Annotated in this window: 46 protein-coding genes, 1 tRNA gene and 5 pseudogenes (2 of these 52 running past the window's edge); 20 read left to right on the forward strand and 32 right to left on the reverse strand. The window is 67.6% G+C overall.

Annotation, left to right across the window (positions count from 1 at the left end; genetic code table 11):
- Positions 1-351, reverse strand: the beginning of a protein-coding gene (gene selD / locus R0D99_RS07315; RefSeq protein WP_317750738.1) for a selenide, water dikinase SelD. 735 nt of this gene lie to the left of the window's left edge; the window shows 351 of its 1,086 coding nt (coding positions 1-351); it begins with the start codon at positions 349-351; its stop codon lies off the left edge, out of view.
- Positions 352-515: 164 nt separating this feature from the next.
- Between selD and R0D99_RS07320 the strand changes: the two genes are divergently transcribed.
- Complete coding sequence (locus tag R0D99_RS07320) at positions 516-1,952, forward strand: pitrilysin family protein (RefSeq protein WP_317750740.1); 1,437 nt, start codon at positions 516-518, stop codon at positions 1,950-1,952.
- A gap of 206 nt (positions 1,953-2,158) precedes the next feature.
- On the forward strand, positions 2,159-3,565 hold the full coding sequence (locus R0D99_RS07325) for a pitrilysin family protein (protein WP_317751032.1): 1,407 nt from the start codon (positions 2,159-2,161) through the stop codon (positions 3,563-3,565).
- Between the two features lie 276 nt (positions 3,566-3,841).
- Here R0D99_RS07325 and R0D99_RS07330 read toward each other — a convergent pair whose 3' ends face one another.
- Positions 3,842-4,387 carry a hemerythrin domain-containing protein gene (locus R0D99_RS07330; RefSeq protein WP_317750741.1) on the reverse strand — a complete coding sequence of 182 codons (546 nt, stop codon included), beginning with the start codon at positions 4,385-4,387 and terminating at the stop codon, positions 3,842-3,844.
- Positions 4,388-4,608: 221 nt separating this feature from the next.
- On the opposite strand from R0D99_RS07330, the gene rsmD reads away from it, so the two are divergent.
- On the forward strand, positions 4,609-5,214 hold the full coding sequence (gene rsmD, locus R0D99_RS07335) for a 16S rRNA (guanine(966)-N(2))-methyltransferase RsmD (RefSeq protein ID WP_317750742.1): 606 nt from the start codon (positions 4,609-4,611) through the stop codon (positions 5,212-5,214).
- Between the two features lie 169 nt (positions 5,215-5,383).
- Positions 5,384-5,884, forward strand: a complete 501-nt coding sequence (coaD, locus tag R0D99_RS07340; protein WP_317750743.1) for a pantetheine-phosphate adenylyltransferase — start codon at positions 5,384-5,386, stop codon at positions 5,882-5,884.
- A 95-nt stretch (positions 5,885-5,979) separates the two neighbouring features.
- On the opposite strand, the gene R0D99_RS07345 is transcribed toward coaD, so the two are convergent.
- From R0D99_RS07345 to R0D99_RS07355, 3 genes and pseudogenes are all read right to left on the reverse strand, one after another.
- Positions 5,980-6,753 (reverse strand): ferredoxin--NADP reductase, encoded by a 774-nt coding sequence (locus R0D99_RS07345; protein WP_317750744.1) that lies wholly within the window; start codon positions 6,751-6,753, stop codon positions 5,980-5,982.
- Between the two features lie 69 nt (positions 6,754-6,822).
- Positions 6,823-8,533, reverse strand: a pseudogene (gene recJ, locus R0D99_RS07350) (single-stranded-DNA-specific exonuclease RecJ).
- Positions 8,530-9,396 carry a phosphoglycerate mutase gene (locus R0D99_RS07355; RefSeq protein WP_317750745.1) on the reverse strand — a complete coding sequence of 289 codons (867 nt, stop codon included), beginning with the start codon at positions 9,394-9,396 and terminating at the stop codon, positions 8,530-8,532. Before R0D99_RS07355 ends, recJ begins: the two are co-directional and overlap by 4 nt.
- A gap of 164 nt (positions 9,397-9,560) precedes the next feature.
- Here R0D99_RS07355 and R0D99_RS07360 point away from each other — a divergent pair, with 164 nt between their 5' ends.
- Positions 9,561-10,829, forward strand: coding sequence for a lipoprotein-releasing ABC transporter permease subunit (locus tag R0D99_RS07360; RefSeq protein ID WP_317750746.1), 1,269 nt, complete (start codon positions 9,561-9,563; stop codon positions 10,827-10,829).
- Positions 10,830-10,973: 144 nt separating this feature from the next.
- A complete protein-coding gene (gene lolD, locus R0D99_RS07365) occupies positions 10,974-11,687 on the forward strand; it encodes a lipoprotein-releasing ABC transporter ATP-binding protein LolD (protein WP_317750747.1) in 714 nt (237 codons plus the stop codon).
- 16 nt (positions 11,688-11,703) lie between these two features.
- Here lolD and R0D99_RS07370 read toward each other — a convergent pair whose 3' ends face one another.
- Positions 11,704-12,288 (reverse strand): DedA family protein, encoded by a 585-nt coding sequence (locus tag R0D99_RS07370; RefSeq protein WP_317750749.1) that lies wholly within the window; start codon positions 12,286-12,288, stop codon positions 11,704-11,706.
- Positions 12,289-12,431: 143 nt separating this feature from the next.
- On the opposite strand from R0D99_RS07370, the gene R0D99_RS07375 reads away from it, so the two are divergent.
- Positions 12,432-13,346 carry a LysR family transcriptional regulator gene (locus R0D99_RS07375; RefSeq protein WP_317750750.1) on the forward strand — a complete coding sequence of 305 codons (915 nt, stop codon included), beginning with the start codon at positions 12,432-12,434 and terminating at the stop codon, positions 13,344-13,346.
- Positions 13,347-13,394: 48 nt separating this feature from the next.
- On the opposite strand, the gene R0D99_RS07380 is transcribed toward R0D99_RS07375, so the two are convergent.
- The 7 genes from R0D99_RS07380 to R0D99_RS07410 are packed head-to-tail and all read right to left on the reverse strand — an operon-like array spanning position 13,395 to position 23,042.
- Positions 13,395-14,612 (reverse strand): CoA transferase, encoded by a 1,218-nt coding sequence (locus R0D99_RS07380; RefSeq protein ID WP_317750752.1) that lies wholly within the window; start codon positions 14,610-14,612, stop codon positions 13,395-13,397.
- Positions 14,613-14,618: 6 nt separating this feature from the next.
- Entirely contained in the window at positions 14,619-15,599 is a 981-nt protein-coding gene (locus R0D99_RS07385) for a tripartite tricarboxylate transporter substrate binding protein (protein ID WP_317750753.1), read from the reverse strand.
- Positions 15,600-15,615: 16 nt separating this feature from the next.
- Positions 15,616-17,433, reverse strand: a complete 1,818-nt coding sequence (locus tag R0D99_RS07390; protein ID WP_317750754.1) for an acyclic terpene utilization AtuA family protein — start codon at positions 17,431-17,433, stop codon at positions 15,616-15,618.
- Positions 17,430-19,418 (reverse strand): acetyl-CoA carboxylase biotin carboxylase subunit, encoded by a 1,989-nt coding sequence (locus R0D99_RS07395; protein WP_317751033.1) that lies wholly within the window; start codon positions 19,416-19,418, stop codon positions 17,430-17,432. The genes R0D99_RS07390 and R0D99_RS07395 overlap by 4 nt, the downstream gene beginning before the upstream one ends.
- Positions 19,419-19,431: 13 nt before the next feature.
- Positions 19,432-20,253: an enoyl-CoA hydratase/isomerase family protein gene (locus R0D99_RS07400; protein WP_317750755.1), complete on the reverse strand. Its 822-nt coding sequence runs from the start codon at positions 20,251-20,253 to the stop codon at positions 19,432-19,434.
- A 1-nt stretch (position 20,254) separates the two neighbouring features.
- Positions 20,255-21,412 carry an acyl-CoA dehydrogenase family protein gene (locus R0D99_RS07405; protein WP_317750757.1) on the reverse strand — a complete coding sequence of 386 codons (1,158 nt, stop codon included), beginning with the start codon at positions 21,410-21,412 and terminating at the stop codon, positions 20,255-20,257.
- Positions 21,413-21,422: 10 nt separating this feature from the next.
- Positions 21,423-23,042, reverse strand: a complete 1,620-nt coding sequence (locus R0D99_RS07410; protein WP_317750758.1) for an acyl-CoA carboxylase subunit beta — start codon at positions 23,040-23,042, stop codon at positions 21,423-21,425.
- Positions 23,043-23,118: 76 nt separating this feature from the next.
- On the opposite strand from R0D99_RS07410, the gene R0D99_RS07415 reads away from it, so the two are divergent.
- Positions 23,119-23,961: an IclR family transcriptional regulator gene (locus tag R0D99_RS07415; RefSeq protein WP_317750759.1), complete on the forward strand. Its 843-nt coding sequence runs from the start codon at positions 23,119-23,121 to the stop codon at positions 23,959-23,961.
- A 17-nt stretch (positions 23,962-23,978) separates the two neighbouring features.
- On the opposite strand, the gene R0D99_RS07420 is transcribed toward R0D99_RS07415, so the two are convergent.
- The 3 genes and pseudogenes from R0D99_RS07420 to R0D99_RS07430 all read right to left on the reverse strand — a co-directional run.
- Positions 23,979-25,136 carry an acyl-CoA dehydrogenase family protein gene (locus R0D99_RS07420; protein ID WP_317750760.1) on the reverse strand — a complete coding sequence of 386 codons (1,158 nt, stop codon included), beginning with the start codon at positions 25,134-25,136 and terminating at the stop codon, positions 23,979-23,981.
- Between the two features lie 12 nt (positions 25,137-25,148).
- A complete protein-coding gene (locus R0D99_RS07425; protein ID WP_317751034.1) occupies positions 25,149-26,573 on the reverse strand; it encodes an acetyl-CoA acetyltransferase in 1,425 nt (474 codons plus the stop codon).
- A 78-nt stretch (positions 26,574-26,651) separates the two neighbouring features.
- A pseudogene (locus R0D99_RS07430) lies at positions 26,652-27,110 on the reverse strand (hypothetical protein); the annotation flags it as partial.
- Here R0D99_RS07430 and R0D99_RS07435 point away from each other — a divergent pair.
- Positions 27,003-28,203: pseudogene (locus R0D99_RS07435) on the forward strand (M20 aminoacylase family protein). The pseudogenes R0D99_RS07430 and R0D99_RS07435 sit on opposite strands and share 108 nt — an antisense overlap.
- A gap of 24 nt (positions 28,204-28,227) precedes the next feature.
- Complete coding sequence (locus R0D99_RS07440) at positions 28,228-29,229, forward strand: tripartite tricarboxylate transporter substrate binding protein (RefSeq protein WP_317750761.1); 1,002 nt, start codon at positions 28,228-28,230, stop codon at positions 29,227-29,229.
- A gap of 199 nt (positions 29,230-29,428) precedes the next feature.
- Here R0D99_RS07440 and R0D99_RS07445 read toward each other — a convergent pair whose 3' ends face one another.
- The 3 genes and pseudogenes from R0D99_RS07445 to R0D99_RS07455 all read right to left on the reverse strand — a co-directional run bounded on the left by R0D99_RS07445 (position 29,429) and on the right by R0D99_RS07455 (position 32,994).
- Complete coding sequence (locus R0D99_RS07445) at positions 29,429-30,940, reverse strand: class I adenylate-forming enzyme family protein (protein WP_317751035.1); 1,512 nt, start codon at positions 30,938-30,940, stop codon at positions 29,429-29,431.
- Positions 30,941-30,948: 8 nt separating this feature from the next.
- Positions 30,949-31,927, reverse strand: a pseudogene (locus tag R0D99_RS07450) (Bug family tripartite tricarboxylate transporter substrate binding protein).
- Positions 31,928-32,076: 149 nt separating this feature from the next.
- Positions 32,077-32,994, reverse strand: coding sequence for an SDR family NAD(P)-dependent oxidoreductase (locus tag R0D99_RS07455; RefSeq protein WP_317750763.1), 918 nt, complete (start codon positions 32,992-32,994; stop codon positions 32,077-32,079).
- A 317-nt stretch (positions 32,995-33,311) separates the two neighbouring features.
- On the opposite strand from R0D99_RS07455, the gene R0D99_RS07460 reads away from it, so the two are divergent.
- Genes R0D99_RS07460 through R0D99_RS07475 form a run of 4 tightly spaced genes read left to right on the forward strand, consistent with a single transcriptional unit; the run spans position 33,312 to position 38,158 of the window.
- On the forward strand, positions 33,312-34,478 hold the full coding sequence (locus tag R0D99_RS07460) for an acyl-CoA dehydrogenase family protein (protein WP_317750764.1): 1,167 nt from the start codon (positions 33,312-33,314) through the stop codon (positions 34,476-34,478).
- A 3-nt stretch (positions 34,479-34,481) separates the two neighbouring features.
- Positions 34,482-35,675, forward strand: coding sequence for a CaiB/BaiF CoA-transferase family protein (locus tag R0D99_RS07465; protein WP_317750765.1), 1,194 nt, complete (start codon positions 34,482-34,484; stop codon positions 35,673-35,675).
- A 50-nt stretch (positions 35,676-35,725) separates the two neighbouring features.
- Positions 35,726-37,090 (forward strand): MmgE/PrpD family protein, encoded by a 1,365-nt coding sequence (locus R0D99_RS07470; RefSeq protein WP_317750766.1) that lies wholly within the window; start codon positions 35,726-35,728, stop codon positions 37,088-37,090.
- A 54-nt stretch (positions 37,091-37,144) separates the two neighbouring features.
- Positions 37,145-38,158 carry a tripartite tricarboxylate transporter substrate binding protein BugD gene (locus R0D99_RS07475; protein ID WP_317750767.1) on the forward strand — a complete coding sequence of 338 codons (1,014 nt, stop codon included), beginning with the start codon at positions 37,145-37,147 and terminating at the stop codon, positions 38,156-38,158.
- Positions 38,159-38,311: 153 nt separating this feature from the next.
- Here R0D99_RS07475 and R0D99_RS07480 read toward each other — a convergent pair whose 3' ends face one another.
- The 4 genes from R0D99_RS07480 to R0D99_RS07495 all read right to left on the reverse strand — a co-directional run bounded on the left by R0D99_RS07480 (position 38,312) and on the right by R0D99_RS07495 (position 42,592).
- Entirely contained in the window at positions 38,312-39,406 is a 1,095-nt protein-coding gene (locus tag R0D99_RS07480) for a VWA domain-containing protein (RefSeq protein WP_317750768.1), read from the reverse strand.
- Complete coding sequence (locus R0D99_RS07485) at positions 39,403-40,476, reverse strand: DUF58 domain-containing protein (protein ID WP_317750769.1); 1,074 nt, start codon at positions 40,474-40,476, stop codon at positions 39,403-39,405. Before R0D99_RS07485 ends, R0D99_RS07480 begins: the two co-directional genes overlap by 4 nt.
- Before the next feature lie 22 nt (positions 40,477-40,498).
- Complete coding sequence (locus R0D99_RS07490; RefSeq protein ID WP_317750770.1) at positions 40,499-41,509, reverse strand: MoxR family ATPase; 1,011 nt, start codon at positions 41,507-41,509, stop codon at positions 40,499-40,501.
- Positions 41,510-41,650: 141 nt separating this feature from the next.
- The gene (locus R0D99_RS07495; RefSeq protein WP_317750771.1) at positions 41,651-42,592 is read right to left on the reverse strand and encodes a S1C family serine protease; all 942 of its coding nucleotides are present in this window, start codon (positions 42,590-42,592) and stop codon (positions 41,651-41,653) included.
- 111 nt (positions 42,593-42,703) lie between these two features.
- Between R0D99_RS07495 and R0D99_RS07500 the strand changes: the two genes are divergently transcribed.
- Positions 42,704-43,555 (forward strand): TatD family hydrolase, encoded by an 852-nt coding sequence (locus tag R0D99_RS07500; RefSeq protein WP_317751036.1) that lies wholly within the window; start codon positions 42,704-42,706, stop codon positions 43,553-43,555.
- Between the two features lie 12 nt (positions 43,556-43,567).
- Here R0D99_RS07500 and R0D99_RS07505 read toward each other — a convergent pair whose 3' ends face one another.
- Positions 43,568-44,524, reverse strand: a complete 957-nt coding sequence (locus tag R0D99_RS07505; RefSeq protein WP_317750772.1) for a Bug family tripartite tricarboxylate transporter substrate binding protein — start codon at positions 44,522-44,524, stop codon at positions 43,568-43,570.
- A gap of 111 nt (positions 44,525-44,635) precedes the next feature.
- On the opposite strand from R0D99_RS07505, the gene R0D99_RS07510 reads away from it, so the two are divergent.
- On the forward strand, positions 44,636-45,616 hold the full coding sequence (locus tag R0D99_RS07510) for an amidohydrolase family protein (RefSeq protein WP_317750773.1): 981 nt from the start codon (positions 44,636-44,638) through the stop codon (positions 45,614-45,616).
- 171 nt (positions 45,617-45,787) lie between these two features.
- Here the strand turns inward: R0D99_RS07510 and R0D99_RS07515 are convergent.
- Positions 45,788-45,863 (reverse strand) — tRNA-Ala (locus tag R0D99_RS07515).
- Positions 45,864-45,891: 28 nt separating this feature from the next.
- The gene (locus R0D99_RS07520; protein WP_317750774.1) at positions 45,892-47,238 is read right to left on the reverse strand and encodes an NAD(P)H-dependent oxidoreductase; all 1,347 of its coding nucleotides are present in this window, start codon (positions 47,236-47,238) and stop codon (positions 45,892-45,894) included.
- Between the two features lie 128 nt (positions 47,239-47,366).
- On the opposite strand from R0D99_RS07520, the gene R0D99_RS07525 reads away from it, so the two are divergent.
- Positions 47,367-48,242 (forward strand): alpha/beta hydrolase, encoded by an 876-nt coding sequence (locus tag R0D99_RS07525; RefSeq protein WP_317750775.1) that lies wholly within the window; start codon positions 47,367-47,369, stop codon positions 48,240-48,242.
- A gap of 74 nt (positions 48,243-48,316) precedes the next feature.
- Here the strand turns inward: R0D99_RS07525 and R0D99_RS07530 are convergent, their stop codons facing one another.
- Both R0D99_RS07530 and R0D99_RS07535 read right to left on the reverse strand, forming a co-directional pair.
- The gene (locus R0D99_RS07530) at positions 48,317-49,543 is read right to left on the reverse strand and encodes a M20 aminoacylase family protein (RefSeq protein ID WP_317750776.1); all 1,227 of its coding nucleotides are present in this window, start codon (positions 49,541-49,543) and stop codon (positions 48,317-48,319) included.
- Between the two features lie 10 nt (positions 49,544-49,553).
- Positions 49,554-50,546: a tripartite tricarboxylate transporter substrate binding protein gene (locus tag R0D99_RS07535; protein ID WP_317750777.1), complete on the reverse strand. Its 993-nt coding sequence runs from the start codon at positions 50,544-50,546 to the stop codon at positions 49,554-49,556.
- A gap of 113 nt (positions 50,547-50,659) precedes the next feature.
- Here R0D99_RS07535 and R0D99_RS07540 point away from each other — a divergent pair.
- Together R0D99_RS07540 and R0D99_RS07545 are read left to right on the forward strand one after the other, a co-directional pair.
- Positions 50,660-50,785 (forward strand): annotated as a pseudogene (locus R0D99_RS07540) (LysR family transcriptional regulator); the annotation flags it as partial.
- 190 nt (positions 50,786-50,975) lie between these two features.
- Entirely contained in the window at positions 50,976-51,560 is a 585-nt protein-coding gene (locus R0D99_RS07545) for a substrate-binding domain-containing protein (RefSeq protein WP_317750778.1), read from the forward strand.
- 92 nt (positions 51,561-51,652) lie between these two features.
- Here R0D99_RS07545 and R0D99_RS07550 read toward each other — a convergent pair whose 3' ends face one another.
- Entirely contained in the window at positions 51,653-52,630 is a 978-nt protein-coding gene (locus tag R0D99_RS07550) for a GMP reductase (RefSeq protein WP_317750779.1), read from the reverse strand.
- A 170-nt stretch (positions 52,631-52,800) separates the two neighbouring features.
- Here R0D99_RS07550 and R0D99_RS07555 point away from each other — a divergent pair, with 170 nt between their 5' ends.
- Positions 52,801-55,197 carry a UvrD-helicase domain-containing protein gene (locus R0D99_RS07555; RefSeq protein ID WP_317750781.1) on the forward strand — a complete coding sequence of 799 codons (2,397 nt, stop codon included), beginning with the start codon at positions 52,801-52,803 and terminating at the stop codon, positions 55,195-55,197.
- Positions 55,198-55,213: 16 nt separating this feature from the next.
- Here the strand turns inward: R0D99_RS07555 and R0D99_RS07560 are convergent, their stop codons facing one another.
- The 3 genes from R0D99_RS07560 to R0D99_RS07570 form a co-directional block, all read right to left on the reverse strand.
- Positions 55,214-55,564, reverse strand: coding sequence for a hypothetical protein (locus R0D99_RS07560; RefSeq protein WP_317750782.1), 351 nt, complete (start codon positions 55,562-55,564; stop codon positions 55,214-55,216).
- Positions 55,565-55,731: 167 nt separating this feature from the next.
- The gene (locus R0D99_RS07565) at positions 55,732-56,526 is read right to left on the reverse strand and encodes a BPSS1780 family membrane protein (protein ID WP_317750784.1); all 795 of its coding nucleotides are present in this window, start codon (positions 56,524-56,526) and stop codon (positions 55,732-55,734) included.
- Positions 56,523-56,777 carry the end of a homoserine kinase gene (locus R0D99_RS07570; RefSeq protein WP_317750785.1) on the reverse strand. 732 nt of this gene lie beyond the right edge of the window, so the window shows 255 of its 987 coding nt (coding positions 733-987); its start codon lies beyond the right edge, outside the window; the stop codon is at positions 56,523-56,525. Before R0D99_RS07570 ends, R0D99_RS07565 begins: the two co-directional genes overlap by 4 nt.

The following is a 56,777-nucleotide window of genomic DNA, read 5'->3' on the forward strand; positions in this document are numbered from 1 at the left end:
GCCCACCACGGCCAGCGCCATGATGGGCGTGGCGCCCATGGCGTACACGTCGCTGAGCGCGTTGGTGGCGGCGATGCGGCCAAAGTCGAACGGGTCGTCGACGATGGGCATGAAGAAGTCGGTGGTGGCGACCAGCGCTTGTTGGTCGTTCAGCTTGTAAACAGCGGCGTCGTCCGCCGTTTCGATGCCCACCAACAGCTCGGGCGGCACCGGCATCTGCGTGGTGCCGCGCAGGATGGACGACAGCACGCCGGGCGCGATCTTGCAGCCGCAGCCGCCGCCGTGGCTGAGCGAGGTGAGGCGGGGTTCGGTGGTGCCGGCGGGCGGATAAACAGGGGTCGAAGCGGTCATGCGGCGGATTGTCGCGCATCCGATGCTTTCAAAAGCATAGCAAACTGCGCCGGGTGGGCGGGCGCCAATGGCACGAAAGGCAGGTCGGCGGCGGTGCCTTCGGCTCAGGCACACTCCCATGCCGTCCGGAACAAATTCACGCCCAACCGACTCAGTCTGCGGTCATGCACAAACGATTCTTCTCATCTGCCCTGGCGGTTGCCTGCGTGCTGGCCGCCGGTGCCACGTTCGCGCCTGCCGCCCTGTCCCAGCAACTCGCGCCGTCAGCGTCCACGTCATCCGCCAGCGCCGTCAGCCAGTTCAAGCTCGACAACGGCCTCACGGTCATCGTCAAGCCCGACCGCCGCGCGCCCACGGCGGTGCACATGCTGTGGGTGCGCGTGGGTTCGATGGACGAGGTCGACGGCAAGAGCGGCGTCGCCCACGTGCTGGAGCACATGATGTTCAAGGGCACCGACAAGCTGGCGCCGGGTGAGTTCTCGCGCCGCGTGGCGCAGGTGGGCGGGCGCGAGAACGCCTTCACCAGCATGGACTACACCGGCTATTACCAGCAAGTGCCGGCCAACCGCCTGGGCGACGTGATGGCGCTGGAGGCCAACCGCTTTGCCCACAACCGCTACAGCGACGAAGAGTTCGCCAAGGAGCTGGCGGTGGTCAAGGAAGAGCGCCGCATGCGCACCGAAGACAACCCGCGCGCCGTGCTGGGCGAGCAGCAGCGCGCCGTGACCTTCATCGCCTCGCCCTACCGCCGCCCGGTGATCGGCTGGATGGGCGATCTGGACAGCCTGACCGCGCAGGACGCGCGCGATTTCTACCAGACCTGGTACACCCCCGCCAACGCCGCCGTGGTGGTGGTGGGCGATGTCGATCCGCAGGCCGTGCTGGCGCTGGCCAAGAAGCATTACGGTGGCATCCAGACGCACGCCCTGCCCGAGCGCAAGCCGCGCCCCGAGCCGGCGCAGATCGGCCCGCGCCGCATCGAGGTCAAGGCGCCGGCCGAGCAGGCGCTGGTGTCGCTCAACTTCCGCGTGCCGAAGATGACCTCGCTAGACCCATCGCCCGACAACGACGACGCGCTGGCCCTGACGGTGCTGTCGGCCGTGCTCGACGGCTACGGCGGCGCCCGGTTGGACCGCGCGCTGACACAAGGGCCGGACCGCGTGGCCGATTCGGCCGGCGCTGGCAACGGCCTGCTCGGGCGCGGCCCACAGTTGTTCAGCCTGACTGGCGTGCCCGCTGCCGGCAAGACCGCGGCCCAGGTCGAAGCGGCCTTGCGCGCGCAGGTGGCGCGTGTGGCCAAAGAGGGCGTGAGCGAGGCCGAGCTGAACCGCGTAAAGACGCAATGGGTGGCCAGCGAGGTCTACAAGCGCGACTCGGTCATGGGCCAGGCGCAGGAGCTGGGCCACTACTGGATCCAGGGCCTGCCGCTCGACGCCGATGAACGCCTGATGGCGCGCCTGCGCGGCGTGACGGCGGCGCAGGTGCAGGCGGTGGCGCAAAAGTATTTCGGCGACGAGCAGCTCACCGTCGCCACACTGCTGCCGCAGCCGCGCGACCCGAATGCCAAGCCGCGCGCGGCGCCGGCGGGGGCGCGGCATTGAATGCCTCTGGCTCCCTCGCCCCTGCGGGGAGAGGGTGGGGGTGAGGGGGGGCGGCGTCGCCCTCACCCCAATCCTCTCCCGCGCGTGGGAGAGGGAGAAATACCTGAAAACCGATGAAAACTATCAAAAAAATAGCTGCTTGCGCTGACCAGAAAAGGGCTGCAGCCCAAATTGATTCAAAAATGGCGGGCGCGGCCTTGGCCGCGATGCGGCGCATCGCGCGTGACCGACGTCCCATCGCGGGCAAGCCCGCTCCTACCAAAACGATAGCTGCTTGGGCTTGTCTGACAAGCGCAGGCGCCCTTTTTGCCGCTTCAACCGCCTTCGCCGCCATCCCCATCCAGCACTGGACACAACCCAGCGGCGCGCAGGTCTATCTGGTCGAAAGCATGGCCATCCCCATGCTCGACGTGCAGGCCGACTTCGACGCCGGCAGCCGGCGCGACCCGGCCGACAAGGCAGGCCTGGCCAGCGTCACCGCGCTGATGGCCGGCAAGGGCGTGGCCGCGCGCGATGGCCAGCCGGCGCTGGACGAAAACCAGCTGGGCGAAGCCTGGGCCGATCTGGGCGCGTCGTTCGGCGGCAGCGCGGGCGACGACCGCATGAGCTTTCAACTGCGCACGCTGACCGAACCCGATCTGCTGCAAAAGTCGGTGCAGCTGGCCGCGCGCGAGCTGGGCGATCCGGCCTGGCCCGACGACGTGTGGCAGCGCGAGCGCCAGCGCATCTCGGCGTCGATCAAGGAAGCGCGCACGCGCCCCGGCACCATCGCCGGGCTGGCGTTCCAGAAAGGCGTGTACGGCGAGCACCCGTATGGCTTTGAGACCACGCCCGAATCGCTGGCGCGCATCGCCACGGCCGACATGCGCGCGCGCTACGCCGACTTCATCCGCCCGTGCCGCGCCAAGGTCAGCCTGGTTGGCGCCGTAACCCGCGCGCAGGCCGACCAGATCGTGACGCAGCTGCTCAGCCGCTTGCCCCAAGGCTCCACCTGCGGGCCGCTGCCGCCGGTGGCCGAGGTGGCGCCTTTGCCGGCGCCGAAAGACGAGCGCATCCCCTTTGAATCGGCGCAGGCCCACGTGCTCATCGGCCAGCCGGGCTACAAGCGCAGCGACCCGGATTTCTTTGCGCTGCTGGTCGGCAACCACATCCTGGGCGGCGGCGGCTTCACCTCGCGCCTGACCACGCAGGTGCGCGAAAAGCGCGGTTTGAGCTACAGCGTGTACAGCTACTTCGCCCCCGGCCTGCACGCCGGCGCCTTCACCGCCGGCCTGCAGACCCGGCCCGATCAGGCGGCCGACGCATTGGCGGTGTCGCAGCAGGTGATTGCCGACTTCGTCCAAAACGGCCCGACGCCCGATGAACTGAAGGCCGCCAAGGACAACCTCATCGGCGGCTTTCCGCTGCGCCTGGACGGCAACCGCAAGCTGCTCGACAACGTGGCCAACATCGCCTGGAACAACCTGCCGCTCGACTACTTGGAGCACTGGACCGAGCGGGTGAAAGCCGTCACCGCCGACCAGATCAAGACCGCCTTCCAGCGCGTGCTGCAACCTGAGAAGATGGTGACGGTGGTGCTCGGCGGCGCCGCGCCAAAATCACAAGTCAAATAGGCCGCCAGCGCAAGCTCGACAAGCGCAAGCAGCTCTTAAATCAGGAGCAATGCACCGCGCAGGCGGGCACCCCCCACCGTATTCAAAAGGCCGCGGAGCAGGCCATGCTGGGGAGCCGCGGAGCGGGCTTGGCCCGGCCGCTGGCGCCGTCCCCCTTGGGGGAAGCCGCGTCAGCGGCACAGGGGGAAGACTCATTCTGGCGCCGCGGAGCGGGCTTTGCCCGGCCGCTGGTGCCGTCCCCCCTTGGGGGAAGCGACGCAGCGGCACAGGGGGCGCCTAAATATGCGCCAGAAAGCCAGGCTGGTGCCGCATGTGCAGCGACAGCCCCAGCGCGGCCATGTGGTTGCCGTTGCGGCCCAGGATGCGCTCTGACAGCGGCAGGAATTCCAGCTCTTCCCAGCGCGCGTGCGCCTTGTATTGATCGACCAGGCGGCGCACCGCGTCGCCGTCCACCTCGGCCGGCTGGCCTTTGGCGAGTTTCTTCAGCTGCGGCTCCAGCGCATTCCATTGCGCCTCGATGTCGCGGTGCTCGCGCGTCAGCGCGTCGGTCATCTGCTGCACCTGGTCGCGCTCCTCGCCCGGCGTGGCGGCGGCCAGCACGGCGGTGAACAGCTCGCGCTCTTCCTCGTCATGGTGCGCAAAGGCGGCGGTGCGGAAGAACTGGACGATGTCCTCGGCGACGGCACGCGCGCGCTGCGCCGGGGCCAGCAGGGCCGGCAGTTCGCCAAAGCTGTCCAGGTGCTGAAGGATGCCGGCGTGGCATTGCGAAAAATTGTTCAGCGGGGCGTCGGTGTCGACGGGCGGGTTGGGCGATGGGGTCATGGCGGGCTCCGGTCCGGGGTGTCCACAAGCTGCAAAGGGTACTGCAACGCGGCCCCCGGTGGTGTTGCCGCGCGCCGCCACGCAGACGATTCTTGATGCAGGTCAGCCTGGCACCTGGCCCCTGCTGCGCCACGCCGCACGCGCAGGCATCCCGCCGCCGGGCGCGCTGGACGTCGCCACGATGAAATATCCGGGCAGGCGGGCGCGGCGACAATCGCGCCATGCCTCGCCGACCCGCCACGCCTGCCGACCGCCGCACCGCCCATGCGCCGCACGAAGTGCGCATCATCGGCGGCCAGTGGCGCCGCACCAAGCTGCCCGTGATCGACAAGCCCGGCCTGCGCCCCACGCCCGACCGCGTGCGCGAGACGCTGTTCAACTGGCTGGGGCAGGACCTGACCGGCTGGCGCGTGGTGGATGCCTTTGCCGGCACCGGCGCGCTGGGTCTGGAAGCGGCGTCGCGCGGCGCGGCCGAGGTGCTGCTGGTGGAACAGGACCCGGCCCTGGTCGCCGCGCTGCGCACGCTGAAGGCGCGCTTGAAAGCCGATGCCGTGCGCGTGCAGCGCGGCGATGGCGTGGCGGCGCTGGGCGCGCTCGCACCGGGTGGCATCGATCTGGTGCTGATCGACCCGCCGTTCGACGCCGCGGCGCTGTTCGCCCCCGCGCTGGCCGCCGCCGCGCGCGCGCTGCAGCCGCAGGGCTTCGTCTACCTGGAAGCACCCGCCGCGTGGAACGATGCGGCGCTGGCCGACGCCGGCCTGGCCGTGCACCGCCACCTCCAGGCCGGCGCCGTTCACGCGCATCTGCTGTGGCGTTGCGCGGGTTGATGCGAAAGTCACCGCTTGAGGCTGTACCTCCATCGTCAGTCCCGCGAAGGCGGGAAGCCAGAAGCGTTGCGCACGGGTGCTGCTGGTGGATGCATGGATTCCCGCCTTCGCGGGAATGACGGTATTTCGGCACGGCAATAATGTTCGCCAACGCAGGAGACCACGCCCCATGAGCCGCCACGTCATCGCCGTCTACCCCGGCACCTTCGATCCCATCACGCTTGGCCACGAAGACATCGTGCGCCGCGCGGCCGGGTTGTTCGATGAAGTCATCATCGCCGTGGCGATGGCGCACCACAAGAAGACGCTGTTTACGCTGGACGAACGGCTGGAACTGGCGCGCGACGCCGCCAGCCGCTACGACAACGTGAGCGTGGCCCCGTTTGACGGACTGGTGCGCGACTTCGTGGTGGCGCGCGGCGGCAAGGCCATGGTGCGCGGCGTGCGCGGCGTGACCGACTTCGACTACGAAGCGCAACTGGCCGGCATGAACCGCAACCTGGCGCCGGACGTGGAAACCATCTTCCTCACCCCCGCGGCCACGCTGCAGTCGGTCAGCAGCACGCTGATCCGCGAGATTTCGCAACTGGGCGGCGACGTGGCGCCGTATGTGGCGCCGCTGGTGCTGCAGCGCCTGATGGAGAAGAAGCGCGCGCGTCAGGCCGTTTGAAGCGACTTGGGGTCGGCGCCCATTTGCTATCTAAAAGATAGCTACATGTGCTAATCTGGACTGCGCTGGAGGCATGTTTCTTTGCCGCCGCGCGTTCACTGCTCCACAAACGCCCGTTCCACCACAAAGTCGCCCGGCGTGGTGGTGTTGCCTTCGTTGAATCCGCGCGTTTCCAGCACGTGCTTGATGGACTTGAGCATCTCGGGGCTGCCGCACAGCATCACGCGGTCGACCTGCGGGTCGATCTGTGGCACACCCAGGTCGCGCGCCATCTGGCCGCTTTCGATCAGGTCGGGAATGCGGCCCTGCGTGGGGAAGGGCTCGCGCGTCACTGTGGGGTAGTACTTGAGCTGCTGGGTCACCATCTCGCCCAGGAATTCGTGCTTCGGCAGTTCCTGCGTGATGTAGTCGCGGTAGGCCAGTTCAGACACCAGGCGGCAGCCGTGCACCAGGATCACTTCCTCGAACTTCTCGTAGGTGTCGGGGTCGCGGATGATGCTCATGAACGGCGCCAGGCCCGTGCCGGTGCCGAACAGGTACAGCCGCTTGCCCGGCAGCAGGTAGTCGATCAGCAGCGTGCCGGTGGGCTTGTGGCCAACGATGACGCTGTCGCCCGGCTGGATGTGCTGCAGCCGGCTGGTCAGCGGGCCGTCCTGCACCTTGATGCTGAGGAATTCCAGCGTTTCCTGGTAATTGGGGCTGACGATGGAATACGCGCGCAGCAGCGGCTTGCCGTTGACGCGCAGGCCGATCATGGTGAAGTGGCCGTTCGAAAAGCGCAGGCTGGTCGAGCGCGTCGTGGTGAAGCTGAACAGGCGGTCCGTCCAGTGGTGGACGGTGAGGACTTTTTCTTCGTCGAAGGCGGCCATGGAACTTGCGCGGGCGATGAGGGAAACCCCGTATTGTCGCATCCACGCTTAGACGCATTCAGCATGAGCTTATGCCGCCACGCCTTCCACCATGAGCCGCACGCGCCGCACGCCCTGCCATTCGTCGGCCTCCAGCCGGAAGGCCAGGCGCGCGCGCGCGGGCAGCGGGTCGGTGCGGCCGAACCAGATGCCATCGACCGGCTGGCCCTGGTGGCGCAGCTTCAGCGCCAGGTGCTTTTCGCCCACCAGGCGCTGGCTGACCACCTCGACCTCTTCGCTGAACACCGGCGGCGCAAAGCCCTGACCCCAGACTTCGCGGTGCAGCGTGTCGACCATGTCCGCGCGGCGGTATTCCGGCGGCAGCGGGCCGTCGGTCTCCAGCTTGCGCGTCAGCGTGGCGGCGTCCAGCCATTCGGCCGCCACCCGCTGCAGCGCCTGATCGAAGGTGTCGAAGTGCTGCTGGGCAATGGTGCAGCCGGCCGCCATGGCGTGGCCGCCAAACTTGACCAGGACGCCGGGGTGGCGCTTGGCCACCAGGTCCAGCGCGTCGCGCAGGTGAAAGCCGGGGATGGAGCGGCCCGAGCCCTTCAGTTCATGTTCGTGCCCCGGCGCGCTGCTGGCGGCAAACACGAAAGTGGGGCGGTGCAGCCGGTCCTTCAGCCGCGCGGCGACGATGCCGACCACGCCTTCGTGGAAGTCGGGGTCGAACACGGCCAGCGCGGCGGGCGGCGCCTGGGTGTCGTCGAAAAGGCCGGCGGCGATCTGCAGCGCCTGCTCGCGCATGCCGCCTTCGATCTCGCGCCGCTCGCGGTTGATGGCGTCCAGCGTGCGCGCCAGCTCGTCGGCGCGCGCGGCGTCGTCGGTCAGCAGCAGCTCGATGCCCAGCGTCATGTCGGCCAGACGGCCGGCGGCGTTGATGCGCGGGCCCAGCGCAAAGCCAAAATCGAAGGTGGTCGCCTTGGCCGCGACCCGGCCGGCGACCGCAAACAGCGCCGACAGGCCCACCGGCATCTGCCCCGCGCGAATGCGCCGCAGGCCCTGCGCCACCAGCCGGCGGTTGTTGGCGTCCAGTCTGACCACGTCGGCCACCGTGCCCAGCGCCACCAGCGGCAGCAGCGCATCCAGCTTGGGTTGGCTGGCCAGGTCGAAAGCGCCGCGTGCACGCAGTTCGGCGCGCAGCGCCAGCAGCACGTAGAACATCACGCCCACGCCGGCCACGCACTTGCTTTCGAAATCGCAGCCCGGCTGGTTGGGGTTGACGATGCCGTCGGCCGCCGGCAGCTCGGCGCCGGGCAGGTGGTGGTCGGTCACCAGCACCTGCAGTCCCAGCGCGCGCGCGCGCGCCACGCCGTCGACGCTGGCGATGCCGTTGTCCACCGTGACGAGCAGGTCGGCGCCCCGCGCGGCCACACGCTCGGCAATCGGCGGCGTCAGGCCGTAGCCGTCGACCACGCGGTCAGGCACCAGGTAGTCGAGGTGCGGCGCCCCCAGCAGCTTCAGGCCGCGGATGCCGACCGCGCAGGCGGTGGCGCCGTCGCAGTCGTAGTCGGCCACGATGCAGATGCGCCGCCCGGCGGCCATGGCGTCGGCCAGCAGCACCGCCGCTTCGCCCACGCCCTTCAGGCCCGTGGGGGGGCAGCAGGCGGCCCAGCGCATCGTCCAGCTGGTCGGCCCCGGTGATGCCGCGCGCCGCGAACAGGCGCGCCAGCAGCGGGTGCACGCCCGCCTGCTGCAGCGCCCAGGCGGCGCGGGGAGGGACGTCTCTTACTTCAAATTTCATAGCTGACTGCGCAAGTCTGACAGGCGCTGGGGCCTGAAAAGGCTTGAAAGCCTGAACGCCAGGCCGTGACCGGGCTGCAGCGTCAGCGCGCGCCGCGGGCCGCACAGCGTCAGTCGCACGTCGTGCCCGGCGTCCAGTGACTGGCGCAGTGCCGCGATGCTGTCGGCGTCGATGGCCTGCCACGCCGCCTGCCACGCGGCCAGATCGGGCGTGGCGTCGGGCGCCAGCCGCCCATCGACGCGCAGCCCCGGTCGCGGCGCGATGGCGTGGTCGAGCACACCCGCGCCTTCGATCCACAGCGCGTTGACGGGCAGTTGCCGCGCCTGCTCGCGCGCGTCGTTGACGGGGTGGGTGTACAGCAGCATCTGCAGCTCGTTCTGCAGGCGGTGCAGTTGCGCGCTGCGCTCGGGCGTGGCGGCCTCGACCAGCCGGTCGCGCGTCAGCGGGTGCTGCGCGGCGCGGGCGGACGAGCAGGTGGACAGATCGCGCAGCAGTTCACCGCGTGCCAGCCAGGCATCGGGGCGGACGTAATCGAGCGTCAGGCCGTCGTCCTGCAGCAGCGGCTGCACGGCGGCCAGCAGCGCGCGCGATTCGGCCTCGGCCAGTGCCAGTTGCCCCGGCGGCAACAGGCTGATGTGGTCCAGCCCCAGCTGCCAGTGGCAGGGGCGCAGCCACGCGCAGGGTTGGCCCGGCGTGCCGGTGTCGAAGGCGGCCCAGGGCACGCGGCCCGGTGCGCCAGGCAGGCCGTGGGCGCGGGCCAGCGCGCGCTCGAAAGGCGTGTCGGGCGCGTCGTCGTCGCAGGTCAGCGTGTCGGCCAGACGCAGGCGCTTGAGCAGCGCCTGCAGGTGCGGCAGCGGCGGCAAGGGTGGCGGCGGGGCGCCGTCGGGCAGAACGGGCGCGGCGTCGGGAATCAGCAGGTGAGTCGGCTCGTGCGCGGGGGGGCATAAGCAGGGATTGTCGGGGATGCGAAAATCCCTCCCTTTGGCTTGCGGGCGGCGCTGTTCGGGCGTGCCCGCCCACACACCCGATGTCTCTGCCTTGGCGATGGCCCTATGAAATGCTGCTCGGCTGGCGCTACACGCGCGCCGGGCGCGCCACGCGGCGCAATGGCTTCATCTCGTTCATCTCGGCGGCGTCCATGCTGGGCATTGCGCTGGGCGTGGCGGCACTGATCATCGTGCTGTCGGTGATGAACGGCTTTCAGAAGGACGTGGCCGGGCGCATGCTCAGCGTGATCTCGCACGTCGAGGTGTTTTCGCCCGACGGCGCGGCGCTGCCCGACCCGACGCGCACGCTGTCCGAAGTGCGCGGCAACCCGGAAGTGATTGGCGCCGCGCCCTTTATCGGCGCGCAGGGCCTGCTGGCGCGCGGCGAAACCATGCAGGGCGCGATGGTGCGCGGCATCGACCCGACGCTGGAACCGGGCGTGACCGACGTCGCCGCGCAGATGAAGGACACCCTGCTGCCCAAGCTGGTGCCGGGGCAGTTCGGCATCCTGCTGGGCAGCGACCTGGCGCGCAAGCTGGGCGTGGGCGAGGGCGACCAGGTGACGCTGATCGCGCCCAGCGGCCAGGTCACGCCAGCCGGCGTGGTACCGCGCCTGAAGCAGATGACGGTGGTGGGCACCTTCAGCAGCGGGCACTATGAATACGATTCGGCGCTGGCCATGCTGCACATGCAGGACGCGGCGCGCATCTTCCGCCTTGAAGGGCCGACCGGCATCCGCCTGAAGCTGCGCGACCTGCACCAGGCCCGTCAGGTGACCGACCAGCTGGCGGGATCTTTAAGCGGCCACCTGCTGCTGCTGGACTGGACGCGCCAGAACCGCACCTGGTTTGCCGCCGTGCAGCTTGAAAAACGCATGATGTTCATCATCCTCACGCTGATCGTGGCCGTGGCGGCGTTCAACCTGGTCAGCACGCTGGTGATGACGGTGCAGGACAAGCGCGCCGACATCGCCATCCTGCGCACGCTGGGCGCCAGCCCGGCCAGCATCATGAAGACCTTCATCGTGCAGGGCGCGCTGGTGGGCGTGATCGGCACGCTCGCGGGGCTGGCGCTGGGGCTGCTCATCGCCTTCAACATCGACGTCATCGTGCCGTTTCTTGAAAACCTGTTCAGCGCCAGCTTCCTGCCCAAGGACATCTACCTGATCAGCAAGATGCCGAGCGACCCGCAGGCGGCCGACATCGTGCCCATCGCGGTGATTTCGCTGCTGCTGGCCTTCGTGGCGACGATTTATCCGAGCTGGCGCGCGAGCCGGGTCAATCCGGCGGAGGCGTTGCGGTATGAATAGGACCCCCCCCCTGAGGCGCTGACGCGCCATCCCCCCGAGGGGGACAACACCGGCGGCCGGCGCAGGTCCGGCCACGGTGTTTCCGCGGCGCCTGCTCCGCGGCGATCCGAACGGCCTGCTGCGCGGCCTGGGGGGAGTGGAGCTATGAATACGATAGCTGAGTACGATTATCCAGCGGGCGCTGAGGCTGTGTTGGAGGCCCGATCGGTCACCAAGCGGTTTCAGGAAGGGCCGCTGGATGTGACGGTGCTGCACGGGGTCGATCTGACGGTGCGGGCGGGGGAGACGCTGGCGATCGTCGGGCAGTCCGGGTCGGGCAAGAGCACCTTGCTGCATCTGCTGGGTGGGCTGGACGCGCCGACCAGCGGGCAGGTGCGGCTGATGGGGCAGGACTTTGCCGATCTGGCGCCGGCGCAGCAGGGTGAATTGCGCAACCGCCACCTGGGTTTCGTCTACCAGTTTCATCACCTGCTGCCTGAATTCAGCGCGCTCGAAAACGTGGCCATGCCGCTGTGGATTCGCCGCCAGCCGCGCGAAGACGCCGCCAAGGTGGCCGAGCGCATGCTGGGGCAGGTGGGCCTGTCGTCGCGCATGCACCATCGCCCGGCCGAGCTGTCGGGCGGCGAACGTCAGCGCGTGGCCATCGCCCGCGCGCTGGTCACGCAGCCGGCGTGCGTGCTGGCCGACGAACCGACCGGCAACCTGGACCGCGCCACGGCCGACGGCGTGTTCATGCTGATGATGGACCTGGCCGCCAACCACGGCACCGCCTTCGTGCTGGTGACGCACGACGACGCGCTGGCGGCGCGCTGCGGCAGGGCGCTGCGGCTGGTGCAGGGGCGGCTGGCGGCCGATTGAGCGCGGCGCCGCGCCGTCAAGCGTCGGGGTGGCCAGCCGACGACGCGCGTTGGCGCGCCCGGCGGCGCGCCCACAGCACGTAGGCCAGCCCGACAGCCACCACCCCCAGCGCGAGCCAACCTTCGTAATGCTGCGCCTTGCCCAGCAGCGCGTGAGCGGCCTCGCCGAAGAACCAGCCGAGTCCCGTCAGCAGCGCTGCCCACAGCACCGCACCCACGGCGTTGAACAGCGCAAAGCGCTGCCACAACATGCTGCTCGACCCCAGCAGCACCGGCCCTGCGATGCGAAAGCCGTATAGAAACCGGACCGCCACCACCAAACCTGCGCCAAAGCGCTGCAGCCACGCATCGACCTGTGCCCGCTGCGCCGCGATGCGCGGCCAGCGCGCCAAAATTTGCGGTGCAAAGCGCCGTCCCAGCAGGAAGAAGCCCATGTCGCCCACAAATCCGGCCACCGCCGCCACCGCCATCACCCAGGGCCAGTGCAGATAGCCGCGGTGCGCGGCAAACCCGGCGAGCAACAGCACCGTCTCGCCTTCGAGCAGGCAGCCCACGGCAACGGCGGCGTAGCCGTATTGGTTGATGAGAGCGGGGATGTCCATGACGTTCAATCCTTCAGTCGCTATCGTGCCGCCGTTGGTGGCGGGCAGACCGGGCGACCTGGTGGCTCAGAGCAAAGTCGCTCATCGTATCGGCACGCGGATCGGCGCGCGTGTCCTGCCACCACCGTTTCTACAATGCCTCCATGGCCATGCACTTTGACCTCGTGGATCTTCGTCTGATGGCGCACATCGCTGACGCGAACAGCATGACGCGTGGCGCCGAGCTGTCGTTCATCTCGCTGCCCGCGGCCAGCACGCGCATCAAGAACCTGGAAGAGAGCATCGGCACTAAGCTGCTTCATCGCACCAGCCAGGGCGTGAAGCTGACGCCGCCAGGGCAGGCCTTCGTGACGCACGCGCGCCTGGTGTTGGGGCAGATCGAAAACCTGCGCGGCGACATGCAGGAATACGTGCGCGGCATTAAGGGCCACGTACACGTGCTGGCCAACACCACGTCGCTGGGCGAATTCCTGCCGCCCGTGCTGCGCCACTTCTTGCGCCGCCATCCCGACGTGAACATCGACCTGCGCGAGCGGCTGTCGCACGACATCGTGCGCGCCGTGACGGAAGCCAAGACCGACATCGGCATCGTGGCTGGCCTGGTGCGCACCGAGAACCTGCAGACGCTGCCTTACCGGCGCGACCGCCTGGTGCTGGTGGTGCCCACCGGCCACGCGCTGGACGGGCAGACCCAGGTCGACTTCGCCGACACGCTGGCGCTGGACCATGTTGGCCTGCACGAAGCGAGCGCCATCCACGCTTTTCTACGCCAAGCCAGCGACCAGTTTCATCGACCGATCAAGCAGCGTATTCAGGTGGGTAATTTTGAAACGGCTTGCCGCATGATAGAAGCCGGCGTGGGCGTGGGCGTGCTGCCCGAATCCGCCGCCAGCCGCCACGCGCAGGCGATGGACATTGCCATCGTGCCGCTGTCGGATGCGTGGTCGGTGCGCGAAATGCAGATCTGCGTGCGCAGCCTGGACGCCTTGCCCTCGTTCGCGCAGGAACTGGTCGACATGCTGGTGGCCGACGCACAAGGGCGGCTCCAGCTGGAATGATTTGCTCCTAAAAACGGAGCTATCAACGCTTATCCGATAAGCGCTGCGTTAGATAATGCCGCGCTTTCTGAGGTCGCCGAGCGCGTCGGCGTCCAAGCCCAGCGCTTGCGCTAGAACCTCGTCGCTGTCTTGCCCCAGCATCGGCGCGGCGCGGTAGTGCAGGGGGGTCTGTGAATAACGGATTGGATTGCGCAGGCTCGGTACGTCGGTGCCGCGCCCATGGGGCAGGGTAAAGGCGAGTTCGCGATGGCGCGTCTGCGGGTCTTCGAACACCTGCGCCATGTCGTTGATCGGCCCGCAGGGTACGCCGGCTTGTTCGAAGGCGGCCAGCAGCTCGGCGCGCGCGCGTTGGCGCAGCAGCGGCGCCAGCAGATCGCGCAGCGCCGCGCGGTGCTGCACCCGTTGGACATTGGTGGAAAAACGCAGGTCGCTGACGTATTCGGGGCGCCCGAGCACCCCGCACAGCGCGGTGAACTGGCCGTTGTTGCCGGCGGCGACGATCAACTGGCCGTCGGCGCAGTCGAACACCTCGGACGGCGAGGCGATCGGGTTGGTGTTGCCAATGCGGGCCGGCACCTTGCCGGTCATCAGGTAACCGAGCGCCAGGTGGCCGTTCAGCGCCACCGAGGCGTCCAGCATGGCCGCATCCACGTGCTGGCCCTGGCCCGTCTCGCGTCGATGGTGCAGCGCGCCCAGAATGCCGATGGTGGCGTACAGCCCCGTGACCACATCGGTGATGGGGATGGCCGTGCGCATGGCACCCGCGCCCGGCGTGCCGTCGGGCTGGCCGCAGGTGCTCATGACGCCCGCCAGGCCTTGCAGGATGAAGTCATAGGCGGGCCGCGCGGCGTAGGGGCCGTCAGGGCCGAAGCCGGTGACCGAGCAATACACGATGTCGGGCCGCAGGGCGCGGATGCTCGGCTCGTCCAGGCCATAGCGTGCCAGAGACCCGGCCTTGTAGTTTTCGACCACCACGTCGCATTGCGCCGCCAGTTGCCGTGCCAACGTTGCCCCTTCGGGCGTGGCGATATCCAGTGTGATGGAACGCTTGCCCCGGTTGTAGGCCAGGTACAGGGCGGAATCATTGCTGTCGCCACCGCTGGCCGCGTCGGGCAGAAAGGGGCCCATGCGACGGGTGTCGTCGCCTTCGCCCGGCTTCTCGATCTTGTAAACCGTCGCGCCCATGTCCGCCAGCACCTGCGTGCACAGCGGCCCAGCGATGACGCGCGTCAGGTCGAGCACCTTCACGCCATGGAGTAGCGCCATGTCAGCTCACTCCAGCTTGATGCCCGCGTTTTTGACCACGTCGGCCCAGCGCTTGGACTCGCTCTGGATGAAGGTGTCGAACTGCTTCGGCGTGCCGCCCACCGGGTCGATGCCGTACTCGATCAGCTTGGCGTGCACCTCCGGCGAGTCGAGCGCGGCCTGCGTTTCGGTCGACAGCTTGTCGAGGATCGCCTGCGGCGTCTTGGCAGGCGCCAGCAAGCCGATCCAACTACCACCGGTCAGGCTGGCGTAGCCCTGCTCGGCCATGGTGGGTACGTCTGGCGCAGCGGGCCAACGCTTGGCGCTGGTGATGGCGAGGGCGCGCAGCTTGCCGGCCTTCACCTGCGGCATCATGGTCTGAACGGAGTCGAAGGCCATGGCCACCTGGCCTGAGAACAGGTCAGGCAGTGCCGGCGCCATGCCCTTGTAGGGCACGTGCGTCATTTCGGCGCCGACCGTTTGCGCGAACAACTCGGCAGACAACTGCGCCCCCGACCCGGTGCCGCTCGATGCGAAAGTGGCGCTTTTCGGGTTGGCCTTGGCCCAGGCGATGAAGTCCTTCAGGTTGGTGGGCGGCAACTGGGCGCTGGAGACGACGAGCAAGGGGATGTGGCCGAACTGGCTGACGCCCACCAGGTCCTTGAGGGGTGCGTAGCTCATCTTGCTGTACAGGCTGGGGTTGATGGCGTGCGCGGCCACCACCACCAGCAGGGTATAGCCGTCAGGCGCAGCACGGGCTACCTGCGCCGATCCGACCTGGCCGTTGGCGCCGGCCTGGTTATCAACGACGATGGGATTCTTGAGTCGGTCGGACAGCTTTTGCATGACCAGCCGCGTGACCGCGTCCGACACCCCGCCAGGCGTGTACGGCACCACGACGCGGATGGGCTTGGTGGGATAGGTCTCCTGCGCTCCCGCGGGCGCGGCGACCAGCATCAGTGAACCGAGGGCGGCGGCGAGCCATTGGCGGCGGAATGTCGAACGCATGGTGTCTCCTGGGGGGTCAGTGGGGAAAATCAACGGAATGCGGTGCCAGCACGCCATCGTCGACCCATTGGCGGGGCACGCGCACCGGAAGGTCGAGCAGCATCTGCGCGAAGGATTTGCCCAAGGGGTCGGAGCGGAGGCTGGCGACGCCGCCGCCGCCCAGTGCCCGTTGCAGCACGAAGTTGAGCGCGTGCAAGCCGGGCACGTCGAAGCGCTCGACTTCACCTAGCAAAAGATGGGCAAACCAGTCCTTAACGCGCTGAGGCGTGAGTTGTGCGCGCAGCACGGGCAGGCATTCGGGCCGGCGTGCGATGACGCCAATGTTTTCGTCGTCGCCCTTGTCGCCACTGCGGGCCCAGGCGAGGGCCACCAGCGGCACTTCGACGCCGTCAGTGACGTCCGGGGCGTCTGCCGTAGCGGCGGGCACGGGCGTGGCCATCTGAGGGGGCGCCGATGCGGGCTCCGCCACGGACTCCACCTTGTCGCACAGCACCACCTGCAACGGCACTTGCGTCTTGGGCACCAAAAAAGAGAACACCTTGACGACGGGCTGCACGTCCGCGCGCCCCGTGAAGGACGAACGCGTGCCTGGCCCCATCGACGTACCCGCGGACGCACATTCGCGCTGCAGAAAAGTGAGCGCCTTCGCGTCTGCGTGCCGCGCACCGATCCGCAACACCACTTCGCGGGTCGGCAACGCGCGCGCGTGGGGGCCGTACAGCGCTTCGCAGCCCAGCAGTTCGACACAGTTTTCGGTGTAATCGTCTAAACCATGCTGGCGCATCTGCGCGCGGGTGCGCGCGAGCAACGCCTCCGCGGTCTTGCGCGCCTTCGCCGGCGCGTCGATGCCGCGAATGGCCATCAGCTGCTGGATTTGGTAGCCGTCGCGCCATGTGCCATTGGCCTTGTAGGTGTGGGTGGGCGGTCGGCCGCGAGCGCCTTGTACTCGTACGCGGCCCGGATCCAGGGCTTCCACGCGCACCTGGCGAAAGTCGCAGGTCACGTCGGGCATCAGGTAGTGGGCCGGGTCACCGACTTCATACAGGATTTGCTCGGCCACCGCGCCGGGATGGATCAGCCCGCCGGTGCCTTCGGGCTTGGATAGCACGAAGCTGCCGTCCGGCGCGCAGTCGATGACCGGGTATCCGATGTCGGCCCAGCCCGGCACCTGCTGCCAGTCGGTGAACAGCCCGCCCGTGGCCTGGGCGCCGCATTCGATAACGTGGCCCGCCAGCGTGCCGGCGGCCATGCGATCCCAGTCGTCCCAGCGCCAGCCAAATTCATGGGCGAGAACACCCAGGACCACGGCGCTGTCCACGCAGCGGCCCGTGACGACGATGTCAGCACCCATCGCCAGCGCTTGGGCGATCCCGCGCGCGCCGACATACGCGTTGGCCGAACACAAGGTGGCGGGCGGCGCTTCGCCCGAGTACAAGTCGCGCAAGCCCGAAGCGCGCAGTTGCTCGAACTGCGGCAGGACGTCATCGCCCGTCACCACCGCGATGCGCGGCGCCAGGCCCTGTGTGGCCGCCACCGCCGCCAGCGAATCGCGGCACGCCATGGGATTCAGCCCGCCCGCATTGGCGACCACGCGCACGCCGCGTTCGCATATTGCGTGCAGATACGGCGCCATGGCGGCGTGGACGAAGTCGGTGGCGTAACCGAGCGATACGTCCTTGGCGCGGGCACGGGCCAGGATGGCCATGGTGGTTTCTGCCAGGTAGTCATACACCAGGTACTGCATTCCCGGCACGCGCAGCAATTGCGGCGTTGCGATGGCCGAGTCGCCCCAAAAGCCTGACGCACCGCCGATGCGCACTGTCTTCGGCGTCATGCCGCCGCCTCGATGCGCAGCAGCAATGCGCCCAGCGTCGACTGTCCGCCTGCTTGCGCGGTCACTTCGGCCACCACGCCGGCCATCGGTGCGGTCAACGTGTGTTCCATCTTCATCGCTTCTAGTACGACAAGCCGTTGACCCGCCTGCACCAGGTCGCCCGTGGCCACGGCCACTTCGACAATGCGGCCTGTGAGGGGCGCCGTGACCGCACCGCTGCCGACTGCTGCGTTCCGTGGCGTGCGGTCGCTCACGCAGTCGAAGCGCCAGATGCGCCCCGCATGACAGCAGTGCAGGGCGTCGGGCTGGCGCGCCACATGGATGCGCTCCGTAACGCCATCGCATTCGGCGTGCAGTGTGTCAAGCGACTCGTCTTGCCATGCCGCGTGGCGAAGGGTGTAGGCATGGTCTCCCAGCCTCAACATCCAGCCGTCGTCGGCGTCGGACAGTTGCGCATCCCAGCGCTCACCGCAATGCGCCAGCGAAACGCGGGCCGTTTGCCCGCCCAGCCGAATGGGACGAATGTGTCCTTGTGGGTGCGGCATCGCTTGTGCCAAAGTGGCGAAGGCGGCCAGCGCCACGGTGCGCAGCGGCGGTTGCCGCCGCTCAGACAAGCGGGCGCCAAAGCGCTCCTGAACGAAGCCGGTATGCACCTGGCTGCCCTCGGCGAACACGGGGTCGGCCAGGCAGTCGGCCAGGAAGCCCTGGTTGGTGGGTAGGCCCAGCAGTACGCACTGCTCCACCGCGCGCAGCAGCTTGCGCCGCGCTTCTTGGCGGGTGCGACCGTGTGCGACCAGCTTCGCCACCATCGAGTCGTAGTACGGCGACACCACGCCGCCCTCGGCGAGGCCATGGTCTACGCGCACGGCGTCACCTTCCGGTCGTCGCCAGCGCAGGACGGGTCCAGTCTGGGGTAGAAAGCCAGCGGCCACGTCCTCGGCCGTCAGGCGCACCTCGATGGCGTGGCCGTTCAGCTGAACGTCGTCCTGCGCAAGCGTCAGCGGCTCGCCAGAGGCGACGCGCATCTGCCATTCGACCAGGTCCAGACCGGTGATTGCTTCGGTCACGGCGTGTTCGACCTGCAGGCGCGTGTTCATCTCCATGAAGTAGAAGCGTCCGTCACGGTCGAGCAGAAACTCCATCGTGCCTGCGCCGATGTAGCCGATGGCACGCGCGGCCCGAACGGCCACTTCGCCCATGCGCGCGCGCAGCGCGGTGTCGACGGCGGGGGAGGGTGCTTCCTCGATGAGTTTCTGGTGGCGGCGCTGCACCGAGCAGTCGCGCTCGCCCAGGTGGATCACGTGGCCGTGGCTGTCCGCCAGTACCTGAATCTCGACGTGGCGTGGCGCCAGCACGGCGCGCTCCAGGATCAGTTCATCGCTGCCGAAAGCGACCCGCGCTTCCGACCGTGCGGATGCCAGTGCCTCTGGCAGCGCAGCGGCATCGTCGACCAGCCGCATACCCCGCCCGCCCCCACCGGCAGCTGCCTTGACCATGACCGGAAATCCGATGTCTGCGGCGGCAGCGAGGAATGCGGCATCACCCTGGTCTTCGCCCTGATAGCCCGGAATGCAGGGCATGCCGGCGGCCAGCACCAGGCGCTTGGCCTGGGCCTTGTTGCCCATGGCGCGAATGGCCGCGCCCGGCGGGCCGATGAACACCAGGCCGGCGGCGTCGACCGCGTCGGCAAATTCCGCGTTTTCGGCCAGAAATCCATACCCGGGATGCACGGCGTCTGCGCCCGAGCGCTCGGCCACAGCCAAGATGGCGGCGATGTTCAGGTATGAGTCCCTGGGCGCTGCGCCGCCAATGCACACGGCCCGGTCTGCCGCCTGTACATGAGGCGCATCTCGATCCGCCTCCGAATACACGGCCACGGTGCCGTAGCCCAGGCGATGCGCGGTGCGCATGACGCGGATCGCGATTTCGCCCCGATTTGCGACGAGCACGGTGTGAAAGGGCCTGATCTGCTTGCGAAGTGTCATGGTGCAAATCCGCTCAGGCGTGCACATCGGCGGTGCCAAAAGCCTGTCGCCATGCGGCCGGGCGCTTCTCTCGAAAAGCGGCAATGCCCTCGGCACCCTCGTGGCGCATGCAGGCGGCGAACTGCTGCGCCGCATCGTCCAGCAAGGTGTCGTCGCTTTCGTGTCCGCAGCGCCGCAGCAGTGGCTTCAGTGCGCGGTTGGCACCGGGCGCGCAGGCACACAGTCGCGTCAGCCATTGCGCGAGCAGTGCGTCCAGATGCGCTGTATCTGCCGCCAGTTCGTCCACCAGGCCCAGGGCCTGCGCGTCTTCGCCGCTCAGGCGTTCACCGAAGAGGCCCAGCCGGAGCGCCGCACGCTGCCCCACCCGCGCCACCACGAAAGGCGCGATCTGCGCGGGAATGATGCCGAGCGAGGTCTCGCTCAGCGCGAAGCGCGCATCCTGCGTCGCCAGCACCAGATCGGCTGCACACGCCAGGCCCATGCCGCCGCCCATGGCGCCGCCTTCGACGACGGCGATCAAGGGAATGGGAAGCGCGGCCAGGCGCTGCATGAAGCGCCCGAAATCGCGATTGCGTGCGGCGATGGGGTCGTCGTTCGAGTCTTGCGCCGAGAGCCGCACCTGGAAGTTGACAACGTTGCCGCCTGCGCAAAAAAAGCCGCCGGCACCTCGCAGCACCAGCGCGCGGACTTTGTCATCGGATTCGGCCACATGCACGATGTCGGCCAGTTCAACCACCATTTCGGGGGCCAGGGCATTGCGCGTGTCGGGCCGGTTGAGGGTCGCGAACAGCACGTCGTGCTGGCGGCGCAGAAGGATGTGGGCAAGGTCGGCCATGTCACATCTCCATCAGGCCCATCTTTCGGGCAATCACCATCATCATCACCTCGTCGGCGCCGCCCCCGATGGAGCCCAGTCGGTAGTCGCGATAGGCGCGCGACACGCGGTTGTCCCACGTGTAGCCCATGCCGCCCTGGAACTGCATGCACCAGTCCGCGATCTCGCGCCCCAGCCGACCGGCCTTGAGCTTGGCCATGGACGCGAGTTCGGTCACGTCCTCGCCATCGATGTAGGCCAGCGTGGCGCGGTAGGTGAGCGAACGCAGGGCTTCAAGCTCGGTCTTCAGCTCGGCCAGCTTGTACTGGATGAACTGGTTGTCCAGCAGCGGCCGGCCAAATGCCATGCGCTGGCGCAGGTAGTCGGCGGTTTCGTTGATAAGGTCGATGCTGGCCAGGCGGCGTGCCGCGCCGTCCAGGCGTTCTTCCTGAAACTGCTTCATCTGGTAGACGAAGCCCATGCCTTCTTCGCCGATGCGGTGCCGCACGGGCACGCGCACCTCGTCGAAGAAGATCTGCGCGGTGTCGGATGACCACATGCCGAACTTCTTGATCTTCTGGATCTCGACCCCTTTCGCGCGCCTTCCGTTTTGCTTCAGCGGCACGACGATGAGCGACTTGTTCTTGTGCGGCGGACCCTCCGAAGTATTGGCCAGCAAACAGATCCAATCGGCCTGCGTGCCGTTGGTGATCCACATCTTGGAGCCGTTGATGACATAGTCGTCGCCGTCCCGCCGCGCGCGGGTCTTCAGGGACGACACGTCGGAGCCAGCGCCCTGTTCCGACACGCCGATGCTTACCACGACATCACCGGCAATGGCCGGCGCCAGAAACTCCCGCTTCAGTTCGTCGGACCCGAACGCCGCCAGCGCAGGGGTGGCCATGTTCGACTGCACGCCGACGCCCATGCCCACGCCTTGGGCACGCGCGTGACCAATGGCCTCGGCAGCGGCCAGCGCGTAGGAGAAATCGAGCCCCATGCCGCCATAGGCTTCGGGCTTGGTGATGCCGAGAAAACCCAGCCGACCCATTTTTTTGAACAACTCATGGGCCGGGAAAACTTCGTTGGCTTCCCATTCGTCGACAAACGGGTCGATTTCAGCCGCGACGAAACGGCGCATGCTGGCCATCAGTTCATGGTGTTCAGCGGTGTAAAGCACAGTGCTTCCTTCAGAAGCGGGCCACGCCGAACTGCACGGCGCGGGGTTGACGGGCCTCGGCCTCGCGCCCAGTGGCCAGCACAAAGGCCAGCACGGCGCGCGTATCACGAGGGTCGATCACGCCGTCGTCCAGCAGATGGCCGCTGGTATAGAACGCGCTGGACTGGGCGGCGAAGTGGCCGATGATCTCGGCCTTCTGCGCCGCGAGCCGGTCTTCGTCCACCGGCGTGCCCTTGCGGTCGGCCTGCTGGCGGGCGACGATTTCCAGGGTCGCGGCAGCTTGCTCGCCGCCCATGACCGCAGTGCGCGCGTTGGGCCACGAGAAACAAAAGCGTGGCCGGAACGCGCGCCCGCACATGCCGTAGTTGCCCGCACCGAATGACGCGCCGCAATAGATGGTGATCTGCGGCACCCGCGAATTGGCGAGGGCCTGGATCAGCTTGCTGCCGTGCTTGATCATGCCGGCTGTTTCGGAGGCGCGACCGACGATGAAGCCGGTGGTGTTCTGCAGAAAGACCAGTGGCGTCCCCGACTGGTTGCACAGCTGGATGAACTGCGCCGCCTTGGTGGCACCGGCGGGATCTATCGGGCCGTTGTTGGTGATGAATCCTACTGCGTGGCCTTCGATGCGCCCATGCCCGCAGACCGTGGCTGGACCGTAGTCGGGCTTGAAGTCCATCCAGCGCGAACCGTCCACCACGCGCGCGATGACCTCGCGCATGTCTACGGGCTTGCGGTGCTCCAGCACCATCACGCCTGCCAGTTCTTCCGGGTTCAGTTGGGGCGGATCGGCGTCACATGCAAAGGGTGATGTCGCGGCGTTCCAGTCGAGGGCGGCCACGATATCCCGGGCCAGGGCGACGGCATGGGCGTCGTTCTCGGCGACGTACTCGGCCAAGCCGCTCAAGCTGGCGTGCATGTCGGTGCCGCCCAACTCCTCGTCCGTGGCGACTTCGCCCGTGGCGGCCTTGAGCAAGGGCGGGCCGGCCAGAAAGGCCTTGGCCTGCCCGCGCACCATGACCACGTAGTCCGACAGACCGGGCAGGTAGGCGCCGCCGGCCGTGGATGAACCGTGCACCACCGTTACCACCGGCAGACCGGCGGCCGACAAGCGCGCCAGGTTGTAGAACATGCCGCCGCCTCGGATGAATTTTTCCACCCGGTATTTGCGCAGGTTGGAGCCGGCCGATTCAACCAGATGCACGAACGGCAGGCGATTCTCTAGCGCGATGTCCTGGCAACGCATGAGCTTCTGGTTACCGGCCTCGGTGAGCGCGCCCGCGTCGATGCCCGAGTCGGTGGCGACCACCATGCAGCGCACGCCCGAGACATAGCCGATCCCCGCGATCTGCGAGCCGCCCGGCACGCAACGGTCAAGGTCAGCGTCGTCCATCCCATAGCCGGCCAGGTTGCACAGCGGAAGGAAAGGCATGCCGGCATCCAACAGACGGCCCACGCGCTCGCGGGGCAACAGTGCGCCTAGTCTGTTGAAGCTCGCCGCCGCACGCGCAGACGTGTCGGCGGCCCGCTGCTCGAGCGCGCGCAACTGGCCAACCAGATCCAGCATGCCCGCACGCTGCGACTGGAAGGCCTCAGAGGCAGGGTGAATGCGCGATGCGAACGGGATCATGAAGAGCGGTTGCGAAGTGCCAATTGGGTGCGGTGCTGCGTGCCGACCGGCGGTTCAGTTGGACTGTGATGGTCGGATGGCCCCATTGCAAGGCAACGTTTCACCATTGGCAAATGCCGTCGCTGCCTATGTGCATAATGTGCACATAGGGGATACCCGCATGACGACTTCACGACCGGTCAGTGGCGCACAAAGTGTGGAGCGTGCGGGAGCGCTTCTGCGGTGCATCGCGGCCAGTCATGCCGACGGAATTTCGTTGCAGCGCCTGGTGGACGAAACCGGTTTGGACCGCACGACCGCCTGGCGCCTGGTGGGTTGCCTGGTTGCGCAGGCGCTGGTGCGCAAGGACGTGGCCACGGGCCTTTACTACTTGGGAGTCGAAGCGTCGGCCTTGGGTGCGGCTTGCATGGATCGGCCGCCCCTGGTGCAATCGTGCTTGCCCGCCATGAAGGCGCTGGCGCGACTGTCGGGTGACAACGTGTTCCTCATGGTGCGCTCCGGCGACCACAGTCACTGCCTGCACCTGGAAGAGGGCGAACACCGGGTACGGTCGTTCGCGCTCAATGTGGGCAGCACGCGGCTGCTGGGCCAGGGGGTTGGCAGTCTGGCGCTGCTGGCGTCGTTGAGCGACGATGCGCTGGCGGCCCACTACCGGCGGCACGAATCCGAATATCAGTCCGACGACGTGGGCCTGGCTCGCCTTCGCCGGTGGGCAGGGCAAACGCGCGAATCCGGACACTCGCGCGGCAGTTCGGGAGGAGTCGCGGGCGTGGGTGTGGGCTTTCGATTCGGATCGTGTGGCCACGCCGCATTCAGCATCGTGGCGCCGCGCACGCGCCTGCCACGCGCCCGCAGCGAGGAACTTGCGATGGCAATGCAGCGCGAGCTTCGACGGTGGGATCTGCGGCCCGAGGCTTGAGCCCAGCCGCTGCCGACCTATGCGGCGCGTGCTTCACGCACCATGTTGCGCGCAATGATGATCTGCTGAATCTGTGTAGTGCCTTCGTACAGGCGGAACAGGCGCACGTCGCGGTAGAAACGCTCAATACCGTAATCGGCCATGTAGCCTGCGCCGCCGAGGATTTGTACCGCACGGTCGGCCACGCGCCCGTACATTTCGGTTGCGAACATCTTGGCGCATGAGGCCTCGGTGGCTACGTTGCGGCCTTCGTCGCGCCGCCGGGCGGCGTCGAGCGTCATGCATTCGGCAGCGTACAGCTCGGCCTGGCTGTCGGCCAGCATGGCCTGGACGAGCTGGAATTCGCAGATGGGCTGACCAAATTGCTTGCGTTCCAGCGAATAAGCCAGCGCATCGCGTAGGATGCGTTGCGCCACACCCACGGCCACGGCGGCAATGTGGATGCGCCCTTTTTCGAGCACTTTCATGGCCGTCTTGAAGCCGCGGCCCTCCTGCAGCCCGATCAGGTTGGCCGCGGGCACTCGGACATTCTCGAAGATCACATCGCAGGTGTGTGCGCCGCGCTGCCCCATTTTTCTGTCGTAGGGTCCGAAGCTGATGCCGGGACTCTTCGCATCGACGATGAACGATGACACGCCGCCCGCGCCCTTGTCCTGCGGATTGGTGCGCGCCATGAGCGTGAAGATGCCGGCGTGCGGGGCGTTGGTGATAAAGCGCTTTGTGCCGTTGACCACGTAATGGTCGCCTTGAAGGATCGCCGTGGTACGCAGCGATGCCGCGTCAGAGCCGGCTTCGGGCTCGGTCAGCGCGAACGAAGCAATGACGTCGCCAGTAGCCAGCCGGGGCAGCCACTCGGCCTGCTGCTCGGGCGTGCCATCCATCAGGATACCTTGCGACCCAATGCCGACCGTCGTGCCGATCACCGACCGGAAGGCGGGCGACGTCTGGCACAGCTCCAGCAGGACGCGGCACTCCTCTTCCATCGTCAGTTCCAGGCCGCCGAACCGTTCTGGAATGGTCATGCCGAACAGGCCCAGCTCGCGCATGTCCTGCACGATGTCAGCGGGAATCTCATCGGTCTCGGCCACTTCGTTCTCGGCGGGCACCAGGCGTTCGCGCACAAAGCGGCGTACGCTGTCCAGCAGGGCTTCCAGGATCTCGGGATCACGGATCATGTGTCGGTCTTTCTACAGGGCCGCGGCAGTGCCCAGCACGGCGGTCGATTGGCTGGACAGCGTGCCGCCGTTGCCGTGGACGACGGCGGTGTCGTGCCGCGCCAGCTGGCGTGCGCCGGCCTCGCCGCGCAACTGGCGTACGGCTTCGATAAGCGCGAAGATGCCGTACATGCCGGGATGCACGCAAGACAGGCCGCCACCATTGGTGTTGACGGCCAGTCGGCCACCTGGGGCGATGCCGCCGTTCTGCACGAAGGCGCCGCCTTCTCCCTTGGCGCAAAAGCCCAAGTCTTCCAGGAACAGGATGGTATTGATGGTGAAGGCGTCGTAGACCTGTGCCATGTCCATGTCGGCAGCGTTCAGTCCGGCCATGGCAAAGGCCTGGGCGCCCGACTGCACCGCACTGGTTGTCGTCAGATCGGGCATGCACGAGATCTGCCGGTGCCAGAGGGCGGTGGCGTTGCCGAGCACGTACACAGGCGGTCGCGGCAGATCGCGTGCCCGCTCGGCCCGCGTCAGCACGACGGCGCCGCCACCGTCGGTCACCAGGCAGCAGTCGCGCACGCCCAGCGGGCTGGCGACCGGGCGGGCGGCGATGACGTCGTCGACGGTCAGTGCGTCCCGCATGAAGGCCTCGGGATTCTGCTGTGCCCACGTGCGTGCAGCCACCGCCACTTCGGCCAGTTGCGCACGCGTGGTGCCGAACTCGTGCATGTGCCGTGCTGCGGCCAACGCGTAAGCTGTAACGGGCAGCACCGGCTGGTACGGAAACTCGTACGGCTGCGGATCAAGTAAGCGCCGCGCGCTCTGCACTTCCTTGCGTCCGAAGGTGGCCGAGCGCTGAGCGCTGCCATAGCAAACCAATACCGCTTTGCACTGGCCGGCGTCCAGGGCGCGGATGGCGGGCAGCAGGTGGGCGATGAAGCTCGATCCGCCGAGCATCGTCCCATCGACATACGTGGGGTTGATGCCCAGGTGCTCGATGACAGGCATGGCCCACATGCTGCTGCTGACGCTGCAGGTGGCCAGCCCGTCGATGTCTTGCAGAGTCAGCCCCGCGTCGGCCACGGCGGCGTGCGCGGCGCGGGCCAGCAGCGTCATGTCGTCCATGCCCGGCGCTTCACCGCAGCCATAGGTGGCGGCGCCCGCAATGGCCACGCGGCCGCGCAAGCTGCGGTTGACGGTAGCGGCATCCAGGCCGGAGCGGGGCACGCGGCTCATGCTGCACCCCCCTGCTGGTGCTGGTCGAAACAGCACCAGACCACGCCCGTCCTGCTGGTCCACGAAGGCCTGCACACGCAGCCCGATCGTCACCGCGTCGGGCGCCAGCCCGTCCACCCGACTCATCATGCGCACGCCTTCGTCCAGGTCGATCAGCGCCACGTTGTAGTTACCCCCGTCGTCGGGTTTGCGCGCAATCGTGCTGGCGGAATACACCTCGCCGGTGCCCCTGGGCCGCACCCATCGCAGAGCACCATGGCCGCAGTGTGGGCACAGTTCGCGCGGGGGGAACACATGTTTCTGGCACGCGGGACAGTGCTGGACACAGAAGCGGCCAGCGTCCAGTTCGGCCTGGTAGTGGGTTTGTGCGCTCAGATGCATGGGGCGATGCGAGTGGGTCCTTGCAACTTGCAGCATGCCTGGGTCGCGGGTCAACTTCAATTCGGCAATTCGTAAGGGGGGGCTTTCATCGCCCGGCGCTCCATCGGCCAGAAGCTGGCAAGCGTCTTGCATGCGTGTATTGGTGCAAACCCGGCTTTGGCGGAAGGCAAGCTCAGGTTTGCGAAAGACGAATAGGTCAGCGGCCTTCATCTTCATAGGATGGCGTCCTAGCGCGTGCACTGGCCCGCCGTTGCACTGAACCAAATGATTGCTCCTCTGACCCTCGAATCGCATGCGCCTGCAAGCCTGCTGCAGACGATGCAGGCCGTGGCGCCAGAGTTCGTTGTGATCCGGCACGATCTGCATGCCCATCCCGAGTTGGCCTTCGAAGAGCGCCGCACGAGTGACCTCGTCGCGGATCGCCTGGCCGCCTGGGGCTACGACGTGCACCGTGGTCTGGGCGGCACGGGCGTGGTGGGGGCCTTGCGCAAGGGGGGAGGGCGTGCGCACGCTCGGCATACGGGCCGACATGGACGCGCTGCCCATTGTCGAAAAGACCGGCTTGCCCTACGCCAGCCGCTACAGCGGCAAGATGCACGCTTGCGGGCACGATGGCCACACGGCCATCCTGTTGTGCGCGGCGCGTTTTCTGGCCGAGTCGGTGCCGTTCAACGGCACCTTGCACCTCATCTTTCAACCGGCAGAGGAAAACGAGGGCGGCGCCTTGCGCATGGTGGACGAAGGCCTGTTCACGCGGTTTCCGTGCGACGAAATCTATGCGCTGCACAACTCGCCCGGTTTGCCGGTAGGCCAGTTCGCCATCAACCCGGGTCCGCTGCTGGCGTCGTTCGACCGCGCCACGGTGACCTTGCGTGGCAAGGGTGCCCATGGGGCCATGCCGCACCACGGCATCGACCCAATGCAGTGCGCCGCCAGCATCACCTTGGGCTTGCAGTCCATCGTGTCGCGCGAGGTCGACGCGCTCAAGTCGGCAGTGATCACCGTCGGGTCGATCCAGGCCGGCGAGGCCTTCAACGTGGTGCCCGAAAGCGCGCAGCTCAAGATTGGCGTGCGCACGCTCGACGCGGCGGTGCGCACGCGAGTCGAGCAGCGCATCCGCGAGTTCATTGCCGCGCAGGCGCAAAGTTATCAGCTGCAGGCAGAAGTGCTTTACGAGCGCAAGTACCCGGTGCTGGTCAACCACCCGGCGCAGACCGACGTGTTGCGGCAGGTGGCCACGCGCCTGGTCGGCGCAGACAACGTGGTCGAGCGCCCACCGGTGATGGGCAGCGAAGACTTTGCCTACATGCTGGAACACCGGCCGGGGGCTTATGTCCGCCTGGGCAACGGCACCGGCGAGGACGGGGGATGCCACGTGCACAACCCCTTGTACGACTTCAACGACAAGGCCTTGCCGCTGGGCGCGGCGCTGTGGGTGCTCTTGGCCCAAAGCCGCCTTGTCTGAACCATTCAACCAGAGGAGACACACATGAGCGCTTTCACACGCCGCCATTTCCTGCAATCCGCGGGCGGCGCCTGCACCCTGGCCGCATTGCCTGCATGGGCCAACGATGGTTTTCCCGCCAAGCCGCTGACCTTGGTGGTGCCTTACCCGGCCGGCGGAGCCAGCGACGCGTCCGCGCGCATCTTTGCCGAATCCTTCACGCAGAGCCTGAAGCAGCAGGTCATCGTCGAAAACTACGGCGGCGGCACCGGGCTGATCGGCGCCAACAAGGTGCTGAGCTCTCCCGCGGACGGCTACACCTTTTTGCACGGCTCTCCCAACGAGGTCGTTCTGCCGCCCATGCTCAACCCCGCAGCGCGCTACCGGCCAGCGGACTTTGTCTACTCGGCCCCCATCGCGACGGCGTCCATTGTGCTGCTGGTGCGCAACGGGATCTCGGTGTCGACCATGGACGAATTCCTGGATTACGCCCGGCAGCAGAGGGGCAAGCCATTGACTTACGCCACGGTCGGCGTCGATTCGCTTTATCACCTGATGGGCGATGGGCTGGCGGCGCGGCTCAGCCTGCCTTTCCTGCACGTGCCCTACAAAGGCGCGGCGCCCGCACTGCAGGACTTGGCCGGCGGGCAAGTGGACTTTGGCATCCTGCCGTATCAGAACAGCTACGACGGCATGCAGGAGCAAGGTCGGTTGAAGATCGTTTCCAGCTTCTCGAAGGACATGGCGCCTGGCCTCAAGCACATTGCACCCATTACCCAGAGCAAACAGATTCCCGACTTCGTACACGAGATCGGCGGCGGCTACTTCATGCGCAAGGGCACGCCGGCCGACCGCGTGGCTGTGCTGCGCAAGGCCATCGGCGAGGCGGTGTCGCGGCCCGACATCCGCGGCCGTCTTGAAGCGGAAGGCCGCAAAGTGGCCCAACCCATGGAAACCCAGGCTCAGGCGGACGCGGCGTTCAAGGAGATGGTTGACCGCATCGCCAACTTGCTGAAATTGATGGGGCGCAAGAACCTCGCGGCTTGAATATTCAGGGCCAGCTCGCGCAGAAATGACTTCGGTTGTGCTATTAAAATAATAGCTTTAGACGCTTCATAAACAAGCGCTGCAGGCCTATTTCTTTCAAAATTTATGGGTGGCGGAGCGTATCGCGCCACCCGGTCAGGCCAGAGATCGGCCTAACGGCGCCGCTTGGAATGGCCGCTGGCGCGGACGCCTTGTTTGATCAAAGCGCTGCGGCAATGGTCTGCAGTTGACGCTTCAGCACCTTGCCGTTGTGGCTGGTGGGCAGTTCGGTCACAACGACGAACCGGCTGGGTCGCTTGTACGCCGCAAGCTGGTCGCGCAGTCGCTCACGTGCAGCCTCTTCGTCGAAGGTGGCACCAGACGTCAGTTCGATAAACGCGATGATTTCCTCGTTGCCGTCCTGCTCGGGGCGACCTACGACAGCGCTGCGCTGCACGCCGGGCAGGTGGTTGAGCGCCAATTCGACCTCGGCCGGATAAACATTGAAGCCGGACCGGATGATCATTTCCTTCAGCCGCCCGACGACGAACAGCGCGCCGTCCGCATGCAGTTCGCCCAGATCGCCGCTGGCGTACCAGCCGCCGTCGCGCATCACGGCGTGGGTAGCCGGTGCATCGCGGAAGTAGCCACGCATCAGCCCGCGCCCCCGCAGCCACAGCTCGCCGCGTTCACCGGCGGCCAGTGGCTGGCCAGTGACGGGATCCGTGACCTGCACGTCAGCGCCATCGACCACGTAGCCGGCGCTGGTGTCGCCGCGCTGCTCGCCCAGGCGGGTGAGATGGACCGAGCCTGCGTATTCCGACAGTCCGTAACCGTGGTGAAGCGTCTGGCCGAAAGCGGTTTCGGCGCGATGTTTGAGCGTAAGGTCCAGCGGGCCCGCGCCGGTGTAGAGATAACGCAGCGACGGCGCTGTGGGATGGGTAATGCCCTTTTCATGCAGGTGGGCGAGCAGCCGCGAAAACAGCGCCGGCGGACCCTGCAACTGCGTCACGCCATGGTGCGCCAGCGCGTCCAGCAGGTCTGACGGGTCGAACTGGGGCCGCAGTACCAGCTGCGCACCCGCGTGCAATGAGGCCAGCAGTACCGTGCCCAGGCCGAAGATGTGCGTCATCGGCACGAAGGCATAAGAGCGATCATCCGGCGCGAGTGCGCGGGACTCGGCCGACACGCGCGCGAAGTGCGCCAGTGCATCGTGCGTCACCATCACGCCCTTGGGCGTACCCGTGGTGCCGGACGTGAAGATAAGCGCTGCCACCTCGTCTCTGAGGGGCAACGGTTCGACCGTGGCATCTTCGCGAACCCCGCTGTGCTGCATGCCTGGCAGCACACTGGCCACGGCCGCATGGCGTGCGCCATGTGCGGCCGCGCTGACTGAACTGCCTGCCGTGAAGTAAAGCACACGTGCGTCGGCCATGGCAGCGAAGGCGTCGACTTCGGCAGGCGCCATGCGCGCGTTGACGCCGCACGACCAGGCGCCGACGCGGCTGCACGCCAGGATCAGCGCCGCGTGCTCGGGACAGTTTTCGGCCACCACCAAGACCCGATCGCCGGGCCGCACGGCGAGCGCTCGCAGCTCTGCCTCGGCCGCGTCGGTTAGTGCACCCAGGTCGGCAAACGTCAGGCTGGGCTGGCCATGCTGCAGGTGAATGAAAGGACGGTCGGGGGATTCCTGCAGCCAGCGTTGCAGCAGCTGGTGAATGCGTTGCGCCATGGGCCTGTTCAGTCGACCACGATGCCCTGCGTCACGCTGGCCCACATGGTGCGCTCCTTGGCGGCGCGGTCGGCCAGTTTTTGCGGACTGCCCGTCCACTCGTCGTAGCCCAATTCCTTGAAGCGTTTCTTCAGCTCTGGCTGCTCGAGCGCCGAATTCACTGCCTTGTTGAGCCGCGCCACCAGTTCGGTTGGCATGCCCTTGGGGCCATAGATGCCGTACCAGCCCCCGACGTCGAAGCCATTGAGGCCTTCGATGCCGGATTCCGCGAAGGTGGGGACGTCGGGCAGCGACGCATTTCGCTGAGGCGATGTGACGGCGATGGCGCGCACCTTGCCCGCCTGGATGTAGGCGCTGGCTGTGCTGATGATGTCCAGCATCATGTTCAGCTGCCCGCCGATCACGTCGGTCATGGCCGGGGCGTTGCCCTTGTAGGGAATGTGGTTCATCTCGATGCCGCTGCGGCGCGCGAACAGCAGAGCCCCCCAGGTGGTTGGAGCCGCCCACGCCCGCCGACCCATACGCCAGCTTGCCGGGTTGGGCCTTGGCGCGGGCCACCAGTTCCTGCGTGGTGCGATAGGGCTCGTTGTTGTTCACCACCAGCACGTTGTAGTAGCTGAGGATGGGCGCCACGGGCGTGAGGTCGCGTGCCGGGTCGAACGGCATCTTGCTCATCACGTTGGGGCTGATGGTGATGGTGGGGCTGGCGGCAAACCACAGCGTGAGGCCGTCGGGCTTGGCCCGCGCGACCTCATTGCCGGCCAGCGTGGCGTTGGCGCCGGTCTTGTTTTCCACGACGACGGAACTGCCAAGCTCCTTGGCCAGGGCAGGGGCGAACAGTCGCGCACCCTGGTCGACTGGCCCGCCCGCGGAATAGCCCACGAGCAGGCGGACGGTCGGCACGCCCTGTGCGGCTGCGGGCTGCGCGACGAGCCCCGTGGCGATCAAGGCCATGGCCCATAGGGTATGGCGGCGGTACCTTTGCATGACGCTCTCCTTCACATTCAATGGGGGAAATGCCAGCGCCAGCGACCGGCGCGCTTGCCAAGCGTAGGCCCAGCCTCTCATGCGGGGAATTTGCATTTGCCTAAGCCCGGGTTTCTGCCTAGGAACAGGACTGACCGGATTCTCGACTGTCAGACGGGGTCCCACGAGAAGACGTCGGCCGATCGATCCATGGGCACGAAGGACGCGCTGAGCGCCGGGATCCCGTGTTCGGCCAGCGACGCGGGTGTCCAGCCTTCGCTGCGGTGCACCGATCGCAGCGGGCGCGGCTGGCTCATGAGGAAGATCTCGTTGTTGCGCACCGCGAAAACTTGGCCATTGACCTCGCGCGCCGCGTCCGACAGCAGGTACACCGCCAGCGGCGCAATCTTGTTCGGTGTCATCTGCTGGATCTTGGCGACACGCGCCTGCTGCTCGGGCGTGTCGGTGGGAATCGACCCGATCATGCGGCTCCAGGCGAAGGGTGCGATGCAGTTGGACCGCACCTGGAACTTCTGCATGTCGAGCGCAATGCTCTTGGACAGGGCCACCAGCCCCAGCTTGGCAGCGCTGTAGTTGGCCTGGCCAAAGTTGCCGATCAGGCCGGACGTGGACGTCATGTGCACGAAGGCACCGCTTTCCTGCTCCTTGAAATGGTTGGCGGCCGCGCGGCTGACGTAGTAGCTGCCATACAGATGCACCTTGACCACCGCATCCCATTCATCCTGGCTCATCTTGTGGAAGAAGCGGTCGCGCAGGATGCCGGCGTTGTTGACCACCCCATCGATGCGGCCAAAATGATCCAGCGCGCATTGCACGATGCGCGCTGCGCTGGCGGCGTCGGCCACGCTGTCGGTATTGGCGGCCGCCTGGCCGCCCGCCGCGCGAATTTCGTCAACCACCTGACTGGCCGGGCCGCTGTCCGTGCCCTCGCCGGTGGTGGAAGTGCCGATGTCGTTGACCATCACCCGGGCGCCTTCGGCGGCCAGCGCCAAAGCCATGTCGCGCCCGATGCCCCCGCCAGCGCCGGTGACCACGATCACCTTGTCCTGCAACATCTTGTCTGCCATGTTTGTCTTTCTTGAGTCTCCATGAGGAGCGTCGGGCAAGGATGGCAGGAAAGCCTTGACTGCGCCATTTGCCGTTGCAAAGGGCCGGCTTCGGCTACCGAAAACACGCCCTTCAAACCCCATGAAGGGATGCTTCCACAAAGGCGGATTGCGCGGCGGGCGTTCTGGTACGAGCATAGGGGGCATGCCAGCTTGCCTGCGTGTCGTCGGACTTCGAGGACGCGGCGCCAGCCGGCCAGTTCGTCTGCTGCAATAGGTATAGCTAGAAAGGCTTGCAGTGCAAGCGCTGGAGGCACGAAACCCTGAGATTCACCGAGATGATCGAACAAACCCAAAGCAACAACTACCCCGAGATCCGCGATGCCGTCCGCGACTTGTGCAAGGCGTTTCCGGACGAATACTTTCGCCAGGTGGACGAGCAGCGTGCTTATCCCGAGGCGTTCGTCGACGCGTTGACGCAGGCGGGCTGGATGGCGGCGCTGATTCCGCATGAATATGGCGGCTCGGGCCTGGGGCTGACCGAGGCGAGCGTGATCATGGAGGAGATCAACCGCTGCGGCGGCAATTCCGGTGCGTGCCATGGCCAGATGTACAACATGGGCACGCTGCTGCGCCACGGCTCGCCGGCGCAGAAGGAAAAGTACCTGCCCCGGATCGCGTCGGGCGAATGGCGCCTGCAATCCATGGGCGTGACCGAGCCGACCACCGGCACCGACACCACCAGGATCAAGACCAGCGCGGTCAAGAAGGACGGGCGCTACGTGGTCAACGGTCAGAAGGTGTGGATCAGCCGCGTGCAGCACAGCGACTGGATGATCCTGCTGGCGCGCACCACGCCGCTGGCCGAGGTGACAAGGAAGAGCGAGGGCATGTCGATCTTCATGGTGGACCTGCACGAGGCGCAGCAGAAGGGCCTGACGGTGCGCCCGATCCCCAACATGGTCAACCACGAGACCAACGAGCTGTTCTTCGAGAACCTGGAAATCCCCGAAGAAAACCTGATCGGCGAGGAGGGCAAGGGCTTCAAGTACATCCTGGATGGCCTGAACGCCGAGCGCACGCTGATCGCCGCCGAATGCATCGGTGACGGCTACTGGTTCATCGACCGCGTCACCGCCTACGTGAAGGACCGGCAGGTGTTCGGCCGCCCCATTGGCCAGAACCAGGGCGTGCAGTTTCCCATCGCCGACGCCTTCATCGAAGTCGAGGCCGCCAACCTGATGCGCTGGAAGGCGTGTGAGCTGTTTGACGCGCACCAGCCCATGGGCGCGCAGGCCAACATGGCCAAGTACCTGGCGGCCAAGGCCAGCTGGGAAGCCGCCAATGCCTGCCTGCAGTTTCATGGCGGCTTCGGCTTTGCGTGCGAATACGACGTCGAGCGCAAGTTCCGCGAGACGCGGCTGTACCAGGTGGCGCCGATTTCCACCAACCTCATCTACTCGTACGTGGCCGAACATGTTCTTGGGCTGCCCCGCTCGTTCTGACGCATGAACCCCCACACCCTCCGGCCGCTGGACGGCATCACCGTCGTTTCACTCGAACACGCGGTCGCCGCGCCGTTCTGCACGCGCCAGCTGGCGGACTTGGGCGCGCGCGTCATCAAGGTGGAGCGCCCCGGCGGTGGCGACTTTGCGCGCGGCTACGACCAGCGTGTGAAGGGCCAGTCCTCGCATTTCACCTGGATCAACCGCAGCAAGGAAAGCCTGGCGCTGGACGTGAAGCAGCCCCGCGCCAAGGCGGCCCTGATGCAATTGCTGCAGACCGCCGACGTACTGGTGCAGAACCTGGCGCCCGGCGCGGCGGCGCGCATGGGGCTGTCTTACGAGGCGCTCAAGCCGCACAACCCGCGCCTGATCGTGTGCGACATCTCCGGCTATGGCGCCGACGGGCCTTACCGCGACAAGAAGGCCTACGACCTGCTGATCCAGAGCGAGGCGGGCTTCCTGTCCGTCACCGGCACGCCGGAGACACCTTCCAAGTCCGGCATTTCGGTGGCCGACATCGCCGCCGGCATGTACGCCTACAGCAACGTCCTGTCAGCGCTGCTGCTGCGCGGGCGCACGGGCGAGGGCAGCCACATCGACGTGTCGATGCTGGAGGCCATGGGCGAGTGGATGGGCTACCCGATGTACTACGCCTTCGACGGCGCGCCACCGCCGCCCCGCACCGGCGCTTCGCACGCCAGCATCTACCCGTATGGGCCGTTTCAGGCCGGCGATGGCGGCACGGTGATGCTGGGCCTGCAGAACGAGCGCGAGTGGAAGACGTTTTGCGACGCCGTGCTGCAGCGCCCCGACGTTGCCAGCGACCCGCGCTTTGAAAACAACGCCCAGCGCAACCTCAACCGCGCGGCGCTGCAGGCCCTGATCCTGACGGTGTTTGCAGAACTCACGACGGCGCAACTGGTCGACCGGCTGGAGCAGGCGGGCATTGCCAACGCCCGCGTCAACGACATGGCCGGGCTGTGGGCGCACCCGCAGCTGGCGGCGCGCCAGCGTTGGCGCAGCGTCGGCACGCCGGCCGGTGACGTGCCCGCGCTGCTGCCGCCGGGTGCCAGCAGCGCCTTCGACTACCGCATGGACCCGGTGCCCGCCGTGGGCCAGCACACGGCCGCCATCCTGGCTGAGCTGGGCTGGAGCGCGGCGGACATCGATGCGCTGCAGTCGGCTGCGGCAGGTTGATATAAAAATCGTAGCAACAAACGCTTGTTCCACCAGCGGCGGAGGCCATCTTGAAGCAGGATATCCAAGTCACCATCCACCCCCTGGCCCAGTTTGCCGCCACGCTGCAATGGGCCGACGTGCCCGATGCGGTGCAGCGGCGCGCCGAAGACCTGTGGGTCGACTGGTTCGGCTCGGTGCTGGCGGGTTGCCGTGCGCGCCCCGTGGCCAGCCTGACGCGTTTTGCGCTGTCGCAGGGGCCGGCCGATGGGCCGAGCGAAGTCATCGCGCACGAAGCGGGCAGCTCGCCCATGATGGCCGCGCTGGCCAACGCCGCGGCCTCGCACGTGGCCGAGCAGGACGACGTGCACAACGGATCGGTGTTTCACCCGGCGGCCGTGGTGTTTGCGCCCGCGCTGGCGGTGGCGCAGGCGATTCGCGCCAGCGGTGCGCAGTTCATGGCGGCCTGCGTGGCGGGGTACGAAGTCGGCATCCGCGTGGGCGAATTCCTGGGTCGCAGCCACTACAAGATCTTTCACACCACGGCGACGGCGGGCACGCTGGCGGCCGCAGCGGCGGTGGGGCGGCTGCTGCAGCTGTCGCCCGCGCAGATGCAGCACGCCTTTGGCTCGGCGGGCACGCAGTCGGCGGGGCTGTGGGAGTTTTTGCGCACCGGCGCCGACAGCAAGCAACTGCACACGGCCCACGCCGCGGCGGCGGGGCTCATGGCGGCCTACCTGGCGCGCGACGGCTTCACCGGCGCGCAGGACATCTTCACCGGCCCGCAGGGCCTGGCGGCGGGCATGAGCCAGGACGCCGACCCGGCGCGGCTGACCGACGGCCTTGGCACGCGCTGGGCGACGGCCGAAACCAGCTTCAAGTGGCACGCCTCGTGCCGCCACACCCACCCGGCGGCCGATGCGCTGCTGCAGGTGATGCGCGCGCACCAGCTGCAGCCGGCCGACATTGCGCAGGTGACCTGCCACGTGCACCAGGGCGCCATCGACGTGCTGGGGCCGGTGGTGTCGCCCGTCACCGTGCACCAGAGCAAGTTCTCGATGGGCACCGTGCTGGCGCTGGCGGCACGGTTTGGACATGCGGGTTTGACCGAATTCGACGCCGAGTACCTGTCGCCCGACACTGTGGCCATGTGTCAGAACGTGCGCATGGAACTGGACGCCGAGGTGGACGCCGCCTATCCGCAGCGCTGGATCGGTAAGGTCACCGTGCAGACGCGCGACGGGCGCCGGCTGCAGGGTCGGGTCGACGAACCCAAGGGTGACCCCGGCAACACGCTGTCGCGCGACGAGATCACCGCCAAGGCCCTGCGCCTGGCGGCGTACGGCGGCGCGGTCGGCGCTGCCCAGGCCGAAGCCGCCGTCCAGCGCCTGTGGCACGTGCCCGAATGGCCGGTGGTGACGCGGCTGCTGGCCTGACATTGCCGTTTACCCAACCTCTTTTTCACCGCACACCCGTCACCAGGAGACACCATGACATTCCCCCGCGACCGCAAGCTGTGCCCCCGCATTCGACCTGCCCTGACCTTGACCGCCGGCGCGTGCGCCCTGGCCCTGGCCGGCAGCGCCCTGGCCGCCACCTGGCCCGAGAAGCCCGTGACCCTGGTCGTGCCCTACAGCGCGGGCGGCCCGACCGACGTGGTGGCGCGCATGCTGGCCGTGCCCATGGGCCAGTCGCTGGGGCAGACGGTGGTGGTCGAAAACACCGTGGGCGCGGGCGGCACGATCGCCCCGCAGCGCGTGGCCAAGTCCAAGAACGACGGCTACACCATCCTCATCCACCACATGGGCATGGCGACCGCGCCGGCGCTGTACAAGAAACTGCCGTACGACCCGCTGAAAGACTTCGAATACATCGGCCAGGTGCTCGACGTGCCCATGACGCTGCTGTCGCGCAAGGACTTCCCGGCCAACACCTTCCCCGAGTTGCTGGACTACGTGAAGAAGAACCAGGACAAGGTGTCGCTGGCCAACGCGGGCGTGGGGGCGGTGTCGCAGCTGTGCGGCATGCTGTTCATGCACCAGGTCGGCGTGAAGCTGACCACGGTGCCGTACAAGGGCGCCGGCCCCGCCATGAACGACCTGATGGGCGGGCAGGTCGACCTGCTGTGCGACCAGACCACCCAGACCGCGCCCGTCATTCAGGACGGCAAGCGCGTCAAGGTGTTCGGCGTCACCACGCCGCAGCGCCTGTCGTCCATGCCCGCCATCCCCACGCTGGACGAGCAGGGCCTCAAGGGCTTCGACGTCAAGGTGTGGCATGGCATGTACGCCCCCAAGGGCACGCCCAAGGACGTGATCGACAAGATCAACAAGGCGCTGAATGTGGCGATCAAGGACGAGACGGTGCGCAAGCGCATCACCGAGCTGAGCTCCGACCTGGTCACCGCCGACAAGGCGACGCCCGAAAGCCTGCGCAAGCACCTGACGGCTGAAGTGGCGCGCTGGGACAAGGTGATCAAGGCGGCCGGCGTCACGGCGGAATAACTTCTCTTCTCCCTCTCCCTCTGGGAGAGGGCAGGGGTGAGGGCCAGCGGCGCCCCAAGTCGTCGAACTTCTATCAGGCTGGCGGCCATGGCCGAGGGTGACGGCTTGACTGCTCAACCCAGCCCGCCGCCGATACCGGCGCTCCGCACTCTCTCAAAGCACCCGGTTGAACCACCACATCGACAACCCCGCCGCCAGCAGTGCCAGCAGCGCGCCGGCCAAGGCGAGCAGGGCGGAGACTTCGGTTTCCTTCTTCTCCAGCGTCAGCCGGCTCGACAGGTTCTGGTACACCTTGTTCAGGTCTTGCGCGGTGCCGGCGTAGTAATACTCGGCGGCGGTCTTGTGGGCGATGGCCTTGAGCGTTTCTTCGTCCAGCCGCACGCGCATTGACCAGCCTTCAAAGCCGATGGTCTCGCCGTCCACCGTGCCGATGCCCACCGTGTAGATCTTGACGCCGCGGTCGGCGGCCATCTTGGCGGCTTCCAGCGGGTCGACGCCGGTGGTGCGCTGGCCGTCGGTCAGCATGATGACGGCGGCCGAGGTGTACGAGCCCGGCGGCACGGGAATGAACTCATTCTGCTTGGGCGGCGCCTGGTCCAGCGACCGCCCCATGCCACCGCGCATGCGGTCGCTGCTGAGCTGCTGCAGCTCGATGCCGGCGTTGGGAAACAGCGTCGCCAGCGAGATGACGATGGCGTTGCCCGTGGCCGTGGCGCGCTGCAACTGAAAGCGGTCGATGGCGGTGACCAGATCCTCGCGGTTGACGGTGGGCAACTGCGCCACCTGGGCCGATCCGGCGAAGGCCACGATGCCGACCTTGACGTCGCGCGGCAGCTCTTTCAGGAACGTCTTGGCCGCGGCCTGCGCGGCCTCCAGCCGGGTGGGCTGCACGTCGGTGGCGCGCATGCTGCCCGACACGTCCATCGCCAGGATGATGGTCTGCTGGTTGGACGGCAGGGCCACCACCGCCACCGGCCGCGCGCTGGCCAGCAGCAGCGCCCCCAGCGCCAGCAGCATCAGCAGCGGCGGCACGTGGCGGCGCCAGTCGGGGCCCTTGCCCAGCGCCTGCCGCACCACCGACAGGCTGGCGTAGCGCACTGCCAGCTTGCGGCGGCGCCGCTGCAGCCACACGTACAGCAGCACCAGCAGGGGCAGCAGCAGCAGCAGCCACAGAAACTGCGGCCACAGAAAGGCCGGTCGCGGGATCGCCGCAGGCCAGTGAAGGAAGGCGGGCCAGGTCGCGTTCATGGGTGGTTGGGCGTCCCATTGTCGCGCGATCGACCCGCCTTGCGAAGGTGCGCGGGCAGCCCGCCGCCAGTGGCCAGCCGCGCGCGCTGCTTGCGCAGGTCGGCAAAGCGCAGCACGGCCTGCGCTAGGTCGTCTTGGGTGGACAGCTCCAGCGTGTCGACGCCGGCGCGCGCCAGCGCCTGGCGGCATTCGGCTTCGCGTTGCGCGGCCAGGGCGGCAAAGCGCCGGCGAAACCCCGCGTCGTGCGTGTCCACCAGCAGTTGCTCGCCCGTTTCGGCATCGCGCAGCGTCAGCAGGCCCAGGTCGGGCAGCTCGCGTTCCAGCGGGTCGGTCAGGCGCACGGCGACGACGTCGTGGCGCAACGCCAGCTGGCCCAGCGGCTTTTCCCAGCCGGGCTCGCTGATGAAATCAGACACCACGAAAATCGTCGAACGGCGACGGATGGCGTTGGCGCCGGCGGCCAGCAATTCAGACAGTTTTGTCCCGCCAGCGCTTGTCTGCACTGCGCGAGCAGCTATTTTATTGGTAGCATCGGCCGGCCTGACGCGCTGCATGGCCGCCAGCAGGTGCAGGACGTGCCGGCGGCTGGCGCGGGCCGGGATCATCTTTTCGACCCCCGCGCCGTACAGCAGCGCACCCACGCGGTTGCCATGCCGGGTGAGCAGGCGCGCCAGCAGCGCCACGAATTCGGTTGAAATCTGCCGCTTGAGCGTCTCGCCCGACCCGAAATCGACCGACGGGCTCAGATCGAGCAGAAACCACGCCGTCATCTCCCGGTCTTCGGTGTACACACGCACGTGCGGCGACTGCATGCGCGCGGTCACGTTCCAGTCGATGTGGCGCACGTCGTCGTGCATCTGGTATTCGCGCAGGTCGGCCAGGTCGAGACCGCCGCCGCGCATCAGCGTCCGCCAGTCGCCCATCAACTGGCCGTCCAGCCGCCGCAGCACCGTCCATTCAAGCCGGCGCAGCAGGGCTTCGGCGCCGGCAGGTTCGGCCGCGGCCTCGCGCGGCGCATTCGGCACCGCGTGGGGCAGCGGGGCCTGGTTTCGGCGCAGCCAGCGGATCATGGGGCGGTGCGTGGCGGGGCCGTCATGCGGCGATCCTGTCGTGCGCCAGCGGCTTGGGCGGCGGGGGCACCTGGGCCATGACGCGCAGCACGATCTGCTTGGCGCTCATGCCTTCGGACAGCGCCTCGTACGACAGCACCAGCCGGTGGCGCAGCACGTCGGGCACCAGGTCGCTCATGTCTTCGGGCAGGGCATAGGTGCGCCCGCGCATCATGGCCAGCGCCCTGGCGCCTTCGATCAGGCCGATGGTGGCGCGCGGGCTGGCGCCAAAGGTGATCATGGGCGCCAGATCGCCCAGGCCCGCCGCCGTCGGCTCGCGCGTGGCCGACACCAGCTTGACGGCGTACTGCACCAGCGACGGGTCGACGTAGACCTGTCGGCACTGGCGCTGCAGCGCGGCCAGCTGGTCCATGCTGGCGACCGGGTTGACGTCGATGCGCGGGCCGGTCACGCGCTGGGCGATGACGAACTCTTCCTCGTCGCTGGGGTAGCCCACGACCACCTTCATCATAAAGCGGTCGACCTGCGCTTCGGGCAGCGGGTAGGTGCCTTCGGTTTCGATGGGGTTCTGCGTGGCCATGACCAGAAAGGGCTCGGGCACGAAGTGCGTCTGCCCGGCAATGGTGACCTGGCGCTCCTGCATCACCTCCAGCAGCGCGCTCTGCACCTTGGCGGGGGCGCGGTTGATCTCGTCGGCCAGCAGCAGGTGGGTGAACACGGGCCCGAGCGCGGTGCTGAAGTCGCCATCGCGCTGGTTGTAGATGCGCGTGCCGATCAGGTCGGCCGGCACCAGGTCGGGCGTGAACTGGATGCGCTTGAACTGGCCCTGCAGCACGCCGGCCAGCGTCTTGACGGTCAGCGTCTTGGCCAGACCGGGCACGCCTTCGACCAGCAGATGGCCGCCGGCCAGCAGGGCGACCATCACGCGCTCCAGAAAGCGGTCCTGCCCGACCACCACGCGCTTGACCTCGTAGAGGATCCGCTCCATCAGTTCGGCGGTGGCGGTGTCTTGCGTAAAGCGGTTGTCGGTCATGTGCTCGAACTCCAAAAATCAGAAGGCCGCGGAGCAGGCCACGCCAGTGAACGCCATCGCCGGACCTGGGCCGGCGGCTGGCGTTGCCCCCCTCCCGCAGGAGAGCGGGGAAGGCGCGTCAGCGACTCAGGCGGGTGCATCCTAAAACGGTGGCTGTCCGGCCGCGCTGGCGGCGTTCTCGATCGGCACCGCGAAGCCGATGCCCAGGAAGGTGCGCGCCGGCGTGGGGTTGAGGATGGCCGTGACGATGCCGACCACATGGCCGTCCATCGTCACCAGCGGGCCGCCCGAATTGCCGGGGTTGGCGGCGGCGTCGAACTGGATCAGGTTGCTCATCACCTGGCCGCCCTCGGGCGACTTGAAGCCGCGCTTGAGTCCCGACACCACGCCCGCCGACACCGACGGCCCGATGCCGAACGGGTAGCCGATGGCCACCACTTCGTCGCCCGGTGCCAGATCGGCGGTGGAACGCATGGTGGCGGCCTGCAGGTCGTCCGGGATCTTCTGCGCGCGCAGCACCGCCAGGTCGTTCTCGGGCTGCACGTTGACGATGGCGGCGGGCGATTCCAGCCCGTCGGCAAAGGTGACCGAGATGCTTTCGGCCCCTTGCACCACGTGCAGGTTGGTCAGGATGGTGCCGTTGTCGATGATGACCACGCCGGTGCCGACGCCGCGCCCCATTTCGGCATGGCCTCGCCGGTCCTTCTTGCCGGCCAGCACGCCTTCGACGCGCACCAGCGCCGGTGCCACGGTGGCGGCCGCGCGCGCCGCCTGCGACGGCAGTACCTTGTGGGTCAGCGTGTGCATCACGGCGGCGTGGATGTCGTCCTGGGTCAGCTTGCGCTGTGCCGTGGTGCGCCAGGGCGTGTTTGGCAAGGCCAGGGCCAGTGCCAGCGCGGCGATGGCGGCCCAGGTCAGGGCAGGGTGGCGAAGGGCGGTTGCAACGCGTGCCAGGCGTTGGCTGGGGCGCTTTGCCACCGGCTCGGCCGCGGCCGGCGCCGGCTCGGCGTCTGCCGCAGCCAGGTCGTGTCGCGACTCGGCGGCGGGCGGAAGAGAACGGCTGTAGAGCGGGGTTCGACGCATGCGGTCACCTTTCGACATCGGTGCGACGGCAACAGGCACACGGTAGCACGGTTCGCGCGGCCGCGCGCGTGAGGGCCACGGCCCATCGATGATTGGGGCATGATGGTGACGATGGCCCGCTGGATCGACACCCATTGCCACCTGGACGCGTCAGAGTTCGCGTCGGACATCGCGGCCGTGCGTGACCGCGCGACCGGCGCGGGCGTGAACCTGTGCGTCATTCCGGCGGTCGAAGCCGCTGCGTTTGACGGCGCCCGTGCGCTGGCGCACCGCTTGGGCGACGCGTATGCGCTGGGCATTCACCCGCTGTACGTGGCGCGTGCGGGCGATGACGATCTGGCGCGGCTGGACGCGGCCCTGCACGCCCACGCGGGCGACCCGCGGCTGGTGGCGGTGGGTGAGATCGGGCTGGACTACTTCGAGCCCGATCTCACCGAGTCGCCGCTGCGCGAGCGGCAGGAGCGCTTCTTTCGCGAACAGCTGAAGCTGGCGCGCCGCCACCAGCTGCCCGTCGTCCTGCACGTGCGGCGGTCGGTCGACCAGGTGCTGAAGGGACTGCGCGACATCGGCGTGAGCGGCGGCATCGCGCATGCCTTCAACGGCAGTCGGCAGCAGGCCGATGCGTTCCTGGCCATGGGCTTCAAGCTGGGGTTTGGCGGCGCCGCCACATACGAACGCGCCACGCGCCTGCGCGCGCTGGCGCAGACGTTGCCAAGCCACGCTGTGGTGATGGAAACCGATTCACCCGACATTCCGCCGCACTGGCTGTACGCCACCGCCGAGCAGCGCGCCGCCGGCCAGCCGCAGGGCCGCAACGAGCCGGCCGAATTGCCGCGCATCGCTGCCGAGGTGGCGCAACTGCGCGGCGTATCCGTGGACGCATGGGCCGCGGCGACCACCGCCAACGCGCTGGCCGCCTTGCCCCGCCTGCACGGGCTTTGGGCGCCAGCCGGCGGCGACTGACGCCGTGGTGGCTTACTCGGCCTTGTAGCCCGATGCCTTGATCGGCGCTTCCCAGCGCTTGAGGTGCGCCGCCTGCGTGGCGGCCAGATCGGCACCGCCGGCGTGGTTGGGCACCAGCCCGAAGCCGCGGATCTTGTCCTGCACGGCGGGGTCCTTCAGCGCGTCGGACACGGCGCGGTCGATGCGCGCCACGGTGTCAGGCGACATGCCGTGCGGCCCGTACAGGCCGAAGAAGGCGTCGGCCGCCATGTCAATGCCTTGCTCCTTGAGCGTGGGCACTTCGGGCAGCGCCTTGGACCGCTGCTCGCCCGTGACGGCTACCACGCGCACCTTGCCCGCCTTGTGGTGTTCCAGCGTTTCCGACGCGGTGTCGACCATCAGCGGAATCTGTCCGCCGATCAGGTCCTGCGCGGCGGGGGCGCCGCCGCGGTAGGGCACGTGCGTCAGCGGAACACCGGTGGCCTGCGACAGCAGCAGTCCGGCGAAATGCGGCACCGTGCCAGCGCCCGACGTGCCGTAGTTGGCCTTGCCGGGGTTGGCCTTCATCCATGCCAGCACGGACTTCAGGTCGCCCTGCGGCGCGCCCGGCCCCGCGGTGACGGCGAAGTCAAAGGTCACCACGCGCGAGATCGGCGTGAAGTCCTTCACCGGGTCGTAGCCGATGTTGTTGTAGAGCCATGGCGCAATCACCAGGCCGCCGCTGGGCGTCAGCACCAGCGTCTGGCCGTCGGGCGCGGCGCGCTTGAGCTCGCCCATCACCAGGCGCCCGGCCGCGCCGGGCTTGTTTTCGACGATGACGTTCTGGCCCAGCGACACGCGCATCTTGTCGGCCAGCATGCGCGCGATCACGTCGACCGACCCGCCGGGTGGAAAGCCGACCCACAGCCGGGTGGTCTTGTCCTGGGCCAGCGCGGGCAGCGCAACCAGCGTGCCGGCCAGGGCCAGCGCGGCGAACGAACGACGTTTCATGAAGTCTCCTTGGGATGATCCATTAGCATCCTACCGAACCGCGTGCACCGATCCATCCGGGCACACCCTCAACGACCGCCGGTTGAACGGCGGATACAGGAGCTTGCCGACATGACCGTGATTGATGTCCACACCCACGCGTTCACCCACCCGTGGCTGGAACTGCTCAAGGCCAAGGCCGGCATCTACAACCTGAAGATTCGTCCCGACGGGCAGCCGGAAATATTCCGCGGCGACACGCCGGTGGTGATTCCGCAGAAAGGCCATTTCGACTGGAAGCTGCGCATCCAGCACATGGACCAGGCGGGCATCGACGTGTCGGTGGTGTCGCTGACCTGTCCCAACGTCTACTGGGGCGGCGAAGCGGTGAGCGTGCAGGCCGCGCGCGAGGCCAACGACAACTTTGCCGAAGCGCAGCGCGACTACCCCGACCGCATCCGCTGGTTCGCGTCGCTGCCGTGGGAATACCCACAGCGCGCCGTCGAAGAACTGGAGCGCAGTTGCGCCCTGGGCGCCGCAGGCGTCATGGTGCTGGCCAACGTGGCCGGCCGCAGCCTGACGGACCCCATGTTCAGCCCCATCTGGCAGGCCATCGACGCCCGCGCGCTGCCCGTGCTGGTCCACCCGACCGATCCGCCCGGCGTGGACGCCATGGACATGACCAAGTTCGACCTCAGCTGGTCGGTGGGATTCATGTTCGACACCACGCTGGCCATCACCCGCATGATCTTCGAGGGTTTCTTTGACCAGTACCCGAACCTGAAGGTCATCGCCTCGCACGGCGGCGGCACCCTGCCGTATCTGGTGGGCCGGTTCGAGAAAGGCGACCAGGTTGAGTTGCCGCAACGCCGCCAGATGAAGCGCAAGCCCACCGACTACCTGCGCCACATCCATTACGACAGCATCACCTACAACCTGGGTGCGTTGAGGTACCTGATCTCGGTGGTTGGAGAAGAACAGGTCATGCTCGGCACCGACTGGCCGCACTGGGTGCACGACACCCCGGGCGCCTTCGCCAACACCGCGCAGCTGCCCCCGTCACAGATGCGCGCCCTGCGGGGCTCCAACGCGCAGCGATTGTTCGGGTTGTAGATCGCACTGCCAGCGCCGTAGCCAGCGTTGCTCAGATGCCGGGTCGCCGTGTGGATGCGTGGCGGCCGGCGACGAAGCCGGCTTGACCCATGACACCATCGATCAACAGATGGGTAGGGCGGTGGGTACGAAAAGAAAAACGGCCCGGAGGCCGCATGAAATAAGGACTTTTGGTGGAGAGGAGGAGGATCGAACTCCCGACCTCCGCATTGCGAACGCGGCGCTCTCCCAGCTGAGCTACCCCCCCCACAAGCAGAACGCATTCTATCGCGCCTTCAATCGGCGGGTGACAGGGCGGTTTCCATCTCGCGGCGAATCCGGTAGGCGGGCGTATGGGTGTCGATGGCGACGTCGGCCCAGGTGAGGCAGGTGCCGCGCGCCACGGGGCGAATCACCTTGACGTCGTGCGCCAGGCCCAGCGGCAGGCCGCCCATGTGCACCGAACGGGTGGCGGGCTGCAGCTTGCCCCACACGGTGTAGCCGCCTTCGCCGTCGAGCAGGTCACCCGGCTTCAGGTCGCGCTTGGCGGTGGCGACGACGTCGGCGTGCCAGCCGGTGGCGACGCCGGTCGCCTCGCGCCGCAGGGCCACGCTGGCGACGCTCATGCCGACTTCCAGGCCGATCAGGTGCCAGCGCTTGTACAGGCTGAAGTAGCGGCCCGTGTCGTCGGTGTGGGCGTTGTATTCCTCGAAGCAGTGCTTGATGTAGTCGGTCTCGGCTTCCACGGTGACCCACACGCCCATGCGGATGTCGTAGTCGATGGGCGTGCCGTCGGGGCGGAGCGACGAAATGACTTCGACCATGCCTTTTTTATCCAGCACGCCGCCTTCGGCGCGTGGGCGCGTCAGGTAGGGGATGTCGGCGATGCTGCCCGGCGGGTAGCGCAGGCCCTCTGCCGGCACGGCCAGGCCGGTGGCGTTGGCGACGGCGGTGCTTTCGATGGCGGGCTTGCTGCCGTCCAGGAAGCTGTTGAACATCTTGGGGTTGAGGCCGCCGCGCGCGGCTTGCTCGGGCGTCAGGCCGTAGTGGCCCCAGACGGTTTCGGGCGTGCTGTCGCAGAAGTGCGGCAGCCATTTGTGCCCACGCCCAGCCGCCACCACCGGAAAGCCGCAGGTACGCGCCCAGTCCACCAGATCGCAGATCATTGCCGGCTGGTCGCCGAAGGCCATGGAATAGACCACGCCGGCCTCGGCGGCTTTGCGGGCCAGCAGGGGGCCGCAGAAAGCGTCGGCCTCCACGGTGACGTTGACGACGTGCTTGCCGTGCGCAAAGGCTTCCAGGCAATGGTCGACGGCGGCAATGGGGTGGCCGGTGCATTCCACGACCACGTCGATGGCCGGGTGCCGCACCAGCGCCTGCCAGTCGTCACCCACGTGCGTGGTGCCCTGGGCCAGCGCGTCGTCCAGCGAGCGTGCCGCGCTGCGCTCGGCCGGCCAGCCGACGCGCGCCAGATTGGCCCGCGCGCCGTCGGGCGACAGGTCAGCAATGCCGGCCAGGTGCACCCCCGGCGTGCGTGGCACCTGCGCCAGGTACATCGACCCGAACTTGCCGGCGCCGATCAGGCCGACGCGGACGGGGCGGCCTTCGGCGGCGCGCTGTTGCAACTGGCGGTGCAGGCTCATGGGGAAACTCCGGATGTACTATGTTTACGATAGCGGCCATCGCCTTTTGCGCAAGGGCTGGCGCCTGATTTGATGCCAAGGGCTCGGCCGCCGGGGCCACCCCGCAGTTTGCGACAATAACGCCTTCCATGCCCCGCACCAACGAATCCTTCCGTCGCGACCAGCCCGACATTCAGTGGCTGGAGCGCATGTACAACAACCGCATGCGCGTGCCCGAGCACCCCGCGTACTTCACGCGCTGGGCGGCCGAATCGGCGCTGGTGCGGCGCACGCTGGCCTGCGATGTGGACGTGCCCTATGGCGACGCCCCGCGCGAGCGGCTGGACGCCTTCAAGGCGCCGCGCCCCGGCGCACCGCTGGTGGTGTTCATCCACGGTGGCTACTGGCGGGCGCTGGACAAGTCGTTTCACAGCTTCGTGGCCGGCGCGGCGCATGACCTGGGCGCGGCCACGGTGGTGCCCAACTACACGCTGTGCCCGCAGGCGCGCATTGGCGACATCACGCTGCAGATGGTGCGCGCCGTGGCCTGGGCCTGGCGCCATGCGCGCACGCTGGACGCCGACCCGCGCCGCATCAGCGTGGTGGGGCATTCGGCGGGCGGGCAGCTGGCCGCCATGATGCTGGCCTGCGCGTGGAACGTGTTCGACCCGGCCTTGCCGCGCGACGTGGTCAAGCGCGCGCTCGGCCTGTCGGGCGTGTACGACCTGCAGCCGCTGCTGCACGTGCCCAGCCTGCAGGAGGTGCTGCGCCTCGATGCCGCGCAGGTGGCCGCATGCAGCCCGGCGCGTATTCCGGCGCCCGCGCGCGGCCAGTTCTACGCGCTGGTGGGTGGTGAAGAAAGCGGCGAATACCTGCGGCTGAACCGCCTGATCCAGCAGGCCTGGGGCCGCGAACGCGTGCCGCTGGCGCAGGCGCTGCCGGGGCTGGACCACTTCAGCATCGTCGATGCGCTGGTGGACCCGAAGCAGCGCGCGCACCGGGTGTGGCGGCAGGTGATCGGCTAGATTTTGCTATCTTAAAGATAGCTGCTTGCGCTGATGGGATAAGCGCTAAAGCCTTATTTGGCTTGAACCCTGCCTCAATCGGCCACCAGAAACCGCTCGGTCAGCAGCGCCCAATAGGCCGCGCCAATCGGCAGATTCGCATCGTTGAAGTCGTACCCCGGGTTGTGCACCATGCACGCGCCATGGCCGCCGTTGTGCGCATCGTCTGAGCCATCGCCATTGCCGATCAGCAAATAGCTGCCGGGCACCTGCTCCAGCATGAAGGCAAAGTCTTCGCTGCCCGACAGCGGATCGGTCTGCGGCACCACGTTGGCGGCGCCAACCAACTCGGTCGCCACGGCGCGAGCAAAGTCGGTTTCGGCAGGTGTGTTGACCAGCACCGGGTAGCCGGTGACCTGCTCCATGCGCCAGGTGACGTTGAAGGCCTTGGCCTGCGCGTCCACCAGCTCCTCGATGCGGCGGCGCAGCGTCGCGCGTACGCCGCGGTCGAGCGCGCGCACGCTCAGTTTCAGCACCGCCTCGCCCGGAATCACGTTGTGCGCCTCGCCGGCCTGGAAGGCGCCGACGGTGATGACGGCCATGGCCTTGGGGTCGACGTTGCGCGCCACGATGCTTTGCAGCCCCAGCACGATCGAGCTGCCGGCCACCACCGGGTCGGCGCTGTGGTGCGGCATGGCGCCGTGGCTGCCCTTGCCGGTGAGCGTGATGGTGAGGCCGTCGGACGATGCCATCGTGGCGCCGTCGCGCAGCAGCAACTGCCCCTGGCGGTGCCCCGGCATGTTGTGCATGGCAAAGATGGCGTCGCACGGAAAGCGCTCGAACAAGCCGTCGTCCATCATCGCCTTGGCGCCGCCCAGGCCTTCTTCCGCAGGTTGAAAGATCAGGTTGAGCGTGCCCGAAAAGCGCCCGGCGCGCGCGATGTGTTCGGCCGCCGCCAGCAGCATCGCCGTGTGGCCGTCGTGCCCGCAGGCGTGCATGCGGCCCGCGTGCGCGCTGGCCCAGGGCAGGCCGGTGGCTTCGTGGATGGGCAGCGCGTCCATGTCGGCGCGCAGGCCCAGGCGCTTGCGGCCATCGCCCCGCTTGAGCTGGCCGACCAGGCCAGTGCCGCCCAGCCCGCGCGTCACCTCATAGCCCCAGGCTTGCAGCCGCTCGGCTACCAGGTCGCTGGTGCGGAACTCGGCATAGCCTAACTCCGGGTGCTGGTGGATGTCGCGGCGCAGGGCGACGAAGGTGTCGGCCTGCTGCCGCAGGCCGCCCAGCAGCGCGTGGGTGGGTGTGGCGTCGATCACGGGCGAGCTCATGGCGCCCCGCTTATTGCGCGACCAGGCCGATGCTCTTGGCGATGGCCTGGAAGGTGGCGATTTCCTGCTTGTAGCTCGCGTCGGCGTCGGCCAGGCTTTGCGCGGGCGACACTTCCTGGCCCATGGCGAACAGGCCGGCCTTCAGCTGCGTGTCGGTCAGCACTTTTTGCAGGCCCTTGTGAACCGCCTGAACGATGGGCTCGGGCGTGTCGCGCTTGACGAAATAGCCGGTGCCGATTTCATACAGGAAGTTCTTCAGCGCCTTGCTGTCGGCGGTGCTGGGCACGCCCGGCAACAGGCGCTGGGGCTGTGGTGTCAGCACGGCCACGGCCTTCATCTTGCCCTGCTTGATGAACTCGGTCTGCGCCAGGCCGTAGGGCGTGATGAAGATGTCCACCTGATCGCCCACCAGGTCGCGGATGGCGTCGGCCGCGCCCTTGTAGGGGACGTGCGTCATGGGCACGCCCAAGTCCTTGCTCATCTTGGCGCCCAGCAGGTGGTAGAACGAGCCGACGCCCACGCTGGCATAGGTCATGGGCTTGCCGTCCTTGGCGGCCTTGGCGGCGTAAGCGGCCAGCTCGTCGGCGTTCTTGGCCGGCAGGCCAGCGCGCGCCAGGATGGCCATGGGCGCCAGCGCAATGCGGTGGATCTGGCGGAAGTCCTCGGGTTTGTACTTGATCGACGCGATGGCCAGCGGCGCCAGGATCAGCTCGTTGGGCGAGCCCTGGAACACCATGTAGCCGTCGGACGGCGCATGCAGCACCTTCTGCGCGGCGATCGAGCCGCTGGCGCCGCCCAGGTTCTCGATGATCACCGGCTGACCCATGGCAGCGGCCAGCGGTACGTTCACGCGGCGGGCGATGTTGTCCGACAGGCCGCCGGGCGGGTAGGGCACCATCAGCGTGACGGGCTTGGTCGGGTAGCTTTGCGCGGCGGCGCCAAAGGCCAGGGTGGCCAGGCTGGCGGCGGCAAACTGCAACAGGTGGCGGCGGTCGAGGGACATGGTCGTGGGCTCCGGCGGGTGTGAGAAAGACGAGGAACCTGCAATATCCTGCACGCCAATGCATGTGTCAAATGAATTGATATCAAGATTACTATGAGATATTCTCATTCATCGTGAACCTGCGCCAACTTGCCCACCTGACCGCGCTGGCCGAGGAAGGCTCGTTCTCGCGCGCCGCCGAACGCCTGCACCTGACGCAATCGGCGCTCAGCCGCAGCGTGCAGACGCTGGAAGACGAACTGGGCGCACGCCTGATCGACCGCGCCGGCAAGCGCAGCACGCTGACCCCGTTGGGCGAGGCCGTGCTGGCGCGCGCGCGCCGCATCACGCTGGAAGCCGCCGAAATCCAGCGCAGCGCCGAACTGCTGCGCCAGGGCGAGGCGGGCACGATCCGCGTTGGCCTGGGGTCAGGCCCGGGGGGCGCTGCTGATGACGCCGCTGCTGGCGCACGTGGCGCCGCTGTACCCCGACGTGCGCGTGGTCATTGCACGGGGCTCGACCGACTTGCAGGTGCAACAGCTGCGCCAGCGCGAGCTGGATGCGCTGGTGATCGACGCGCGCCGGATGGCGCCCGCGCCAGACCTGGTGATCGAGCCGCTGACCGAGCTGCGCGCCGGCTTCGTCAGCCGCGCCGCACACCCGCTGGCGGGGCAGGCGGCGGTTCGCTTCGACGACCTGCTGCGCTATCCGGTCGCCACCACGCCGCTGTCGGACGAGGTGGCGCGCATTCTGGTGGAACGCTATGGCCCCCGCGCTGATCCTGCGCGCATGGGCGCGTTGGTGTGTGAGGACGTGGGCAGCCTGCTGGATACGGTGGCGCAGACCGACGCCATCTTTCTGGGCGTGATCGCCGCCGCGCGCAGCGGCATCGATGCCGGGCAATTGGCGGAATTGCGCCTGTCGCCGCCGCTGGCCGCCGGCGCGCGCTTCGCCTACGTCACGCTGGCCGGCCGCACCGAGGCGCCGGTGATGCAGCTGCTGCGGCGCTTTGTGGCGGAGCGGCTGCGGGATTGATGGCGCCCGTCAGCCGCAACGTCCAGAAGCTTCAAAAACAATAGCACTCTGCGCTTGGTGGATCAGCGCTCAGGACCAGATCGGCCTGAAGATCACATCAACAGATGCTCACCCGCGTTGTCCCCGCCCAGGATGACGTAGTTCACCTTGCGGATGTCCAGCAGCTTCTTGCCGCCCGCGTAGCTGATGGAGCTTTGCACGTCCTGCTCCATCTCCACCAGCGTGTCGGCCAGCTTGCCCTTGATCGGCTCCAGGATGCGCTTGCCTTCGACGTGGCGGTACTCGCCCTTGTTGAAGTCGCTGGCCGAGCCGTAGTACTCCTTGAACAGCTCGCCGTCGACTTCGACCGTGCGGCCGGGCGATTCTTCGTGGCCGGCGAACAGCGAACCGATCATCACCATGGTCGCACCAAAGCGGATCGACTTGGCCACGTCGCCATGGTGGCGAATGCCGCCGTCGGCCACGATGGGTTTGGTCGCCACGCGGGCGCACCACTTCAGCGCCGACAGCTGCCAGCCGCCGGTGCCAAAACCTGTCTTCAGCCGCGTGATGCAGACCTTGCCCGGACCCACGCCCACCTTGGTGGCGTCGGCGCCCCAGTTCTCCAGGTCGATCACCGCTTCGGGCGTGGCCACGTTGCCGGCGATGACGAAGCTGTCGGGCAGCTTGGCCTTGATGTGGCGAATCATGTCGCGCACGCTGTCGGCGTGGCCGTGCGCGATGTCGATGGTGATGTATTCCGGCGTCAGGCCTTCGGCAGCCAGCTGGTCGATGCAGTCGTGGTCGGCTGGCTTGATGCCGACCGAGATCGACGCGAACAGGCCCTTGGCCTTCATGTCGCGCACGAAGGCCACGTTGTCCAGGTCGAACCGGTGCATCACGTAGAAGTAACCGTGCTCGGCCAGCCAGGCGCAGACTTTTTCGTCCACCACGGTCTTCATGTTGGACGGCACCACCGGCAGCTTGAAGCGCCGGCCGCCGAATTCGACGCTGGCGTCGCATTCGCTGCGGCTTTCCACGCGGCACTTGCGCGGCAGCAGCAGGATGTGGTCGTAGTCGAAGATTTCCATGGTTCCAAGCTCCAATCAGGGTGTGAAAAGATGGGCGCTTGGCTTGGCCCCGGCGTTTTGTGATGGACACAAAAAAACCGGGCCAAGAAAACTTGGGCCCGGTGATTGATTGTAGCGAGATCGGTGCGAGCGTGTGGCTTGCCGCCTGAAGGCCTTCCTACAATCCCCGGATGCCTCTCATACACGATGCGCCCGCCAGCGCCGACCTACCGCTGCTGGCCGGCCTCAACCTCGAACAACGCGCCGCCGTCACCCTGCCGCCTGAACACGCACTGATCCTGGCCGGCGCCGGTTCGGGCAAGACGCGCGTTCTGACGACGCGCATTGCCTGGCTGCTGCAGACGGGGCAGGTGTCACCGGGCGGCGTGCTGGCCGTCACCTTCACCAACAAGGCCGCCAAGGAGATGCTGACGCGCCTGACGGCGATGCTGCCGCTGAACGCGCGGGGCATGTGGATCGGCACCTTCCATGGGTTGTGCAACCGCTTTCTGCGGGCGCACTACAAGTTGGCGAATCTGCCGCAGGCGTTCCAGATCCTCGACACGCAGGACCAGCTGTCGGCCATAAAGCGGCTGTGCAAGCAGTTCCAGGTCGATGAAGAGCGCTTTCCGCCCAAGCAGTTGCAGTGGTTCATGAGCGGATGCAAGGAAGACGGCCTGCGCCCGGCCGACGTGGAGGTGCGCGACGCCGACAGCCAAAAGAAGGTCGAGATCTACCAGCTGTATGAAGAACAGTGCCAGCGCGAGGGGGTGGTCGACTTCGGCGAGCTGATGCTGCGCAGCTACGAGCTGCTGCGCGACCACGATGCCGTGCGCGAACACTACCGACGGCGCTTTCGCCACATCCTGATCGACGAGTTTCAGGACACCAACCGGCTGCAGTACGCGTGGATCAAGATGATCGCCGGCCTGCCGGGCGAGGGCGGGCATGGCGCGATCCTGGCGGTGGGCGACGATGACCAGAGCATCTACGCCTTTCGTGGCGCGCGCGTGGGCAACATGGCCGACTTCGTGCGCGAATTCGGGGTGCGCCACCAGATCAAGCTGGAGCAGAACTACCGCAGCCACAGCAACATCCTCGACTCGGCCAACCAGCTGATCAGCCACAACCAGAGCCGCCTGGGCAAGAACCTGCGCACCACGCAGGGCGCGGGCGAGCCGGTGCGCATCTACGAGGCGCCCAGCGATTTTGCCGAAGCCGAATGGGTGGTCGACGAACTGCGGCAACTGGTGCGCGGCGAAGACTACGCACGCAAGGAAGTCGCGGTGCTGTACCGCAGCAACGCGCAAAGCCGCGTGATCGAGACGCAGCTGTTCAACGCCGGCGTGCCGTACCGTGTGTATGGCGGCCTGCGCTTTTTCGAGCGGGCCGAGATCAAGCACGCGCTGGCCTACCTGCGCCTGCTGGAGAACCCGCGCGACGACACCAGCTTTCTGCGCGTGGTCAACTTCCCGCCGCGCGGCATCGGTGCGCGCAGCATCGAGCAGTTGCAGGACGCCGCGCGCGCCGCCGGCACCTCGCTGGTCGACGCGGTCACGCTGCTGCCGGGCCGCGCGGGCGCCAACCTGTCGGCCTTTGTGGCCAAGGTGGACGTCATGCGCGAGCAGACCGCCGGCCAGACGCTGCGCCAGATCATCGAGCAGATGCTGGACGGCAGTGGCCTGATCGAGCATTACCGCGCCGACCGCGAAGGCGCCGACCGCATCGAGAACCTGGAAGAACTGGCCAGCGCGGCCGAGAGCTTTGTCACGCAGGAGGGCTTTGGCCGCGATGCGGTTGCGCTGCCGGTGGACGAAACCGCCGAGCTGACCCAGTCGCCCGTCAGCCAGGGGCTGGACCCGGACGCGCCGCTGCTCAACGAGCCGCTGCCCGTGCCGCCGCCGCTGGTCGATGCCGCCACCGGCGAAACGCTCAGCCCGCTGGCGGCTTTCCTGTCGCACGCCGCGCTGGAGGCGGGCGACAACCAGGCCCAGGCCGGGCAGGACGCGGTACAGCTGATGACCGTGCACGCCAGCAAGGGGCTGGAATTTGACGCCGTGTTCATCACCGGGCTGGAAGAAGGGCTGTTTCCGCACGAGAACTCGCTCAGCGACCACAGCGGGCTGGAGGAAGAGCGCCGCCTGATGTACGTGGCCATCACGCGCGCGCGCAAGCGCCTGTACCTGAGCCACGCGCAGACGCGCCTGCTGCATGGGCAGACGCGCTATCACATCCGCAGCCGCTTCCTGGAAGAACTGCCCGAAGACGCGCTGAAGTGGATCACCCCGCAGCGCAGCGGCTTTGCCAACGCCGATGCTTCACGTTCGATAGCGCATGGCGCCCGTCCCGCCTGGGGTGGTGGCGGATTTCATGCCGAATCGTTCAAGTCGGCGCCGCTGCCGGCTCGCAAGACCGAGCCGGCGCACGGCATCACCGTGGGCTGCAAGGTGTTTCACAACAAGTTCGGCGAAGGCACCGTGCAGGCGACCGAAGGCTCGGGCGACGATGCACGCGCGCAGGTCTACTTTCCGCGCCACGGGGTGAAGTGGCTGGCACTGGCGGTGGCCAAGCTGACGGTGGTGGATTGAGCAAGTTGCGGCGCGGTCAGCCGCGCGCTTCGCCGGACGAGGGCGACAAAGCCGGGCGCCGCACCCGCGCGTCGCCCGCACAGCCGCACAGTGCCTGCCAGCGCTGCACCTGATCGAGCCGGGCCGGAAACACCTGCCCGTACAACCGGGGCGCATACAGCCACATCTGGTAGGCCGTGCGCGCGGCTTCGGCATCACCCTGGTCGGCCAGCACGGCGAATTCGTCGAAGGCGGTGCGCCAATGGTCGGCGGCCAGTTCGGCCTGCGCGTGTTCCATGGCGGGGCCGGTGCCTGCGGCGTTCTGGGCGCTGGCGGCCAAAGGCGCCAGGCAGGCCGCGACGACGGCAATGAGCGCAACGTGTTTCATGGTCGACCTTTCGCTGCGCACGGGAGGCGGGAGCGATGGGCCGGGTGCGCAGGCCGCGCGCCCATCTTTTGGTGCCTACCATTGTGAAAGAAAGGTAGCCAAAACGTATACCTTCTTTGGCGTAGCCCGTACCGTCCACCGGCGCCTGAGCGCCAGGGAAGCCGCGGTCACACAGGCAGCGAGGGCGAGTCGTCGGGCGGCGACACCGCGAAGCTGTCGCGAAAGGTGAACCAGAGCGAGCTGAAGAACATCGCCGCCACCATCAGCGCCGCCGGCAGCAGGCCGGCCGAAGCGACCGCCGCGCTGCCCGAGATGGCCGTGATCACCAGCAGCACCATGGCGACGCCGACCGACACCGCCATCCACAACGCGCCGTACAGCAGAAAGGCGCGCGTATTCTTCAACACCGCGACCAGGCTGAAGAACAGGCTCTTGACCGGCGTCACGCCATGCCAGTGCACCAGCGCCGGCGCGTGCCAGAAGGCGATGGAAATCGGCAGATAGAGCAGGGTAGAGGCCCACATGGCCACGCGGAACTGCGGGTCGGTCACCAGTTCGGGCGTGATGCCGCCGCCGTTGACGTACAGCTGCGCAAAGTTGCCGCCATCGATCAGCGCCGACGCCGCCATCACCAGCAACACGGCCACGGCGTACAGCAGGCCCAGCAGCAGCATGGGGCGCCGCGCTGGCGCATCGGCGCGCAGCGCGACGAACAGCGTGAGCGGCATGGGGAACTTGCCTGCCTCGATCTCGCGCGTGGCCGCCATCAGCCCCACGGTGAGCGCTGGCACCAGCACCAGGGCCAGCAGGCCGCCGATGAGCGGCACGAAGGCCGCCAGCGACAGCGCCGCCATGAACATGAAGAACAGGCCGGCCATGGCCAGCGGCTGGCGGAAGAAGGCGCGCAGGCCTTCGCGCACCCATTGGGCGCCGGTGCGGGCGGGAAGAATCTGGAGCTTCATGCGTGCAGCGGCGCCGCGATGCGCTGGCGCAGCACGCGTTCGAAGTGGCGCGGGTCGTGGGGTTTCAGCATGCTGGCTTCGCGCGGCAGGTGCCAGTCCCACAGGCGCGACAGCCAGAAGCGCAGCGCACCCGCGCGCAGCATGGCCGGCCACAGGCGGCGTTCGGCATCGGTCAGCGGGCGCACGGCCTGATAGGCGCCGAGCAGCGCCTGCGTGCGCGCGTCGTCCGTGGCGCCGGTGGGCAGGTCGAT

The sequence above is a fragment of the Ottowia sp. SB7-C50 genome (genome assembly GCF_033110285.1).
GTDB lineage: Bacteria > Pseudomonadota > Gammaproteobacteria > Burkholderiales > Burkholderiaceae_C > Ottowia.

Coding starts and splice junctions, on each gene's coding strand:
- R0D99_RS07320 (WP_317750740.1), top strand. CDS start 516: ATGCACAAACGATTCTTCTCATCTGCCCTGGCGGTTGCCTGCGTGCTG.
- R0D99_RS07325 (WP_317751032.1), top strand. CDS start 2,159: ATGCGGCGCATCGCGCGTGACCGACGTCCCATCGCGGGCAAGCCCGCT.
- R0D99_RS07330 (WP_317750741.1), bottom strand. CDS start 4,387: ATGACCCCATCGCCCAACCCGCCCGTCGACACCGACGCCCCGCTGAAC.
- rsmD (WP_317750742.1), top strand. CDS start 4,609: ATGCCTCGCCGACCCGCCACGCCTGCCGACCGCCGCACCGCCCATGCG.
- coaD (WP_317750743.1), top strand. CDS start 5,384: ATGAGCCGCCACGTCATCGCCGTCTACCCCGGCACCTTCGATCCCATC.
- R0D99_RS07345 (WP_317750744.1), bottom strand. CDS start 6,753: ATGGCCGCCTTCGACGAAGAAAAAGTCCTCACCGTCCACCACTGGACG.
- R0D99_RS07360 (WP_317750746.1), top strand. CDS start 9,561: ATGTCTCTGCCTTGGCGATGGCCCTATGAAATGCTGCTCGGCTGGCGC.
- lolD (WP_317750747.1), top strand. CDS start 10,974: ATGAATACGATAGCTGAGTACGATTATCCAGCGGGCGCTGAGGCTGTG.
- R0D99_RS07370 (WP_317750749.1), bottom strand. CDS start 12,288: ATGGACATCCCCGCTCTCATCAACCAATACGGCTACGCCGCCGTTGCC.
- R0D99_RS07375 (WP_317750750.1), top strand. CDS start 12,432: ATGGCCATGCACTTTGACCTCGTGGATCTTCGTCTGATGGCGCACATC.
- R0D99_RS07380 (WP_317750752.1), bottom strand. CDS start 14,612: ATGGCGCTACTCCATGGCGTGAAGGTGCTCGACCTGACGCGCGTCATC.
- R0D99_RS07385 (WP_317750753.1), bottom strand. CDS start 15,599: ATGCGTTCGACATTCCGCCGCCAATGGCTCGCCGCCGCCCTCGGTTCA.
- R0D99_RS07390 (WP_317750754.1), bottom strand. CDS start 17,433: ATGACGCCGAAGACAGTGCGCATCGGCGGTGCGTCAGGCTTTTGGGGC.
- R0D99_RS07395 (WP_317751033.1), bottom strand. CDS start 19,418: ATGACACTTCGCAAGCAGATCAGGCCCTTTCACACCGTGCTCGTCGCA.
- R0D99_RS07400 (WP_317750755.1), bottom strand. CDS start 20,253: ATGGCCGACCTTGCCCACATCCTTCTGCGCCGCCAGCACGACGTGCTG.
- R0D99_RS07410 (WP_317750758.1), bottom strand. CDS start 23,042: ATGATCCCGTTCGCATCGCGCATTCACCCTGCCTCTGAGGCCTTCCAG.
- R0D99_RS07415 (WP_317750759.1), top strand. CDS start 23,119: ATGGCCCCATTGCAAGGCAACGTTTCACCATTGGCAAATGCCGTCGCT.
- R0D99_RS07420 (WP_317750760.1), bottom strand. CDS start 25,136: ATGATCCGTGATCCCGAGATCCTGGAAGCCCTGCTGGACAGCGTACGC.
- R0D99_RS07440 (WP_317750761.1), top strand. CDS start 28,228: ATGAGCGCTTTCACACGCCGCCATTTCCTGCAATCCGCGGGCGGCGCC.
- R0D99_RS07445 (WP_317751035.1), bottom strand. CDS start 30,940: ATGGCGCAACGCATTCACCAGCTGCTGCAACGCTGGCTGCAGGAATCC.
- R0D99_RS07455 (WP_317750763.1), bottom strand. CDS start 32,994: ATGGCAGACAAGATGTTGCAGGACAAGGTGATCGTGGTCACCGGCGCT.
- R0D99_RS07460 (WP_317750764.1), top strand. CDS start 33,312: ATGATCGAACAAACCCAAAGCAACAACTACCCCGAGATCCGCGATGCC.
- R0D99_RS07465 (WP_317750765.1), top strand. CDS start 34,482: ATGAACCCCCACACCCTCCGGCCGCTGGACGGCATCACCGTCGTTTCA.
- R0D99_RS07475 (WP_317750767.1), top strand. CDS start 37,145: ATGACATTCCCCCGCGACCGCAAGCTGTGCCCCCGCATTCGACCTGCC.
- R0D99_RS07480 (WP_317750768.1), bottom strand. CDS start 39,406: ATGAACGCGACCTGGCCCGCCTTCCTTCACTGGCCTGCGGCGATCCCG.
- R0D99_RS07485 (WP_317750769.1), bottom strand. CDS start 40,476: ATGATCCGCTGGCTGCGCCGAAACCAGGCCCCGCTGCCCCACGCGGTG.
- R0D99_RS07490 (WP_317750770.1), bottom strand. CDS start 41,509: ATGACCGACAACCGCTTTACGCAAGACACCGCCACCGCCGAACTGATG.
- R0D99_RS07495 (WP_317750771.1), bottom strand. CDS start 42,592: ATGCGTCGAACCCCGCTCTACAGCCGTTCTCTTCCGCCCGCCGCCGAG.
- R0D99_RS07500 (WP_317751036.1), top strand. CDS start 42,704: ATGGCCCGCTGGATCGACACCCATTGCCACCTGGACGCGTCAGAGTTC.
- R0D99_RS07505 (WP_317750772.1), bottom strand. CDS start 44,524: ATGAAACGTCGTTCGTTCGCCGCGCTGGCCCTGGCCGGCACGCTGGTT.
- R0D99_RS07510 (WP_317750773.1), top strand. CDS start 44,636: ATGACCGTGATTGATGTCCACACCCACGCGTTCACCCACCCGTGGCTG.
- R0D99_RS07520 (WP_317750774.1), bottom strand. CDS start 47,238: ATGAGCCTGCACCGCCAGTTGCAACAGCGCGCCGCCGAAGGCCGCCCC.
- R0D99_RS07525 (WP_317750775.1), top strand. CDS start 47,367: ATGCCCCGCACCAACGAATCCTTCCGTCGCGACCAGCCCGACATTCAG.
- R0D99_RS07530 (WP_317750776.1), bottom strand. CDS start 49,543: ATGAGCTCGCCCGTGATCGACGCCACACCCACCCACGCGCTGCTGGGC.
- R0D99_RS07535 (WP_317750777.1), bottom strand. CDS start 50,546: ATGTCCCTCGACCGCCGCCACCTGTTGCAGTTTGCCGCCGCCAGCCTG.
- R0D99_RS07545 (WP_317750778.1), top strand. CDS start 50,976: ATGACGCCGCTGCTGGCGCACGTGGCGCCGCTGTACCCCGACGTGCGC.
- R0D99_RS07550 (WP_317750779.1), bottom strand. CDS start 52,630: ATGGAAATCTTCGACTACGACCACATCCTGCTGCTGCCGCGCAAGTGC.
- R0D99_RS07555 (WP_317750781.1), top strand. CDS start 52,801: ATGCCTCTCATACACGATGCGCCCGCCAGCGCCGACCTACCGCTGCTG.
- R0D99_RS07560 (WP_317750782.1), bottom strand. CDS start 55,564: ATGAAACACGTTGCGCTCATTGCCGTCGTCGCGGCCTGCCTGGCGCCT.
- R0D99_RS07565 (WP_317750784.1), bottom strand. CDS start 56,526: ATGAAGCTCCAGATTCTTCCCGCCCGCACCGGCGCCCAATGGGTGCGC.